Consider the following 57,671-nt stretch of genomic DNA (forward strand, 5'->3'; position numbering starts at 1 on the left):
TATCTCTACAGTATAAAGCTAAAACACTTGCGTTATATGTCAAAGTGCTGGCTAAGTTAAAGTCATTTGATAGACGGAAGTTGAGTGAGGTGCAGAAGGTTGATTATGACTATTATTTATGGTTTTTAAAGAATTACTTGTCGGTTGAGGGGCAGCCTCAATTTAGAGTTAATGCATTTACTGCGATTAGTGCTTGGTATGTCTTCCAGAGCTTTAATCTTGATGATGTTAGTGGTGTTGAAAACTATTTAGCACAAATGAAACGCTTGCCTTCATATTATTCTTCAATAAATAGTTGGCTGTCTGTTAGGGCACGATTGGGAATAATTGATGATAAAGAAACAGTGATATGGGTTAGTGATACACTTGAATTTTGGAATGAAGTTCCTGAGCAAGACAACATCTATCTGTTATTTGAGTCAGCCGTAAATGAAATGGCCGTTTCTGACTTGCAAAAAGAAGAGTGGTTGCTCCAGTGTAAAGATATCTTAGCAAATCAGATAGCACCAGCCCGTGCAAAAGTATCTAGTAAGCTCTTGAAGTTGCTACCAAACGCACCCGAAAACCCTGGGTTTTCCCAGTACCCGGGAGGAAATGAATTTTACAATAGGCTGTTAAGTAGGTTTGTCGGTCTTCCACAAGATGCCCATGAAGCACATCAAATTGGGATTGCTGCTCTGAAAGATATTCACACTGAAATATATTCTGAGTTTGAATCACTTGGTTACGATGTCTCAAATGATTTGCCGACGCTATATGAGATGGCTCGCCGGGATTCACCGCAAATTGCCAGGGAAGATGTTCTGAGTGTATTTAAGACGTTGTTAGATGAGGCAGCAGGGAAAAGTGCTGGTCTGTTTCCTGATTTTCAGTACCCTGAATTGGAGTTCATAGAATCGCTTGGCTATGGGTACCGTCAGGCTAGCGGAGGAGAAAGTGCAGTGATCTTTGTAGATACTTCTGTAGATACCACCTTATTGGAATTGCCCGGATTTGTTTACCATGAGGGAATACCTGGCCACCATGCGCAATTTTCATTTACGGGTAATCTAGACCTGCCCCTATTTAGGAGTATTACCAATATTTCAGGTTTCTCTGAAGGTTGGGGGTTGTACGCAGAGCGTTTAGCCTTTGAGCAGGGTTGGCATGACAACAATCCGTATGGAAACTTAGGAAGATTACAAGCAGAGGCCCGCAGGGCAGCCCGCTTAGTGGTAGATACGGGTATAAATGCAAAAGGATGGGATCTAACTGAGGCCGAAGAATATTTTTCTCAAGCTACAGGGCTGGTAGAGTGGGAGGTTTTTAAAGATCTTAATCGCTTTGTTTTTCATCCCGGCCAGGCAAGCTCATATCATATTGGTTTTACACATATTCTTCAGTTGCGTCAGAAAGAGCAGGAGAAGGTCAATTTTGATATCAAAGAATTTCATGGAAAAATTTTGAAAAATGGCGTTATACCACTCAGCTTGCTATCCGATCAGTTTAGTGGTTCACAATAGGTTCTATTAGTTTTATTTATGGTGAGGGGGCTTTATTGAGGTCCCTCGCTTACTATTTTATATCTCTTAAATGTCTCATATTAATACAGCATTGGCAGGTGTTACCATAGATAAAATTCTCAGTTTCCATCTCTGTCTTTTTTTGGTCTGCTAATATACTCATTTGCTTCAAATTCCAAATCTTCGCATAAAGCCCTAATGCGCTTGCGCACCTCCGGGAAGTATTTGGCAGTCAGCATCCGTAAAATAGAACTTTATTTGGTTTTGATTTAGGCGCCTTCATCAAAGCGGATAAAGCTCACATTCTAACTAATGGTAGAGTTGTTGCTTGGCCAGTCATATAGTTCAGATTGATATTTCTGTAACTGAGGATCTAGTTGTTATGGCTCACAAGAAGCAAGTGCAGCGCCGCCGTACTGGTGAGAGTTAAGTTATCCCCTCGGATTAAGTCGCCCTCCTTCACCTGCTCTGTGGTGTATCCTGAGGTTACTTTTGCACTTCCACTAATCACATAGATTAAGTGAGTTTCATTTAAAGATAATTGTTCACCTGTTTTTAAGTGTGCAATGTCCATTAAAGTGCTGCTATCAAAAGTACTGCCTTTCTCGTCAATACCTCCATAAATACGAGTGGCGCCATCTAATGCCGGTTTGTAGGTTTTATACCCCGCAGGCTGGCCAGCTTTCTCTGGTAGCGCCCAGATTTGTAGCATTCTGTTTTGTTGTCTGTCTGGATTAATTTCATTGTGAGAGAAGCCCTCTCCCCCTGCACGTTGTACCTGAACTTCACCTGCGGCTAAATCCTTGCCGTGTTCTAAAGATCCCTCATGGCTGACCCGACCCTCGACAATGATAGAGATAACATCGATTTCACTGTGCGGATGCATACCCGAAGAGCCCTGGGGTAAATAGCGTGCATCAGCTAAATACACCATGTTGCCCAGTCCTTCAAAAGCCTCTGCTTTTTTGCGAGCACCAAATACGCGGCTATCAGTCACCAGTCGATGTTCAGTAATACCTGCGAAGCCGCCTAACTCCAGTGTGTCTCGGGCTAAAATTTCCATTTTTTTCTCCGGGTGGTTTGTCTGTTGCTGTAGTCGATGGAGTCATTCTAGATATCCCTTTTTGTTTGATATATGGTTATTTTTCGTAATCATTATTCCATTTTTAACAACAATAAAGCTTTGCAGGTTTCATAGGATGGGCCGTAACGTTGATTTGAACGACATGCTGCTTTTTATGGCAGTAGTGGATGCAGGTAGTTTTACCTCAGCTGCGGAACGGCATAATTTGCCTAAGGCAAATCTCAGCCGGAAAATTGCCAAGCTGGAACATGCTCTAGGAGTCACTCTGCTAGAGCGAACCACCCGCACACAAAGCTTGACCGAAGCCGGCAGTACCTACTTGCAACATTGCCGTCGAATACAGCATGAAGTCGATCTAGCAGAAAGCAAAGTCGGCAGTTTAGTGAGCAAGGCGTGCGGTAAGCTGCGGGTGGGCGTCTCTGTTGGTGTAGGCCATGCGATATTGAAAGATGTGCTGGGTGAGTTTCTACAGGCCCACCCTGATATTGAATTGGAGTTAACTCTATCTAACAAAAGAGTGGATTTGATTGAGGAGGGCTACGATCTGGTTATCCGTGTGGGAGAGTTGGTTGATTCTCGATTGATAGCCAAGAAATTAGGGAAAATTCGGCGCCGTTTATACACTAGCCCAAATTACATAGAGCGTCAGAATCTGAATGCCGAGTTAGAATCTTTGGCCGATTGCGAGTTTCTAATTATGAGCAGTGCACAGTATGGCGGCAGGTTGAATTTAACGAATGGAACTGATGTTCGAGAGATAATGATCGAGCCGAGAGTGAGAGTCGATGACTTCTTGATGCTAAAGCAGATGCTGGTTGATGGTTGTGGAATCGCAATTCTCCCCGACTATATGTGCCAACAAGAAGTAGCTGCGGATTTATTGGTGCCAGTATTTCCTGAGTGGGAGATGCCACCGGTGGATCTGTATGCGCTCTACCCACAACATCGACAAAAATTGCCAAAGGTGAGCTCTTTTTTGGCCTTTGTTCAGCAGGTGTGTATGAATCGACTGGGCTGAACGCGTTAAAAAACCTTTTCAAGATGCATATCAAGCTAACTAAATATGTATTTAAATATTAACTCGGTAGATAGCCCTTATTCGTTAGGGCTATCGAAACTTTAGCAAAGGTTTTTTCTGTAAGGTTTAATTCACCTGAAGAAATTCAGGTTAGCGTGGATACCGAGTGGCCCAAAGTAAAAACTCCCGGTTGCCATCGCCGCCCTTTATTGGACTGTCAATATACTCTTTCACCTCAAGTCCCAAGTCTTCGCATAAGGCAGTGATGCGCTCGTGCACCTCCGGGTAGTATTTGGCATCACGCACCAGACCACCCTTGCCAATCCCCTCCGGGCCCACTTCAAATTGCGGTTTAACCAGACTTAAGAGTTGTCCCGAAGGTTTAAGCAAGGCCGGTAACTGCGGCAGAATGAGTGCTTGGGAAATAAAAGAGACATCCATAACGATGGCATCAAAACCTGCGTCTCCGTGGGGGGCGATTTGGGAGGCTTCCAGGTGGCGTGCATTTACCCCTTCAAATAGGTACATACGGGGGTCATCCAGTAACTTCTGCGCCAACTGATCTCGCCCAACATCAACACCGACAACTGATGCTGCTCCCCGTTGAAGTAGGCAGTCGCTAAAACCGCCAGTAGAGCAGCCAACATCCAGTGCGTGCCACCCAGAGGGGTTTAGTCCTGTCTGGTCGAGGATGGCGGCCAATTTCAGGCCCGCTCGGGAAACATACTGGTCTTCCGGTAGGGGGTGACTTCAAGGGCGCAATCTTCCGGAATGCTCTGCCCGGCTTTGCGCGCGGGCTGGAGGGTACCGCCATCGGATACCATGACCCTTCCGGCATCAATCAGTTTCTTTGCATGGGTGCGGGAGTTTGCCAGCTCTCTCTGTACAAGCAGTTGATCCAATCGGGTCATGTTTCGCGGTGCAATCCTGTTTACATAATTGAGAATACAGGGCCCATGCTAACCTCTGGCTCCAGCAGGTAGAAGTGCGGCTCCGCAAATTGTGGGACTAATCTTTAGTAAGGAGGATGTTAGCTGATGGCAAAAAGCGTTCTGGATAAGTTCAAAATTCGCAAGGGAAAGGTCTTTGAGGCGCCACTTGAGGGCGCCTTTGGGCGCCTGGTTACTCCCTTTGAAGAATTTATCCATCGCCAAAGCAGCAGTGGTATTTTGTTGATGCTATCTGCTCTGGCGGCGTTGGTTATTGCCAACTCCCCTTTGCAGGAGGCATACAAGCACCTGTTGCATATGCCCATCAGCCTCAGCGCTGGAAACTGGGAATTCTCTCTCTCCTTACACCACTGGATCAACGATGGCTTGATGGCGATCTTTTTCTTTCTGGTGGGATTGGAATTAAAGCGCGAATTTATGGTGGGAGAGCTGTCCGACCTTCGCCAGGCTGTACTTCCGGTGATGGCGGCAGTTGGCGGAATGGTGGTGCCGGCACTTATTTACGCTTCTTTTAATGCGGATAGTGGCGCAGAACGCGGCTGGGGCATTCCCATGGCCACGGATATAGCATTCGCTGTCGGCTGTATTGCCCTTTTGGGGAATCGGGTGCCTCGTGCGGTAGTTACTTTCCTGGTTGCGTTAGCCATTGTGGATGACTTGGGCGCAATTTTAGTGATTGCAATCTGGTATACCGAACAGGTGAATATCACCGCGCTGATTGCGGCGGGTTGCCTGGTAGTGATTATGTGGCTGCTAAAAGCGGCGGGGGTTCGCAGTTCTCCGGCCTATGTATTTGTCGGTGTGCTGCTCTGGTATGAGTTCTACCTGGCGGGGGTACATGCGACTATTGCGGGGGTGATTACGGCAATGGCACTGCCGGCCAAACCCAAATATGACCCGGTGGCCTTTAGTACCTTTGTAAAGGATATTATTCGCAGCTTTGACCGCTGTTTCCGTCCAGGCGATAAGATTATTGCTAACGATGCGTTGCGCGCCCGAGTGATGGCGCTGGGAAATGGCGTCAACCTGGCGCAATCGCCGCTACAGCGTATGGAAACCCGCCTGCACACACCGGTGGGTTTCGTAATAATCCCTATTTTTGCATTGGCTAACGCCGGTATTCCCTTTAGTAGTTTTACCAGTTCTTCGGCGGTGATAAACCCTGTCACCCTTGGGGTCATTTCCGGCTTGGTTGTGGGCAAGCTGGTGGGTATCGTTGGCGCCACCTGGATTGGCTGGAAGCTTGGCTGGGGCAAGTTGCCTAAGTCCGCCAATTTCCAACATATTGTCGGTGTTGCACTCCTTGGCGGGATTGGCTTCACTATGTCGATCTTCATTGCCGAGCTGGCCTTTAGCTCTGAATATGAGCTGTTGATCCAAGCTAAAGCGGGTATCCTACTGGCATCAGTAATTGCTGGAGTGGCGGGGTTCCTGGTATTGCGCAAAGCTCCGGTGGCCGATGAGTTTGAAGTTCATGGGGAGGGGGAGCCCCTGGATGAAGGTGGCAGCGATAGCCTTGGGGAAGGGGAGGACGTAGAACAGCAGCCCAGCCGCCAGGGTTAAGTTGTTTTAGCGTTCCTGATGTCACTGCGTCTCGGTCCTGGAGGGGCCTGATTCCATAAGTTTCCAGCTCCCATTGTTAATGTACGTGAGAGAAATAAGAATTATGTATTTGAGAACACTGGCACAGGCGCTACCAGTGCTGGCTATTTCCCTTCTGCTCGGGGCTTGTGATGGCCAAACTACAGCTAATAAAAAAGCCGATTCTGAAGTCGGGGTTGATAATCAATCGACTACAACCAATCCCAAGTCCGATAATGGAGTTAGTGCGATGGATAGTCTGGCCCAGGCTTATGTCCTTCTAGTACTTGAACTGGGAAATCATGACGACAGCTATGTCGATGCCTATTACGGTCCGGCTGAATTGCGTGAAACTGCCACCAAGAGTAAGGTGAGCGCTGCAGATATCGCCCGGCGTGGTGAGTCTTTACTGGCAGAGCTGCCAGCGGTAATCGACGGCGATGGGTCTATCGAAAACCTGCGCATGCATTACCTGAAGACACAGTTGCGGGCCCTGGTGTTCCATGCTCGTAGTCTGGCAGGAGAGAGCCCGAGAAGCTTCACCAATGAAGCTCGAACCCTCTACGACACCGAGCCCCCGCAGCAGGATTTGGAAAGTTTTGAACCCATGCTGGAGGAGTTGGAAGCATTACTCCCAGGTGAGCAGCCCTTGAGTGAGAGGGTAGCCAGCTTCCGCAAAGCTTATGAAATTCCTGCCGATCGCCTTCAGGCCGTATTTGATGCCGCCATTAAAGAATGCCGCGCGCGCACTAAGCAGTATGTTTCACTCCCAGCGGATGAGAGTTTTGTTCTGGAGTATGTCAGCGACAAACCCTGGAGTGGCTACAACTGGTATAAGGGGCGTTCGCACAGTCTTATACAGGTGAACAATGGCCTGCCAATTACGATAGATAGGGCTATTGACCTGGGCTGTCACGAAGGGTATCCGGGGCATCACACCTATAACGCGCTGTTGGAGCAAACTCTGGTCAAGGAACGGGGTTGGGCAGAGTACAGCGTTTACCCGCTTTTCAGTCCACAGTCACTGATTGCCGAGGGAAGTGCAAACTACGGGATAGAGCTGACTTTCCCTGGTGAGGAGAAAACCCGTTTTGAAATGGAGGTTCTCTACCCCTTAGCTGGCCTGGATCCGAAAACAGCGGAAAAGTATGAGCAGGTAATGGCCCTGGTAGATAAGTTGGGTTTTGCCGGCAATGAGATTGCCCGCCAGTATATCGACGGGGAAATTGAGGGCGCGCAGGTACCTGCGTTGTTTGAGAAATATACCTTGATGAGCCCCGCCAAGGCGGCACAGCGGAAGGATTTTGTAGATGCCTACGGCGCCTACGTAATTAATTACAATTGGGGTAAGACACTGGTTGCTGATTATGTAGAGCAGGGCAGTCAAAATAATGAAGAGCGCTGGCAGCGCTTTACCCGTTTATTATCCTCGCCGCGCCTGCCGTCATCCCTGGATTGGTAATCATGCAAAAAGGCACTTTGAGAGAGTATTTACTATCGCGACCGGAAGCTATCGAGGATTTTCCTTTTGGCCCGGATGTGGCGGTATTTAAGATTAAGGGGCGTATGTTTGCTACCTTAAGCTGTTACCGCGGGGTGGACGCTAGTAATCTCAAGTGCGATCCCGATGAAGCCCAGGCGTTAAGGGACATCTTTTCCGGTGTTATCCCGGGTTACCATATGAACAAGAAACACTGGAATACGGTGTTGTTGGATGGCACAGTGCCCGATTATGAGATTGAGCGAATGGTAGATCGCTCATATGGCCTGGTGGTTAAGGGGCTTCGCAAGCTTGAGCGGGATTCCCTGGAACTGGCCTATGGAGCGGAGCTGCTCTACCGCTAGAGGCCCCTGAGAATAGAAATACCCAGATTTAGTCTAGGAGAGGATGTGAACGAATTTATTGTCGATGTAACGGCAGAGAACGCCCAGCAAATTCTGATTGAAGAGTCCATGAAGCGCCCGGTAGTGGTGGACTTTTGGGCCGATTGGTGTGAGCCGTGCAAGCAGTTGATGCCGGTGTTGGAAAAACTGGCCAATGAGTATAGCGGTCAGTTTTTATTGGCCAAGGTCAATGCAGATACCGAGCAAATGCTGGCGGGTCAGCTGGGTGTACGCAGTTTGCCCACGGTAATGGTTTTAAAAGATGGCCAGCCGGTAGATGGCTTTGCCGGTGTGCAGCCAGAGACACAGATTCGTGAGATGCTGGATAAGTATCTGCCAAAACCCTGGGACATAAAGTTGCAGCAGGCACAGGCGTTAATCGGTGAAGATAAAGTGGCGGAAGCTCTGCCTCTGTTGCGTCAGGCTTATACGGAATCGTCTGAACGCACTGATATCGCCAAACAACTGGCTGCTATCCTGCTCGACCAAAACCGTGCCCAGGAAGCGGAGACTGTGCTCAGTAAAATTCTGCTGGCAGATCAGGACGCGGAATACCAGCAGCTGATGGCTCAATTGGAGCTGAAGCAACAGGCAGCAGAAACTCCAGAAATTCAGGCTCTGCAAAAGGCGCTGGAAGAAAATCCTGCGGATAGCGATTCTGCTTATCAATTGGCCGTACAGTACAGTCAGGCCAACCGCCATGAAGAAGCATTGGAATTATTGCTGGATATTTTGCGTAAAGACATGGGCTTTGCCGATGGTGCTGCCAAGCAGACGTTCCTGGATATTGTAAAAAGTTTGGGTGCTGGCGACCCTGTTGCCACTCAGTTCCAGCGCAAGTTAATGACTATGATGTTTTAAAAAATACTTTACCGGTAAACAAAGGGGCCCAAGAGGCCTCTTTGTTTTTGGGGGAGAGAAGGACGATTATTAATGTATAAGCTCTGTGTTTATATTCCCGAGTCTCACTTGGAAGCGGTAAAGCAAGCGCTATTTTCCGTGGGTGCAGGACGTATTGGCGACTACGATAGTTGTTGTTGGCAAGTTCTGGGAGAGGGACAGTTCAGGCCGCTGGATGGGAGTCAGCCATTTATTGGTCAGTCGGGCCAGGTCGAGACTGTGATGGAATACCGTGTGGAGATGGTCTGTGCTGATGAGCTGGTGGATGCTGCTCTCGATGCAATGCGAGCAGCCCACCCCTATGAAGAACCGGCGTTTGACCTCTGGCGATTGGATGATCGCTGCAGTAGTGCCGGCTTAAATAAAGCAGAGGTCTCTTAAAGGCTATCGAGTACCTTTTGTCGTTCGTGGCTTTTTTGCTCGATCGCTTTCGCATCTTCCAGTAATTTTGAAACGCTGGTGTGATGGGTCGGCAGTTTATTTTCGGCGGGGCTACTGTCTTCAACGATCGAGTCGGATCTCAAGTCAATTGGGTCATTGGCAGTGACTGTATTTAGAGGCTTGACGCGGTGAATACGCACGTGTGAATCCAACCCCTCCGGCACGGTGTCTGAGAAGTGCCAGTTCCCATCTTTATCTTTCCAGGTAAAAACCTCAGATGTTTGCTTGTCAGAATCCCCTTGAGATACGAGCCCGCTGGAAGTTGCCAACTCTTCAATTTTTGATACTGATTCCTGGGTGGTTTCGCGCACACTTTGCATAGCTCGCTCACCGGTTTCGCGAATCGCTGAAATATCCGGTTTTTGAGGCAGCCAGTCGGAGGGTGACATGATGGGTTTGCCATCTGGGCCCGGTAAGATCATAGGCAGGACAATGCCTACCAGTAACAAGGCACCGAGCATTGGAAAGTATTTCATGCAAACATCCTTTTAATGCAGGGTCATTAACTCATTAAGTAAAGTGGTTTACAGCTTGCGATTGATGACACCGCGGTGTAACTGGTATTGCCCGATACGGGTATCTTCGAAATAGTGCTCCAAAGTGCGGTGCATAATGGGAAATGCAATCTCCTTCCAGGGAATTTCGTCTTCGCGAAATAGCTCAACTTCGAGCGATTCAGGCCCGGGTCCGAAATTCATATCGGTCAATTCACCCCGGTACATCATGTAGACCTGATTGATATGGGGAATATCGTAGACGGAGTAGAGCTCGTCCACGCGGATACTGGCCCGGGCTTCCTCCCAGGACTCCCGTAAAGCGCCCTCTTCGCTAGTTTCGCCACTCTCCATAAACCCGGCAGGCAGAGTCCAGAGCCCCAGGCGCGGCTGTATGGCGCGCTTGCACAGCATCACCTTGTCGCCAACGTAAGGGACAACTCCGACAATAACACGGGGGTTGATGTAGTAAATGGCGCCGCAACTGCCACAGATGTGGCGGGGGCGGTCATCGCCCTTGGGAATGGAAAGTGTTACGGCGTTACTGCCGCATTGGCTGCAAAATTTCATGGCGTCAGTATACCCATGCGAGATTTGAGCGCCAGCTTCCGGACCGGTTGACGCCTATAGTTGTTAGTGATGTTGAAGTATAAAGGCGGTATCTACCCTGCGATGGCGCGTTTTTTTCTGCTCGGACTAGCGCTCCTTGCCCTTTGCGCCTGTGGTGGTAAAGGCGAAGAGGAAAAGGCGCCACCTCCCCCGCCAGTAGAAGTACTGGTTGTTAGGGAGGAGCCTGTTATCCCCCGCTTTGAATTCGTCGGACGGGTAGAGGCAACTGATGAATATCAAGTCCGCCCACGAGTACAAGGGTATATCCAGAGCCGCAATTTTACCGAGGGGGAAACCGTCCAGAAAGGGCAGTTACTGTTTGAAATTGACCCACGCCCTTTTATTGCCGAACTGGCGAATCAGCGCGCCACTCTGGAACAATCCCAAGCCTCCCTGAGAGTTGCTGAACGGAACTTCCAGCGTGGCCGACGCTTGGTGGCCACTGGGGCTATCAGCCAGGTACAGATGGATGAGCTTGAAGGTAATTTTGAGGAAGCGGAATCCCAAGTCGATGCCAATCGCGCCAAAGTTCAAAGTGCTGAGCTGGATCTTTCTTATACCAAAGTTTACGCGCCACTCACTGGAAGAATCGGGCGTACAGAATTTCCAGTGGGTTCCCTGGTAGGGCCAAGCACCGATCCCCTGGCCACGATAGTAAAAATGGATCCCATTTATGTGCTCTTTGAAGTGCCAGAAGAGCAACTTTATGCGGTGCAGGTGGATTCCCAGCGGCGGCAGCGAGAGGGTTTAAGTCCCACTCACCTGGATGTCCGCATTGAGTTACCCGACGGCAATTACTACCCCCATAAGGGCAAAATCGTATTTATCGATAATCAGATCGATCCCAATACCGGATCGGTAGCGGTGCGCTCCCTGTTTCCCAATCCAGGCCAACTATTAGTACAGGGCCAGTTTGCCCGAGTTTCCATAAGCGTCTACACCGGCAATGACGCCCTGAGGCCGCTGGTACCCCAGTCAGCGGTCATGGAGGATATGCAGGGCCGTTATGTCTTTGTTTTGGGCAAAGATAATATTGCGGAGAAGCGCTACCTGACCTTGGGGCAGAGGGAAGGGGAGTTGTGGGCTGTAGATCGCGGGCTTGTCGCCGGTGAATCTGTAATCGTTAATGGTTTGCAGAGGGTTGTCGCAGGAAAGCCGGTGACGCCGCAAAACACCCCTAGAAACCCCTACGATGTTGAAGCACCACCAGCCCCTCCCGCCGAGCAAAGTAGTAGTTCTGCGGCGAAATCTGGCTCTACAGACAGTCAAGGGGAGAGAGAGCTACGGGTAATTGATGGGGAAGCGGCACCAGCAAGCCCTGAATCTGAGGGGCATGACGATGACTACAAATAGCTGTCGCTGCCCATGATTAGCGCCTTTTGTATCCGGCGGCCACGATTCGCCTTTGTTATTTCCATATTGATCACCCTCGCTGGGATACTCTCCTTGCCACAATTACCGGTGTCGCAATTCCCTGAAATAACGCCACCGACCATCAATGTCGCCGCCACGTTTGCCGGTGCCAGCGCTGAAGTAGTGCGCGATAGTGTGGCTGTGCCGATTGAGTCGCAAGTTAATGGTGTGGAGGGCATGGATTATATGTCTTCCACCAGTGGCAATGATGGCTCCTACAGTCTCACAGTGACATTCAAGCCTGGCTACGACGATGACATCGCCCAGGTTAATGTTCAGAACCGGGTGGAGCAGGCCACTCCCCAGCTGCCTGAGGATGTGAAAAGAGATGGGGTGGTAGTTTCCAAGCAGAGCACCACGCTGTTACTAGTAGTCAATTTGTTCTCCCCAGATGAAAAGTTTGATGAATTATTTCTGGCAAATTACGCCGAGATTTATTTAAAAGATGAATTGGCGCGGGTACTGGGGGTGAGCAGTGTTGTTATTTTTGGCTCGCGCAATTACGCCATGCGCCTTTGGCTCGACCCCAACCGGATGGCCTCGTTAGATGTCACCGCCCAGGATGTTATCTCTGCTGTGCAGGCACAGAATGTAGAGGTAGCTGCCGGTCAGATCGGGGCGCCACCGATCCGCCAAGATCAGCAGTTCCAATACAATATTTTGGTGCAGGGGCGCTTGGTATCTCCCAGCGAATTTGAGGACATCACCATCCGCGCCAAGCCCGATGGCGCCATGGTAAAAGTCAAAGATGTGGCGAGGGTGGAGCTGGGAAGTGAATCTTATTCTTCCTATGGGCAATTGGATAACCAGGCTTCAGCAGTGATTGGGGTGTACCAGCTGCCGGAGGCAAATGCGATCGAGGTGGCCGATGGCATAAAGGCCAAGGTTGCTGAGTTGTCGAAGCGTTTTCCCGATGGATTGGAAGCGGAGATTCTCTACGACACCACATTATTTGTAGAGGCCTCAATTAAAGAGGTTGTGGAAACACTGATTATTGCCCTGATACTGGTAATACTGGTGGTTTTTTTGTTTCTACAGGATTGGCGTTCTACGCTGGTACCAGCCATTGCCATTCCCGTATCCCTGATAGGCACCTTTGCCTTAATGCTGGCATTTGGGATGACGATTAACACCATCACATTGTTTGCCTTAATCCTGGCGATAGGCATAGTGGTAGATGATGCGATTATCGTGGTGGAAAACACCCAGCGGTTAATGGCTGATGGCCTCCCGCCAAAGGAAGCCGCGCTGGAATCCATGCGTGAAGTTACCGGCCCCGTTATTGCTACTACCCTTGTTTTGTTTGCAGTTTTTGTCCCGGTAATGTTGATGCCGGGAATTACGGGGAAAATGTATCAGCAGTTTGCTGTCACCATTTCAATGGCGGTGGCCATTTCCTCCCTGAATGCACTTACATTAAGTCCGGCCCTCTGTGCCAGTTTGTTAAAGCCGAATAAAGACGGGGAAGTAGCTGGTATTAAAGAGACCGGTATTTTTGGTTTCTTTAATAAAGCTCTGCATATTTCTACAGGTTTTTATGTGGGAATGGTGAGGGCTTGTATAAAAATACCGCTTATCGGTATTGCCTCAATTATTCTGATTTTATTATTCTGTTATTTGCTCTTTACCCGAATCCCCACCGGTTTTATTCCCGATGAAGATCAGGGCACGTTTATGTTGCACGTGCAGTTGCCTGATGGATCTTCCCTGGAGCGAACCGGACCCATTGTCAATCAAGTGACCGATGTTCTAATGGAAGAGCCAGGTATGGCTCATGTGGTTGGTGTGCCCGGTTACAACCTGCTTACCAGCAGTGTTTCTTCCAACACGGCAATGATGTTTGCTGTGCTAAAACCCTGGGATGACCGCACGAATAGGGAAGATAGCCAGTTTGCCATTATGGATCGGGTACAGAAAAAATTATCTGCAATTCCCGATGCGCAAGTGCTGCCGTTTGTCATTCCACCACTTCCAGGTATTGGCACTGTTGGTGGATTTGAATTTGTACTCGAAGATCTACAGGGGCGCAGTATTACTGAATTGTCACAGGTCTTGTTTGACCTGCTGGGCAATGCCAATCAGCGCAGTGAAATCTCCCAGGCCTTTACCAGTTTTCAGGCCGCTACACCGCAGCTTGAATTAAAAGTAGATAAAGAAAAATCGCATGTGCTTGGGGTCCCCCTGCCGGATGTGTATTTAACGTTGCAAACCTTTTTGGGTGGCTATTACATCAATGACTTTAACCTATATGGAAAGGTCTTTCGTGTAATCGCTCAGGCCGATGCTCAATTTCGCGATAAAGAGGAAAATCTGGCTGGCTTTTATGTTCGTGCCAATAGTGGCGGTTTGGTACCGCTGACTTCTATCTCAACTATTACCCCGGTGGTCGCGCCACAAACAATAACCCGTTACAACTTATATAACAGCGTCACTATCAATGGATCACCGGCACCGGGGTATTCCAGTGGCCAGGCGATGGATGCTATGGAAGACTTGGCATCAAAGTTGCCAGAAGGTTATGGATACGAATGGACGGGCATCAGCTTACAGGAGGTGACCGCGGGTAATCTGGCCCCAATCCTGTTCTCTTTGGCCGTTATATTTGTCTACTTGTTTTTGGTCGCCCAATATGAGAGCTGGACTATCCCCTTTGCAGTGATGTTGTGCGTCCCCATTGCGATTGGTGGCGCTATGTTTACGGTATTTATCGCGGGGTCCATCAACAATCTCTATACGCAGATCGGCTTGGTATTACTGATTGGGATGGCAGCAAAGAGTGCGATTCTGATAGTAGAGTTTGCCTGCGTGGAACGCGATAAGGGGCGGTCTATTGCGGATGCGGCTCTATCGGCTACGCGCCTGCGATTCCGCGCGGTATTAATGACGGCCATGTCCTTTATTTTAGGGGTAATTCCACTACTGGTCGCCACCGGTGCTGGCGCAGTGAGCCGGGTTTCCCTGGGGCTGGTGGTCTTTGGCGGTATGTTGGCTGCGAGTCTCTTCGCCACTTTGCTAGTGCCTGTGTATTACGCCTTGGTGCAAACGGTGCGGGAAAAGCTGAAAGGGGGCTATACCCCCAAAATTAATGAGGATAAGACCGCGAATGGTGGGTCTGAATCCACCTGAGCCAATCTGTTGATTGTGTGGTAGGGTGGTAAGTCACAAATGGATATTGTGGCATATCGCTCAGTGTTACCGCTGAAAAACGGTATGATGAATGTTATGGAGCCCCCGCAGCGATCGGGGCAGGGCACAGATTTATGCTAGAGATTATTGAACAGAAAATCGTAGGGCAAATTGAGGACTTGGAAGCAAGGGTTCCGGCAGGACCTGACCTGCAAGGCCATGCCGCAGTACTGATTGCCCTGACAGAAGAGCCGGACCCACAAGTAATTCTAACTAAGCGCTCTGCAAATCTCTCTACACATTCCGGTGAAGTTTCTCTCCCTGGGGGGCGCTGGGATGCCACGGACCCATCGCTTCAATTTACCGCCTTGCGTGAGGCGGAAGAAGAAGTCAGCCTACCTATGGATGACGTACGCGTACTCGGCCCCCTTTGGCCGCGGACTACCCGCTGGCAGGTACATGTGACCCCTTGGGTAGGGATAATTTCACCGGATATCCAATTATTCCCAAACCCAGGAGAATTGGATGCAGTATTTCGAGTCCCCCTGTCTTTCTTTCTTGCAGACCCGCGTATTCGCACTGATCGTATTATTATTGATAACCAGGAAATATACCTTCCGGCGTATATGTATGAAGACTTCGAAATTTGGGGCTTTACTGCAGGGGTATTAACCGAATTTTTAGTAAAAATATTAGGGGCATCAATAGGGCGCCGCGATGATGTGCCGCTGCGTGCACTTAATTAGCTCGGCTTACTAATTAGAATTTTTTTATTTTTTGGGAAGCCCTGGTATCGGCTCACCTAAGTCATCCCAAGCATCGATTAGTATTTTCATTATTTTTCCGGCATCGGGATCGGCGCTGAGGATTGGGAAATCAGGGGCTTCAGGAAGTTTAACTTCTTCTCCTCGTCGACATTCGATTAACCAGTTGTCATCGACTTTAACGAGTTTGTCCCGGTACTCTCCAACAGCAGAAATGCGATAGCCGGATCGTGTTGCTATGATTTCTACGGTCGTTGCTTTCCCTGAGGCGGATTGCCCATCTTCAGAAATAAAATGTAGGGGGAGCTTGTAATATGCCGGCTTCCCAACTTGCTGTGAACCGCTGCGTAGCGCTCCAGTTTTTCTCTTCCCCGAATCATAATATTGCCATGCTCAAATCGGCCATTGGGTGTAAATAATGAGGCCCAGCCTCGGGCATCATTGCTGTCGATAGTTAATGTATAACGGGCGAGTAGATCACTAATCGCTAGTCGATCTTTTAGCTGTTGAATCTCATCCATTTCTTCACCTTGACCTTTATCGCCAGTAGCTATTGAAGAGGATAGTTTCTAGTGATGGTTTTTGGGGGCGCACCTAGGATATTAATTGAGTATTAATCAAAACCTGTTATCTAACCCGGAATCCTGTAAGTAACCTTGAGAGAATTATTAATAAAATTGGGAAGTGTTTGTTTGTGTAAAGTGAAGCAATACCAAGCCCTAAAATCCTTTGTCGTTTGGTGACTATTTCACGGTTTTAGCTAATGGTGGGATTTATTTGAGACGTAAGTACTAGATATACTGTAAGGTTCTTATATCCTTAATTTTTCTTATTATATACGTTATTGGATTGCTTGAATGAGATCTCTCTCTTTTTTCTGTGTGTTGCTGGGAATCGGATTAATCCAGGCTTGTGCAATGTCCACTGTACCTCCTAAGTATCAGGGACAATGGGCTGGAACCGAGGAATCCTGTAACGCTTCTTCATCGGCCGACTCGATGACACTGGCGGATAGTCGTATTCAATTTACGGAGTCTTCAGGCCAGTTGATGTCTGCTAGCCAGAGTGATGGCAATCTTCATCTGGTTTTCAATATGCAGGGTGAAGGAGAAGCTTGGAAGTCAGAGGAGGTGTACTCTCTGATATCTGGCGGAAAGGTACTGGTGCGTTATACCCAGGATTCTACGTTTAAGTACTTTCGCTGCAATTGATTGGAATTGAAGCCTGCGGAAAATAGTTGAAAAATAATAAGAAAAAAATCATAGAGCCCTCCACTCCTCAAGCTTACAGTACAGAGTATGAAATCTGAGGGCGTGGAGGCTGGGCTAGCATTGAGAATAGAACTCAGTCGTTTAAATGACTGGAGCTTGCAGCTCTGGTCATTTAAATGTGGATTTGCTTGGTAAAATAACTATTCGGTCCAAGCGTCAATTTTGCCTTGCATTTCTTTGTGAAATGGATAAGCCCCTCCTTGTACCTATTGAGTTAGTAGGCTATCTGTAGCTCCCTGTAAAATGACAGGTTCGTCATTGCTAAAGTTTAAAATGGAAGTCTATTCGGATGGCTGTAAGGTTAGCTTGATGCTTTTAAATAGACGAAGCCTGTTTCTACCATTAATTTTTACTACAGGTTTGTAATTGGGATTTAATAGCCTTAATAAAAGTCTGTACTTTTGTTGGCGGCCTTTTGGAAAACAGATGCATATAATGGATGGGTGCAGCGGCAACAGATGTTATAGGGCAAAGTGTGCCGGTATCCACTTTTTTCGAGCGATAATATCGGGCAACCTGGCAATCCCAATTCCGGCTTCGGTTAACTGTACTATATCGTGTAAGGAGTTACAGCGAACCTTAGGCGTGGCTTTTACCTGAATCCCACTATTCAATTCATACTTTAATGGCATGCCCTGCCAATCATTAGCGATATGCGGCCAATTTTGTAGTTCAGCAAGGTCTGAGGGAATGCCACATAGCTTTTCAATAAGCTGCGGGCTGGCGTAGAGACTTTCTCCTAACAATCCTAACTTTGAAACTTTTGCCGATTGAAGTGCAAGACTGCCTACTCGAATGGCCAGGTCTACCTGCGATTCAATCAAATCCATGGGGGAGTCATTGGCTAACAGCCTGATTCTCAGTTGCGGGTGCTGCTCGGCCAACTTAATGATTGCAGGAATAATTACTGGTTCGCACAGTGCGTGAGGCGCTGTTACTGATAGGGAGCCCGCCAATTTGTCACCGCTATTCCTAAGCCCCGCTATTGCTGAGTTATAAATATCTTTGATCTCCCGGCAATGGGCGTAAAACTCTGAGCCGGCCTCGGTGAGAGATAGGGAGCGGGTACTGCGGTAAAGCAAGCGGGTGCCGATATCAGACTCCAGCCGGGTAACTGCTTGGCTTACTGCCGATTTGGTGCGCTCCAGGCGGTCGGCTGCCAGTGTGAAGCTGCGCGCCTCTACAACGGCTAGGAATACCTGCATATCCTCCAGGCTTGGCTTCATTGTTTAATTTTCCTAAACACTAATATCAATTAATGGATGTTTATCACAACCATGGCCATGGGGCAATCTATAGGCACAAGGTCGTTACCTATTACAGAAGAGGATTTTGATATGAGCGACATTCTGATTGAGAAAACAAAAGCTGCCAGTGAACAGTGGAAGTCTTACTTCAATAGTGGCAATGCAGCTGGGTGTGCATCCATGTATGAAGAGCAGGCTCAAATGACTGCCAAACCCTTTGGCCTGTTCGAAGGTCGAAAGAATATACAAGCTTTCTGGCAAAATCTGATAGATCAGGGTTTTGCGGATGTGGCCTATATTGGAGCAAAAATTGAAGTAGTTGATGAAGCCTCAACCGTGCTCTCAAGTAATTGGAAAATGAACAACGCAGAAGGTGTCATTACTCGTGAACTCTGGGTCCTACAGGAGGACGGTTCTATGCTACTGCGTGATGACCAGTTCGAAGCTATAAATCCTAGCGAAAAGTAAGGGTGCTAGACGTGAGTGAATTTTGGAATAGCTTTACCCGTGAGAAAACGGACGAGCAATATAACCCTACGTTGTGGACCCGCCGTCTTCCAACTGATCTTCTGCTGCCTTCTCATGCTGAGTTTACTGGCAGTCGTAGCTTGGCATATCGCAACGCGATTAAGGACGGTTTACAAACTGTCAATTTTGGGGAAGGTGATTTAGCTGGCTCGATGGATGTTTTCAGGTCAGACGAAGTTGCTGAGGATGCACCGGTCGTAATTTATATTCACGGTGGCTGGTGGCAGTGGTTTTCAAAAGAGCAGTTTTCTTTTCTGGCCGAGCCTTTTAATAAAGAGGGGTTTGCGATCTATATGCCGGGTTACCGTATGGCCCCGGATTGGGAAAATGATACTCCAATGGAGTCTATTGTCTCGCAGGTACAGTGGGCAGTGGCGAGCGTGCTGAAAGAGGCCGAGGAAAAAGGGGCTCCATCTGTCTACATCGTGGGGCATTCGGCAGGTGGCCAACTGGTAGCACTGTTACATCAGACGGATTGGAGTCAATTTGGCGTACCGGCGTCTGCTCAAAGTAAGTTTAAAGGTGCATTTTCCCTGGCGGGACTATTTGACATTCGCCCACTGGTCAATAGTTTTGTCAATGACATCATTAATATGTCGATGGAATCCGCCGAAAAGGTGAGCCCCCAGCTGTTAGAGCCTGGTATAGACAAAACTGAATGCCCGCTACATTTAATTGTGCCTGAATTTGATACACCAGAGTTTTTTCGGCAGACGAAAGAGTATCAGGAGAAAATGCTAAAAATGGATAATCCCTGTTATTTCAAGTTAGCGAATAATCGGGATCATCTTGACTTGATAGAAAACCTAGTTAACGATCAAGATGAAGTTATGAATTACATGATCAGTAATATGCAAGAGAAATTTTAAGAGGTTGTTTTTAATTCTGCTGCTGAAATTAAATTAATTGAATTTATTTGATTCCCTCTGTTGGTTGGGTAGGCCTCAGCTTTGTCGGTTGAGGCTCTATTCGACATAAATAGTGCCATATGCTTTGCCCGTCGACGGGATGGCGTGATTCTTTTGGTTTCTAGTGTAATAAATTGTTAGTAGGTCTCGACATATCCGTAGATTTTTTTCATGCCGGTAAATATCTATCAGGTTGATATATTTTTTTTAATGGTTCTTTGCTGGGGCTAAGCATAAAGTTGTTTTCGTTGTCTAGGAAGAAGGTTGTTTGATTCAAAATAAATCTGTTTTCGGGTTTGCTAAGTGATAAATGACAGGTCTTTAGTTTTCATGTTTTTACACGAGGTTTGATTTTAATAAATTAAGGAGGATTTAATATGCCAATGGTCAATTTCTCTACATTGGTAGTGCCCCGGGGGTTGAATGTACCAACGGAACAGGATTTTGAGGATGCAGTTGAAGGGTATATTGATGTTGAGGCTTTGGGGGCGTTAATTCCCCTGGGTACTCAGGATGTTTATGTTCCTGGCCCCAGAACATTTGCTGGATTCAAGTACGAGTGGAGCTGCACTGCCTTCAGGTGGTCTGTCTGGGGGCATGGCCCAGATTCGAGAGCAAATCCTAACCATTTAGCTGCGCAAGAGTGGACGCTAAGGGTTAAAAAAGGTAACCGATTTCTAACTTATGCTGAGGTTGGTCTTGGACCAGGTAGAGCTATCTTTCCCGGAACTCGTTGGGTTAGGGGGAATAATGCACAATATTCGCATATTCCCCTTATGTTAACTTGATAAGATGAATAAAAAGTTACTTATATAGTGGCCCGCCGACTTAACTGACGTTGCTTAAAGATTGGTTCAGATATGCTGTTTTTTACAAGTTAAGAAAGGCGGGCTTAAATAACTCTTCTTGTTAAAGAAATAGACGAAGAATCTCATTCTATATGTTTAGAGGTTGATAATTCAGTATTGTTAATTCCCAGTGTATGAGAATGTCACCGTTAAACTACCCTAATAGATAAACAGTTCTGGGCGAGCAGGAAAAAATAATAAATAGCTACCTTGCAAGGGAATTGCACACGAGTTTTATTGTAAGGTTTAGCTATAACCGGGCCGTAATTTTATTGGGCAAACTTCAGGGTTTATAAGGTTTCGCCAATTGGGGTTTTTCTGAAGCAATATGATTAAGTCTGGCGGCTTACTGTGTCTTTATGAGTTTAGAAGGTAGATCCTATAAGGAAATACATCTCTTCCCCATTTGAGAGTAAGCGTCTATATAAATCTAATCTACGAATTATAATGGGCGCTTGTTTCCTCCTCCTGGATAGATTATGCCGAGACCCAAATCCACTGTCTCTTTGGATGAGGTGCACTGGGGTGCACTCAAAACCCTCTTCCCCTACTTATTGGAGTTCCGCCGCGCCGTAGTCTTGGCGATCCTCTGCCTGATTGGCGCCAAGGTTGCGGGCGTTACCCTGCCATTTTTGCTCAAACATATTGTCGATGACCTGGATAGTGCTGGGGGTATGGCCCAGGCAGTGGCATTACCTTTGGGGCTGCTGTTGGCCTATGGGGCTGTGCGCCTTTCCAGCACTCTGTTTGGCGAACTGCGAGACACGATTTTTGGCCGTGTCACTGAGCGGGCCCAGCGCCGGGTCGGGTTGGAAGTGTTCCAGCATTTGCACAAACTGGACCTGGATTTTCACCTGAACCGCCGTACCGGCGGGCTCTCTCGGGATATCGAGCGGGGCAATAGCGGCATCGGGTTCCTGATGCGGTTTATGGTCTTCAATATCGTACCCACGCTGGTAGAGATAGCTATGGTGGCGGGGTTGCTCTGGTGGAATTACAGCGGGTTATTTGCGCTATTAGTGCTGGCCGCAGTGATTATTTATATCGGCTTTTCTGTGGTAGCCACTGAATGGCGTACGCGCTTTGTCAGGGAGTTGAATGAGGCGGAGTCACAGGCCAGTAGCCGTGCAGTTGATAGTCTGCTCAACTATGAGACCGTTAAATACTTTGCCAATGAGCGACATGAATCCGGTCACTATGACCGGGAGCTGGCCAGTTGGGAGAAGGCCCGGCGTAAGAACAGGCTGTCCTTGTTTGGCCTAAATAGTGGCCAGGCGCTGATTATTGCCAGCGCTATGTGTGCAGCAATGGTTCTTGCCGCGGTAGGAGTCACCAAAGGCACTATGACCATCGGTGACTTCGTATTGGTGAATGCCTTTATGATGCAGATCTTTATACCGCTAAATTTCCTCGGCTTTGTGTACCGGGAGATGAAAGGGGCACTGGCAAATATTGAGAAAATGTTCTCTTTACTGGCGGTAAAACCTGCTGTGGAAGATCTTCCCCAGGCGGCCCCCCTCACCGTGATGGAGGGCCGAATTGAGTTTGATAACGTCCAGTTTGGCTACAAAGATAATCGCCAGATCCTCAAAGGTATCAGCTTTGCTGTGGAGCCACGGCAAAAAGTGGCAATTGTTGGCGCTAGCGGTGCAGGTAAATCCACCCTCTTTAAGCTCCTGTTTCGTTTTTATGACGCTAACAGCGGTTCCATTTCCATTGATGGCCAGGATATTCGCAGTGTTTCCCAGGAGTCGCTGCGCAGGGCTATTGGTGTTGTGCCTCAGGATGCAGTGTTGTTCAACCAGTCGATTCGGGACAACGTGCGGTACGGACGTGTAGATGCCTCAGATACTGAGGTGGATGAGGCGATCCGTCACGCCCAGCTGGAAGGCTTTGTTCAGCAACTGCCAGAGGGGGCCGATACCCTGGTGGGGGAGCGGGGTCTCAAATTGTCCGGAGGGGAAAAGCAGCGGGTTGCTATCGCTCGGGCCCTGCTGAAAAAGCCTCCGATTATGATCTTTGACGAAGCGACCTCATCTCTCGATAGCCACTCAGAGCAGGGCATAGTGGCATCCCTGCAGGAGATCGCCCGCGAGCAGACATCGTTAGTGATCGCTCACCGCCTCTCCACAATTGTGGATGCAGACTGCATTCTGGTAATGGATCAGGGCGGAATAGTCGAGCAGGGAGCTCATCGGGAATTGATGCAGGCTGACGGACACTACGCGGCCCTCTGGCGTATGCAGCAACAGGAGCGTGGAACTGAGACCCAAGCGGCCGAGGTGCCTACGCCATGACGGTTGATAAATCCCTACAGCCAGACTAATGTGGCGCCGATACAAAAAAATGATAGGCAGAGCGATATGACCATTCCTTTTCAGGCTACCAAGATAGCGGCAGCAGTGTTGGCACTGGCCCTTGTTGGCGCTTGTTCCAAAAAAGAGCAGCAGCCCGAAGAAGTTGCCAAAGCGGAAGCTGAGGCTCAGATTGTAGAGTCCAAGACGGTACCTGTGCCCTCAGGCCAAAAGGTAGAAGATGCGGATAAGCGTTTTGATATCTATGTACCGGTTGAGCTCACTGCAAATCTAAGCGGTCTCTCCGACAACCAGCGCAAAATGATTGGCCTGCTGATTGATGCCAGCCAGATTATGGATCGCCTGTTCTGGTTGCAATCCTACGGCCCAGCTGAGGAATTGCTGCCGGATATTGAAGACAACCGCGCTCGTAAGTTTGCCGATATCAACTATGGCCCCTGGGATCGCCTTAACGACAATAAGCCGTTTATTGTTGGTTATGGAGATAAGCCCCTGGGTGCTAACTTCTACCCAGCGGATATGACCCGCGAAGAGTTCGAGAAATGGGACCAGGCAGGAAAAGACGGCTTGTACTCCTTGGTACGCCGCAATGAGTCTGGCAGTCTCGAACTGGTGCCTTACAACGAAGCCTACAATGCGGACCTGAATAAGGCGGCCAGCATTCTGCGCCAGGCAGCCGAACTGGCTGAGAGCAAGGAATTTTCTAACTACCTCACCATGCGTGCCGATGCACTTCTCTCCGATAATTTCCGCCCCAGCGATATGGCCTGGATGGATATGAAGGAGAATGATATCGATGTGGTTATTGGTCCTATTGAAAACTATGAAGACCAGCTGTTTGCCTATCGTACCGCTTATGAGTCCTACGTCCTGCTGAAAGACAAAGAGTGGAGTCAAAAACTGGCCAAGTTTGCCGCTCTGCTGCCCGAGTTGCAGAGAGGTTTGCCGGTTGAGGAAAAATACAAATCTGAAGAGCCCGGTACTGATTCAGACTTGAATGCCTACGATGTACTCTTCTACGCCGGCCACAGTAACGCGGGCTCCAAGACTATTGCCATTAACCTTCCCAATGATGAGGAAGTACAGCTGGCCAAAGGCACTCGCCGTTTGCAGCTGAAGAATGCAATGCAGGCCAAGTTTGACAAGATTCTGGTGCCGATCAGCGATGTATTGATTGCAGAAGATCAGCGCAAGAATATTACCTTCCCGGCTTTCTTTGCCAACACCATGTTCCACGAAGTGGCCCACGGTTTGGGAATTAAAAAGACCGTAGAAGGCGGAAATAATGTTCGCCAGGCTTTGAAGGAAACCTCTTCCGCCCTGGAAGAAGGTAAGGCTGATATCCTCGGTCTGTACATGGTTACCCGCTTGCATGAAAAAGGTGAGCTGGAAGAAGGCCAGTTGATGGATAACTATGTCACCTTCCTGGCGGGTATTTTCCGCAGCGTACGTTTTGGTGCGGCCAGTGCCCACGGTAAAGCCAACATGATGCGCTTTAACTACTTTAAGGAGCAGGGTGCCTTCACTCGCGATCCCAAGACTGGTCAATACAGTGTTGATTTTGAAAAGATGCAACAGGCGATGACCAACTTGTCTCGTTTAATCATTACTATTCAGGGTGATGGCGATTACGAGAAAGCCAAATCATTGCTGGAGACCAAAGGCGTAATTGGCCCTGAACTGCAGGCTGATTTGGATCGCTTGGCTGAGGCCAGTATTCCGGTTGACGTTACCTTTATCCAGGGTAAAGAAGTACTTGGCTTGAAGTAATATCCTTATCTTTTGTTAAAAAAACCCGGCACCGGCCGGGTTTTTTTGTGCCCCTAATTTTTACCCCCCTTCGATTTGCTGTTTCCCCGCTGATTGCAGCTTAGTACTTTAGGTACTTTTTCTTATGGCGGAATTAATAGTCAGGTCCAAACTAAGGAGGCAGTCTGTATCCCAGGCCAGGAAATCCAATTCATATTTAAAATTGACAGAGGTTCTACATGGATATTAAACAGTCAGTTATTAAGTTATTAATATTAAGCGTAATGGGGCTATTTACAGCGTCATACTCTTTTGTAGCATCAGCTCAGGTATCCTGTGGTGATGTTATTACAACCGCCGAAGTGCTTACACAGGATTTATCCTGTGACCTTACTGCTGCTGATCCAGATGCCCTGACTATAGTTGGCCCTGAAGGTAGCTTGAGTATGGAAGGCTTCTCTGTGACCTGTGCTACAGGCGCGGGATTTGGTGGTGCTGGAATACGTATCCAGGGGCAAGGCGCGGTGCTGATTGGCGGTACCATTGATGGATGTTTTGACAATATCTTTATAGAGGGTGTGGGTTATCACACGGTCATAGGAACTGAACTTATTAATAGTGTTGACGATGGTATTGATATTGACAGTATCTTTAACATTATTAATGGATGCATAATTACCAACAGTGGTCGGGTGGGTGTTGATATGGATGATGATTTCAATACTTTCTCTTCTTGCATCGTCACCGGCAGTTTCTCTGATGGGATTCAGATAGATGATAGCTTTTCAAGTGTATTTAATAATATATCCACCAATAATGGTGGGGCAGGAATTTTAATCGAAGGCTCATCCAGTAATGTAATCTCCCAAAATATAACAACAGATAATGGAGATGGAGATACTGCTGATGGTGGTATCGTACTGGAATCCACCAATTCAACTAATAATATCATAACTGGGAATATCTCTTCAGGTAATGATCCCTTTGATTTGAATGATACGGTTGACCCTACTTGTAGTGGCACCAACACCTGGTACGCTAATGATGCCATTACTAAAAACCCGAGCTGCCTAGATTGAATTTTTAAGCTATTTGAGAAACTTAAGTTGTACTTCTTTGGCGATTCAATTGAATAGAGAGAGTTAGCTTTAACTTGAGTCGCCATTTAATCTCCTCCAAGTTTGTGAAGGGATTCAAAAAAATAGCTGTTTGTGCTGATTCATTGATGACCATGAATGGCAGTACAGTTAATGCGCAATAAATTTGATGCTATATTCTAATTGTTTAGCTGTTGAACGGTATAATTGAAGCTATAAATTGATCAATATAATTCAACTATAACAATGGATTAATTATGTCTCGTGTTCTGTACTCGGGTACTAAAAATGCATCCACTTGGGCTTTTAGGGCTTGGCTGGCACTGCGTGAACAGGAAGTTCAGTTTGAGGAAGTGGTTGTAGATATTCGTCGGCCACAGCGATTCGAGAACTTACAGCGTATAGGAGAGTTATCCCCTGCGAGATCAGTACCCGTACTGGAAGAGGGAGATATGATTATTTTTGACTCCTTGGCCATTATGGAATATGCCAATGACATAGGCTCTGGTGAACTGTTACCTCAAGATCCATTGATGCGGGCGCGAGCACGGGCCATGCTTAGCTGGCAACATTCTGGGTTGTCCGGGTTGTGTCCACGTCTGTCCTTTGAAAGTGCATTTTATCCAGATAAACGTTTAATGACCCCTGAAGAAGAGATGGATGCGGAGCGCTTATTTGCCGCCTGGGAAGGAGAGCTTGAGCAAAATGGTGGCCCTTACTTGATGGGCGCTTTGTCCCTGGCAGATTTAGCCTTTGTGCCAACCGTGATAAGAATTTTCTCCCACGCCCCAAATTTGCAGCCCTGGCCGCTTACTAAACTATGGATAGACCGGTTGCTGGCGCGTGACAGCGTAAAAGAGTGGATGTCAGAGGCCGCTGAACTGCCGCCGGTAGTACTGTCGGATTATCGGTAGGGACTAACTTCCGCAAAGATCAGGATTTTTTTAATTACTAAACCCGTTAGGTGAAGCTGTAACAGCTTCACCTTTTTTACTATTAGTGGCGTAAATTAATCGGAAAAAGAAGCAGGGTACGTATTTTTTATCGTAAGAAAGTTTCAAGCGCAATCACTGGCTAATAGTGATGCCAATGAGGTCTAAACTGTGCTGGGTTAACCAGTGCGCCAGTTGATGTTTGAGGCGATCAATTTATCAAATATTAAGGATAATATTTAGATCAATGAAAAGATTAGCCTTTAGTCTATGTTTCTTGTTGAGTAGTGGGGTACAGGCATCGTGCCACTTGGAAGAATATGAACGCTTTATCAATACTCAAAGCTTGGTAATGCTTGAAGCATCCGTGAAACTATTTGAGGAGGATAAGGAGAAGTTTAAAATTATTAAACCGTTTGTAAAATTGGAAGTGCGCAATAACAAGCTTAAGGTTTATGTGGCGAAGAAGTTGAGTGAGAAGGAATCCACCGTTCTTAACTTTGACGGCCCTATTGCGAATTACGTTCCCAGCGTATCGGTACAAATTATGCCGGATGGCTCCATACGGGATAAAGTTGATTTGGCGATGTCTGATGATGTTTTTTATCGCACAGAGAAAACTGCCATGGCACCACTGCAAAGCTTATATATGTTTAACGAGGGAATGAATGCAGCGGAAAAGAGAAAATTCACACGTGCAAGAAACTCCCTGAGTAAGCATATGGAGACCATTGAACAATTTTCATATATGAAAAGAGCCTTCACAATGCGTCTTGAAAATGTTTGTCCGGTAAATAGCTAAACACCTAGACGTTCATGCTACTGTTTGAAATAAAAACTATAGCTTTGTTCCTGGCTACGGCGCTTGCAGAGATAATAGGCTGCTACACGGCTTACTTGTGGTTAAAGCAGGACAAGAGTATTTGGCTTCTAGTACCTGGCGGTATAAGTTTGGCGATATTTGCTTGGTTATTGACGTTGCATCCGGCTCCAGCGGGCCGGGTGTATGCCGCCTATGGGGGAATTTATATTTTTTCCTCAATAATGTGGTTATGGCTGGTTAACGGTGTTAAACCCACTGTTTGGGATGTGAGTGGTGCCGCTGTAGCAATGCTGGGTATGGCTATCATTATGTTTTCACCGAGGCAGATGATCAATTAGATTTGATAAATCTATGCGCTTATTTAAGGGTGACTTTGTGATTTATCCTTAAAGCTGAGAAATTCTTGGATCGCGTAAATATCTTACAGTTTATTAAGCCAGCTGATAATTGCTTCGTGTTCAATATTTCCAATGGTCGATATGCTTGGGTGGCTTCTATTGGGAATTTTCACCAAATTAATATTTGATTGATCTAAAGCTATATAATTACCATAGGGTGCAATTAGATCCGAGGGGGAAGATATTAGCAGTATGGGGAGCTTGGAAGAATAGAGAAGGGGAAGTATATTGGTATCACTCGGTTCAATACCAGACTGCTCCAGAGCCAGATTTGCTCCTTTTCGAATTTTATTTTCGGGTATAACCCGGCTAAGTATGGGATGATTGAGCCTACCGTAGTTATACACGGCTTGATCAAAAGGGACCATTGGGGCAAGTAAAATAATTCCATTTAAGTCAGATCTCATGGCTGAGATATAGAGAGCCGTTAAGGCTCCCATAGAGTTTCCTACGATATATAAGGGCTTGTCCTTGATGTCCCCTTTACTGATGAGTGCATCAATAAGTTTATTGATGATTTCACTATCTCCTACACCATATTTTTTGGTGCTATTCGATTCCCCGTGACCAAGGAGGTCCGGAGCTACAACTTGAAATCCAAGAAAGCGAAAGTATTGAGCAGAAAATAACATGAACTCTTTTGATGATCGGAACCCATGTAATAAAATCACTGTTCCAGAATATTTTTCTTTCAGTGCATCTTTTGGTAAATCAAGTTTAACGGTGCTTTCTTTGCCGTCGGTGTCATATTTGACTGAGTAATGAATGCCGTCTTTAGATGAAGCAGGAGCGTGATAATACCTGATGTATTCTTTGCTTTTTTCTATATCATAGCTGCCTTTTTTAAACCCTAAGTCTTTAATTTGTTCTTGGGTTATTGTCTCATTGAAAGGAAAGCTTTCAGATTTTTCAATAATTTTGGCAATTCTCTGAGAGAAGCTAGACATGCTAAAGCATGTGCTAATGACAGCAAATATCGTATTTAGTTTAATTGCATTTTTCACTGGCCGTTGATATCCAATGGACCTAATCGTATAGAGAAGGATATCTTGTTGCGATTAGGTTTGGCTGGAATTGGTGCCAATATAGCCAGTTCCTGAAAATGGTAACTTATTTAGAGAGGCTAGGCGAAATCCCTCTAATGCTGGCAGGAGAGAACACCTTGTTTCTTTAGAGCTTGTTCGATCGTGCCAAATAAATGCTCGCCGAGTGTACTTTTTGTCTTAAATCAACAAGAGTGACGGCAAAATCAAAATTTGAGAAATTAGATTTTAATCTCTGTGGGCTGCGTGATACTTTATGCGCCACTATAGCTACATAGATGCGATTGCTGTATTTATGTACAGTATTGAGCTGTATAAGGCAAGAGATGAATATTTCCCTAGAGGTTGTGCAAGAACTGGCCCCAGACCAGGCTTCTTTAAACGCAGCCAAAAAACTGTTGAAGCCGGCTAAATGGCCTTTGCGCGGTAAAGCGGCTTCTGTAAATTGTATATGGGGGCAATGCCAAGGGTCGGGGGCCAATCCCTATTACACCATGGCAGATACAGTAGATCACGGTTACAAGTGTACCTGCCCCTCACGTAAGTTTCCCTGCAAGCATGTTCTAGCCCTTTTGTGGCAATTCGCCGACGGCCCGGATGACTTTATTGAGGCTGAAACACCGGAGTGGGTAGTGGAGTGGTTGGGGCGGCGGCGTAAGAGTAAGCCTGAAGCCCAAGCTGAGACAAAAGTTTCTACCAATAAAAACATTCACGGTATTTCTGAGGAAACCTCGGAAAGTAAAGAGGAGCAAGAAAAAAAGGAAGCGGCCAGGGCTAAGCGGGCAGCGCAGACACGCGCTAAAACCAACAAGAGTATCGCCACCGGGCTAGGTGAATTCCAGCAGTGGGTTGAGGATCAATTGCGTACTGGCATGGTGGGATTTCTCAAGGAACTTCGCCAGCGCTGCCGCTATATCTCTGCGCGCTTGGTAGACGCCAAAGCTGCCGGCTTGGCATCCAGGGTTGATGAGCTTCCAGCCAAGGCCCTGGGGCTTGCACCACAGAAGCAGGCGGAAGTGGTATTCAAGGAGCTGGGGCAATTAATGTTACTCAGCAGTGCTTGGCTAACCGATGAGGAAGATGTGGATGCTCGTAGAGCTATTGCCGTTGCCGAGAACCGTGACCAGGTCTTGGAAAACCCAGCCAGCCTCAGGCAAAGGGGCATTTGGCAGAATGTAGGAGAGAAAGTGAGCACCCGCCGCGATGGTTTGGTGAGCCACGCTTCCTGGTTGCTCAAGCTTGATAGTGACACCCCAGTATTTGCCCTGTTGTTGGATCACTATCCGGCTTCTGCGGGGCGCCGGGAGGTGGGCATTGGTATCGGCGCCAGTGTAGAAGGGGAGTTGGTTTTTTATCCCGGTCGCATGCCCCTGAGAGCTTTCCCTGTGGAGTTTAAAGTCGTGCAGGATGGTGTGAATCAGAGATGGCCAGCCCAGCAAGAGAGCGTGTTCTCCCACTACCAAAAGCAGCTGTCTCAGCAACCCTGGATAGAGCAGGTACCGCACCTTCTTGAAGGGGGCGTCTACTGCGCTGTGCCAACGGCCATTACTGGTGGCGCTGCTCGAGTGGTCAGCAAACGCTACCGCTCAACAATGAACAGATTCCTTCTCTATTACTGGGTTCAAAATTACAGGCGGCGTTTATTTTGTGGGATGGAAGCAGTGCTGAACTGCACAGCGCGCGGACAGATGAGTGGGGGACAATCGCATGCTAACGCCTGAGAAAATCCAGGAAGAGCAGTTGTTGGTAGAGCGCCTACAGCAGCGTTGGATGGTGGGCAGTGATTTGCCCTTAGAGCTCGACGCCCTACCTGAGTCCTGGCGTCCATTGTTTGAAGGCCTGGAAGAGGAGCGCTTGGCATCAGCGGCGGTAGCGCTTCTCAGCCAGCATCAAAGCGCACTCTACCAGCCCCAGGCTCCAGCAGAATTACGCGAATTTCCCTTGTTGCCCGAGTTGAATAAGCCCGTGCTTCCCTACCCAATGCGGGCCCATTTTCGTCGTGTCACTGAAAGCGTTCAGTCCCGCTCTATGGAGCAAACCGGATTGCTCCTGAAGTTGCTGTTACAGCGGGGATTTATTGCCCATCCTGCGGACTGGCTTCCCTCAAGTAATGATGAAGGCTTGCCGGAAGTATATCTTCCCTGGTCACAATGGGCCGCGAATGAGCGGGGTAGTATTGATAATACTGAAGTGTTAACTGAGGAAAACTGGGATGATTGGTATCCTGCCAGTCGCCTGGCAAAGCTCAGGGAGTTGCGCTTCAGTAAACCCGCCGCCGCTTTAAATTTGATCCAGACCTGCGCCGGGCGTGAACCCGCTGATAAACGTTTAAGGATCGTGCGAGTTCTTGCTATCCGGCTGAGTGAGTCCGATGGGGAATATTTACAGTCCCTGCTTAAAGATCGTTCACAAAAGGTGGCGCGTCTTGCCAATCAGTATTTATCCCGATTGGGATTGTCATCGGAACTTGAATCCAATACTCAGGAAGAGTCTTCTGCGCAGGAATTGGCTGAGTTTTACGAATTAAAAAAAGTGGGCTTGGTAAAGAAGCAGTTGCAACTATTGCCCCGCAAGCTCAAGAGCAAAAAACAGCAAGCCATTCGCTCGGAATTTTTGCAGAAGGTATCTCTACAAAGCCTTGCGGAAGCACTGGGTATCACCGTGACTGACTTAGCTGGGGCTTGGCAGCTCGATAAAAATCGTGATTATGATAACCACAGTTTTGTTACCAATGCGGTAGATACTTTGCCAGATAAGGCTATTGCCCTGTTGGTCACAAATATTGAGAGCTACCTGGATACCGGTGAGGCCGGTATGTCTCTCCTGCACAGTTTATTGCCGCGCCTGGAACAGTCCCGCCGTGCCGAATTGATGTTTGGACTTTTGCGTAATAAAAAGGCCAAGGTTGATTTTCAGGGTCTACTCAAGTTTTTGCCCGAACCGTTAACGGAGCTTTCCTGGGATGATTTGAAAAAAACGTCACCCTGGAAGGCGCTGTTAAAGCTCGTTGTCGAGGAATTAAGTGAGAGTGGTTATTTGCAGTCTATTTATCTACAGAGGGAGTTGACTGCGTTGGGCTTGATGTTACCCAGAGAGACCGCTCGACAGTTACTGGAAGCGCTTTTTGAGCAGGGCGTGCTACGGGCAGACCCCGCAACTGACTGTCTTCGATTTAATAGCGAGCTTGCCGGCGTGGATGGCCTTTAGTCCATACACACCCAACACAGATTTAATTTTAAGACCGATCGTTGCCCGGCAAAATTCATAAAATAAGCAGTGAATTTCCGGGCAGGTAAAACAAAAGGATTCCCCATGAGTGACGTACTTCGTCAACCCGCTGAAATTACCTACCAATCAGAACTGGATGCCTTAAAAGCAGAAGACACCGGAAAAAAACCAGAGAATTGGAGTCTGTCTCCGCAGGCAGTCGTGAAATACTTGATGGGCGGCACAACGGCTGAAGGTGCTGAGATAAGTGCAAAATATATCGGCAACCGCCGCCTGATTGAAACTGCTGTTGCCACCCTCGCCACCGATCGAGCACTGCTGTTACTCGGTGTGCCGGGCACGGCAAAGTCCTGGGTATCTGAACACTTGTCTGCGGCGATCTGTGGCAACAGTACCCGTGTGATCCAGTGTACGGCGGGCACCGACGAAAACCAGATTCGCTATGGCTGGAACTACGCTCAGCTACTGGCAAAGGGCCCCAGCAAAGAAGCCCTGGTGCCAACGCCTTTATATCGCGCTATGGAGCAGGGTACCTTGTGTCGCTTGGAAGAGCTGACTCGTATGGGTTCTGATGTTCAGGATACATTGATTACCGTGCTGTCAGAGAAAATGCTGCCGATCCCCGAGTTGAATGATGCGGTTTATGCGCAGCGCGGTTTTAATGTAATCGCAACAGCCAATAACCGCGATAAGGGCGTTAATGAATTATCCTCCGCACTAAAACGACGTTTCAATGTTGTGGTATTGCCGTTGCCCGATGATATGAATGAAGAGGTCAGCATTATTTCTCGCCGCGTGGCAGAGATGGGTGAGAGCCTGGAGTTGCCAGTACCGGCAAATGCCGGCGAAGAGATCGAGAAAATAGTGACCATTTTCCGCGAGCTACGCGGCGGTGAAACACTCGATGGAAAAATAACTCTGAAAACACCGTCCGGTAACTTGTCTACGGCTGAGGCAATTGCGGTAATGGTGGGTGGATTGAGCCAGGCGAACTGGTTTGGCGATGGTAAATTCAGTGCAGAAGAGCTTTCCAGTAATTTGGTGGGTGCCATTGTCAAAGATCCAGTGCAGGATAAAGCTGTATTGGAAGAGTACTTGGAAACGGTCCTGAAAAAGCGCCGAGACTTTGCCGGTTACTACCACACCATGAACGAAGTACTGTAAGGGATATCCCGTGTCCAAGGTGGATTGTCATTATTTTGGTATTCGGCACCACGGGCCCGGTTCTGCGCGGCGCCTTGTCGCCGCGTTGGATCAGCTGAAGCCAAAAAAAGTATTGATAGAGGGCCCCGCTGATTGCAGTGAATTACTGCCTCTGCTGGCTAGCGCACAGATGCAGCCGCCGGTAGCGCTACTCGGCTATGCTGCAGAGTCGCCCGGCTCCAGCCTTTACTACCCGTTTGTGGAATACTCCCCTGAGTACCAGGCCTGCCTATGGGCTGTACAACAGGGGGTAGAAGTTAAATTCATTGATCTGCCCATTAATATCCAGCTGGCGCAGTTACTCCAATCTGAAGCCCAGGACCCTGAAGCGGAGCAAAACGGCGGAGAGTCTGATTCCCCTGCGGTGGCAGGCGAGCCAGAGCCACCATCTGATACCTCTGATCCTATCGGCCTTTTGGCGAAGCTGGCGGGTTATGAAGATGGTGAGGCCTGGTGGAATGACCTGATCGAGCAGAATAACGATGACAGTGCGGAGATATTTGCCCGGGTAGAGTCGGCGATGACCGTGCTGCGCGGAGAAATAACTGAAACCGCGCCGTTATCGCAAAGGGATTTACTGCGCGAAGCCTATATGCGCCTGGAAATTGCCAAAGAAAAGAAAGGGGTGGAAGGTGAGGTTGCTGTAGTCTGTGGGGCCTGGCACTTACCGGCATTTCGTGAAAAGCACACAGCAAAAGATGACCGCGCACTGATTAAACAGCTGCCGGCGAAATTGCCCAAGAGCAAAGTGAAAACCACCTGGATTCCCTGGACATCGCCGCGATTGGCGATGGCCTCCGGTTACGGGGCTGGGGTTGCTGCACCTATGTGGTACCAGCATATTTGGCGCGAGGGCACCGGCGAGCAGTGGCTGGAGCTTTGGTTTGGGCGGCTGGTGCGCGCATTGCGCGAAAGTGGGCAAGTGGTCTCTACGGCTTCGGTTATTGAAGCCGTGCGCCTGAGCCGCAGTTTGGCAGCCGTTAGAAATCGTCCAGCTCCGGGGTTTGAAGAAATTATTGAAGCCGCTGTGGCCTGCCTCTGTTTTGGCGAGCGCCTTATTTGGCAGCAGGTAGAGAGAGAGTTGCTTCTGGGGGAGCAAGTTGGGGCTATCCCCGAGGATGCCCCACTGGTGCCCCTGCTGGAGGATCTACAGCGCTGGCAGAAAAAGACCAAGCTAAAGCCCACCGCTCTGGATAAAGAAGTTTCCCTGGATTTACGCAGTGATATCGGCCTGAATAAATCTACGTTACTGCACCGTCTTGCTGTGCTGGAAGTGCCTTGGGGTAAACCCTCCCATACCGGAAAAAGTCGCGGTACTTTCCGGGAAAACTGGGTGCTCAGCTGGCAGCCGGAGTATGCGGTAAAATTGGTGGAAAACTTAGTTTACGGTTCCACCATTGAGCAAGCGGCTAACAATAAACTTATCGAGGCGATCTCGGCTGAGAGTCATTTGGGCAAGTTAGCAGAAGTGGTTTTGCTGTCCCTCGAATCTCAGTTGCACCGGGCTTCTGAAGCGGGCCTGAAGCGATTGGCCGAGAGAGCGGCTTTGGCCAGTGACGGTATCGAGCTTCTCGACAGCTTGCCGGCGTTAATTCAGGTACAGCGCTATGGTACCGCGCGAGAATTAGCATTGGAGCAAGTTGCCGGCCTGGTAGAACGCTTAGCCATGCAATCTGCCCTGGCCCTGCCGTACGCCTGTCGCAATCTTAACGATGAAGAGTCCCTACGGCTGCGAAACAGTATTCACAGCGCTCATCAGGCACTGCAATTGGCAGAGTTGGGTGATGAAATCATGGAGGACTGGTGGCAAGCCTTCGAGCAACTGGTAGACAGCTCTCTTTCCAGTTTACAGGTCAGCGGCCTTTGTGCGCGTCTTTTGTATCAAGCTGAAAGATTTGATGGATATCGCTTACAGCAATTGCTGGAAAAATCCCTGTCTCCAGCGGTAGCTGCCGCCGATGCAGCACGATTTTTTGAGGGCTTTTTTGCCGAAGCGGTTGAGCGCCTGCTGTACGACCCGGTATTGATGGGAGCGGTACAGCGCTGGTTGCTGCATCTGGACGAAGAAGTATTTATCGAGTACTTGCCCTTGTTCCGGCGCGTATTTTCCAGTCTCGATGCGATGGAGCGTCGGCGCATGATGGAGCTGGTACTCGGTGCCCGATCTAACCACTCTGTATCCAAAGCCATTAATCCCGAAGTTTTGCCGCTGTGGTCAGAGCATCTATTGCGTATCGGCAAATTAATCCAGAAGGACAAGACATGGGCGCAGTAAACGAAGTGTCTGAAGGGCAACAACCCGATGAGATAACGGTCGATAAAGACCAGCAAAAGGAACGCCGTTGGCGCCTGGTGCTAGGGGCTGATGAAGGTGAGTCCGGGCTTTCTGAGCGGGATATGCGTTTGTCCCAAGCGTTAAGTGCGCTTTATGGCAGCGGAGACTCAGAGTCTGGTAAAAAAGGTCGAGGCGGGTTGTCCCGCTCGTCGCCACAAGTTTCCCGTTGGCTGGGTGATATCCGCGAGTTCTTTCCGACTTCTGTGGTACAAGTTGTCCAGCGTGATGCGTTTGAACGCCTTGGCCTCAAGCAGATGCTCATGGAGCCTGAGTTTTTGTCAGCGATTGAAGCGGATGTTCACCTGGTCGCTGACTTGGTTAGTCTTCGTTCAGTGATGCCCGAGAAGACTATTGAGACTGCTCGCCAGGTCATCAAGAAAGTGGTCGATGAGCTGATGGAGCGTTTGGAGCGAAAGACCACAGAAGCGGTTAGGGGAGCTGTCAATAAATCAAAACGCAGCTTTAGGCCGCGTTTTGCCGATATCGACTGGCATAGAACTATTCAGCAAAATCTCAGGCACTACCAACATGACTACCACACAGTGGTGCCTGAGAAATTGATTGGTTTTATGCGACAAAGTCGCCGACTTGCGGACCTGGATGAAGTTATTCTATGTGTCGATCAGTCCGGCTCCATGGCGACATCGGTGGTGTACAGCTCAATCTTTGCAGCGGTAATGGCTTCAATACCGGCAGTGAAAACCAAACTGGTCTGCTTTGATACCGCAATAGTAGATCTTACTGAGGACCTGGAAGACCCAGTCAGCGTTTTGTTTGGCGTGCAACTGGGCGGTGGCACAGACATTAACCAGGCGGTGGCTTATTGTGAGGATAAAATTGAGCGGCCTGGCAAGACGCATTTAATCCTGATTACCGACCTGTATGAAGGGGGAAATGAAGAGGAGTTAAAAGCACGGGTTGCTAACCTTGTTCGCCAGGATGTAAATGTGATTACCTTGCTGGCACTCAGTGATGATGGGCGTCCATCTTATGACCAGTCGCTGGCGGAAGAGTTTGCTGCGATAGGCTCTCCGGTTTTTGCCTGTACACCGGATCAATTCCCGGACCTGATGGCAACGGCGCTGCGTCGCGAAGACGTCCTTAACTGGGCTGCAGATCAGGATATTAAAGCCGTTCGGCCAAAGACTTAATATCTTGTTAGTTAAGTGATGGAGTGAGTGTGGGCACTTACTCCATATCTGATACTTTTTCTATTCTCTCAGATTATTAAAACCATAGTTTTTTAATCATTAGATAGTTATCTAACATATTTTTTAAATGAAATTGTTTATAGCGATTTGTTATTGCTCAATTCGACATCGGTTTAATAGCTGAATGTATGATCCTGGGAAGTTCGTATGGGTTACAACCCCAAAGATGCGTTTAATGAAGCTTTCTCGAAAAGTCCTGGCCGTCAATTTGGCCGAATTATAGAGTATTTAAAAATTTCCATGTCTCAGTCAGTCATTACTGTAGAGGTTGAACTCTATAGCGGCATATGGTGCAATCGGCATGATAGCCTAGTTAATATTTTGATCTATTCACATCTTTACTTAAATACCTAAGTTGTTAGTAGTAAATGTTTGTGTTTATAGAGGGTAAAAGTTAGCCAGAGAAAGTGTAGGTAAATAAAGGGAGGATTTATACGAATATTTTGTTGAGTGGTGTGGCAATATTTTACTGTTTTTTTTCAAAAGGAAAGTTATCTCATTTTTCTAGTGCTTTTCTCCTATTGTGTATCCGCTATTCATGGATATATTGATCATTATGTTGGGTAGAGGTGGCCGGGGTCTTAAATTTGTGTGAGTACACTAGTTTAGGCTGAAGGGGCATTTGGATTCTAGTGGTATTCCTTGAATACTAGAGAGCTTCAGATAAGTGATGGTTGATGATTCAGGTTATATAAGATTAACTCTACTGAGGATATAAGCATGAAAAACTATACTTCAATTTTAGTAATTCCCTTGATGGCATCTTGTGTTCAAGCACAGGCAGATTCAAGTGCGGCAATAATTGAGCAGTTAAGTAATAATAATAATGCGCAAATCACCCAGATGATAAGCATGAATGATAGTTCTACCCTGAAACAGGTAGGGGATTTCAATTCTATTATTTCAGAGCAGAGAGAAAGTTTGCAAGGTGCAATCATGATCACTCAGGTGGGGGATAATAATTTCGTTTCCGCCGTCCAATTTTCGATGTCAGCTAATAATGTAGCTAATAGTAATGTAGCTATAGGGAGCCAACAAGGGGATGGTAATATGTTTTTCATATCCCAAACAGATAGTTTTAATAGCGCCACCATTAATCAGCAGGTGGAAATGAACCAGGCAACAACTATTCATGCTGGTATGTTTAATAGTTCAGTTACCAATCAGATTGGTACAAGTAACATAGGTACAACAATACAGTCTGGAGTATCACATTTGGCTTCAGTCTCACAGACAGGGGATATAAATATGTATACCGTAAGTCAAGGTCTTCAAGTTAGACAGACAGCGGTTATTAATCAGTTGGGTAGTAATCAGAGTGCAATTATTCTGCAATAAGAATTCCGGTTTTTCTGTTTCAATTGATTTGATTATTTAATTAGTGGTTTCATAGGATTATTATTTTAGCTCAAAATTTTAGAGGTTATATATAACTTCACGTAAATATTATTGCAAATTGTATTTGTATATTGTTTATTTGGGTTTGAGTAAACAATATGGCTAAATATTTTTCAGCTTATAAGGTTGTCTAATTTTTGGGGCGAAAAGTTGCTATGTTACCGTATGCGATTAGATAGTCGGTTTTTTAATTTTTATGATAATTCATCGTAGATTCAGTAGTAATTTCTCATGGTTCTTTTTGTTTGTTGGATCAAAATTTCTAGCGTAGTGGGAAGTTTTTAATCATGTACGTAACTCCAGCAGGAAAATATGAACATATTTAAATCTATTGTTAATAGAGTCGTCACGATCATATTGATAAGTGGGGCTAATCTATCCATCCCTGAGATAGCACTGGCTGATGATGTTGAATGTGGGGATACGATTACCACATCCGTTACTTTGGATGAGGACCTCACTTGTGATGTCAGCCCCGCTTTAACTGTCATAGGCCCAGATGGACGCTTGAATATGACCGGGTACGAGGTTCAATGTGATGGTAGTGAAGTTGGAGTGCTGTTAGAGGGGCGTGCAGCGCTACTTCGAGGAGGGCAGGTTGCAGATTGTGAGGTGGGTGTTTTAGCGAATGGAGATGGATTCCATAATATTCAAGCGGTATCGACCACTGCAAATGCCAGTGCCGGATTTGAATTAGTGAGCAATAGCAACTATATGACAGCCTGTACCGCTCAAACAAATACGGGGGTTGGACTAATTGTTACTGGAGAGAGGAATAACGTCTTCCAGAATACCTTTGAAGAAAATACCCTGAGTGGTATCCAGATAGATGGTGATCGGTCATATATAACAGAGAATTTCTGTTTTGAGAATATGGGCTCAGGAATAGAGATTAATGATTCCAGTAATAGCTGGATCGTTGAAAATGCATCGGAAAATAATGGCACTTCAGGTGCGGGAACGGCAGGAATCTTAATGAATGATTTTGATCAGCAATATAACTTGATCATTTTAAATGTGGGGATTCTCAATGAAGATTTCGATGCGCAAGATTTAAACAGTGATCCCTGCAATGGTACAAATTTATGGCGAAATAATACTTTTGATACTGTAGATCCTAGCTGCCTGGATTGAAATATACGGATATAAAAAGATAGTGCCACTATGGTGGCTTCGGTAGTGGTGTTATCTTTTACAATTTATATTCCTGTAGCTTGTATATCAATATGCTCCATTCCCCGCTTAAACTATTTTACTAAATTTTGCGGACAAATTTCCCATGGCTGTTACCAGTTTTTGACTCAAAATCAGCATGACATATCTTTTCTGTATTTGAGCTTTATTTGGGAGGACTCTCGTGAGCTTTATATCTCGATCTGTGATAAGCAAGGCATTGATAACTTCTTTGGCGGCTTCTTTATTGTCTGCATCTTTGTGTTCACTAGCAAATGGTGCTGTTGAGTGCGGAGACACCATAACCAGTCCGGTAATACTGGATCAAGATTTGCTCTGCAATGTTACCCCGGCTTTGACTGTAACTGGGCCGACCGGATATCTGGATTTGAATGGTTATACGCTGAGTTGTGATGGAACTACAGTGGGAATTTTGGTCGATGGTTTTGCGGCCATAATATCGGGCGGGGTGTTACAGGATGGGTTTGTATCTAATTGCAATACAGGTATTTCTGTGGAAGGTTCCGGTATTCATAATTTGTTCGGCCTGAACACCTCTGGTAATACTTCTTCTGGTATTGAGTTTGTTAGTAGTAATAATACGCTAGCCATATCAAATATATCGGATAATGCAGGTACAGGTATTATAATCGCGGGGGAACAAATAATCTGTTTTCTAATGACATAAGTCGAAATGAAATAACGGGTATACAGGTAGATGGTAGCAGTTCAATAATATCGTCAAATACAGTATCGGATAATACTTTAACTGGAATACAAATTAATAGCGCCAGTAGCTGTCTTATCAGCCAGAATACGGTGGAGAATAATGGCACTCAAGGGTCAAATACTGCAGGAATCTTAATGGAGCTATTTGGCCAGACTGGAAACAATATCGTAGGCAATACTGTCTCTGGCAATGTGGATTTTGACTTGCAAGATGATAATTCTGCCCCCTGTGAGAATAACTGGGTAGGAAATTCACCTGACGCTACTACCTCCGGAGATTGTGTAACGTCAAATTAATAGCGTTTTACGATAAGTTGATAGGCTTGCAGGCAGTTTAATGGTGTCGCCACAGTATTGCGGACACTGCAGCTAGTGTAATTGCTGAAAGCCTGATTTCCCTTTAGATTTTCGTTTTCATATTTATTCCTGAGGGATATCCAGTCGGCCAGTGTGGATTGATGTAGTGAGAGGAGAGTTTGGTTTGCTAGGCTGGTTCAGTTATAGAGAGATATTCTCAGAAGTAAGATATAGATAAGCGTTAATTGTTTTTATGCGGGATTCAAAGGCTAGAAGTTTAATGCCTTGAATCCCGCAATTATTTTTAAGCTAGTTAATGCAGGCGTCATTTGATGAGCTGAAAATATTACCGTACCATGTGGTTCCTACACAGGCAGGAGTATTATCATCAAATAGGTCATCTATATCATTAGATTCAGCAGTATTTCCTGTTACGAAATTCCCTACTTGCCCAAAATTACTTACTGAAATACCGTATTCGTTATTACTTGATGTAGTGTTTAGTATAATGTTGGTGTAGTTTGCATCTTGGATTGCTATTCCAGAAAAAGTATTATTTCTGGCGGTGCTTTGGAAAACTTGATTGTTATCTCCTGAGATAATAATGCCACCTTCCCCATTGCTGGTGGCGCTTACTTCAAAAAAACTATTCCAGTCGCCGAGAACGATAATGCCATTACCAAAATTAAAGTCATTGATTGAGCCGCTGACAATATTGCGACTGCTACTGACTGACATTCCCAAAGATCCATTTTCTTGCGTTGTAACGCCGATGACATTGTGAAGGCCGCTGCCTTCTACAGATACGCCTATATCACATGATGTAATGATGCCACTGGATGCTTGGCTATTAATAAGTACAGCTGTAGTTCCTTCCAGTAGAATTCCTGTGCCAGCCAGGCCATCACAGGATAATGAAAATCCATTGAGATCGAGACTACCGGTAGGGCCCATTATTGTGATGGCAGGAGAAATCGCACAATTAGATATATCCGCATCCAATACTTCGGCAGTAGAGATTATATCACCACAACTTACGGCTAAAGCAATGCCCGGTGCACTTATTAAGCAGCAGCTTGCTGCTGAGATTATTGATGTTTTAATATTTAAAATCGCCTTCATTGATATATTCCTATTGTGATTGTCTGATATTTGAAGTGGTTGATAGGGTGTAAATATCTCGAATTTTGGTCTTTGTTTGGTTGGTGACAATAGGAAGTTGTTCTCATATTTATGGAGAATAATTCCTATTGATTAACTATGTTGATGGGATATGTGCTGGAGGAGTTGGGTTTTTATTATTTGGTGTTTTATAGATGAGTTTAAAGGTTGGCTTTTCGGTTCAAATATGCGTAGTGTTTCCATAATTGTTCTTTGGTGGCGTGTCAATTAGTGAGGGCGTGATTTTCTAGAGTGGTTTGTGGCCTGGTTGATATTAAGAGAGGGTATGTTTGAGAGGTTTCGTTGTATGTGTGTAGTGATGGCGTTAAAAATAATGGATTCGCCTACAGTATGGCTGTTTTCCTAAATAGGGGGGAACTTTCTTCCTATATTTTCCGCACTATTCTCCTATTGCTGAAAGTGCCATCGGAGATAAGACTCAACACAGCATCAAGCATAGATTCCTGAAGGAAGCTGGGGATTGAGTCCTTGAGAAGCAAGAGTTTATAAGCATAAATGCTGAAGTTCCGGTATTTGTTTTAGCAAAATTAAGCGCAGCTGATCGTAAATCGCTTTCTCTTAATGTTGTTGCATATGGTGCTAATTAACTTCGTGTGTTGATGCAGTATAAGAATCTTAATTTTGCGACATTTCATATTCTAAGGAGATAAATATGAAAAGGTGTGCCCCGTTGGCGGCTGCGGTCCTGCTTGCTGTTGCAAGTCAGGGTGTTTTTGCCTCCGACAATGTTGCGGTTCAGAACCAAAGTGGAATAGGTAATACCGCGACAGCGGATCAAAGTGATCCATCCGTTACATTTAACTTTATCAGCCAAACCCAGACTGGAGACACTAATACAGCCACTGCTACTCAGGTAAACGGAAATACCGGAAGCACAGTTAATCAGATACAAACAGGGAATTTAAATTCTTCCACGGTTGCTCAGAATTCATCTGATACTGTGGCTGCCGTTATTACTCAAAATGGGAATACTAATGTTGGCGTAATTAATCAGGTGGCGTCTACAACCAGTACTGCAACTATTAATCAGTTTAATCTGGTTAACTTTGCCACTGTTACACAGTCAAGTAGTACTACTGATACAGCAGTTATTAATCAAGTGGGTGACAACAACACCGGTACGGTTGTTCAAACCAATAGCACGACGAGCTCGGCGGTAACTGCCCAGCAAGGGAATTTGAATGTGGCTACTGTGTCGCAGTTTAACTCTGACACGAATACTTCCACATTGAGTCAGCTGGGAAATAGTAATAATGCTACAGTGAATCAAACAGATAATAATAATACCAGTGCCATTAGTCAGCAAAATGAATTTAACACCATTATCCACGCTCAATCAGGTAGCTTCAATTTAGCAAGTACTACTCAGATCGGTTTGAACAATACGGGTTCTACGATCCAAAGCGGAACCTTTGGTGTTGCTACGGCATTACAGCAGGGTAACTTAAATATGTTTACCGTTAGCCAGGTTAACGATTTTCAAAATGCTAATGTTTCCCAGATTGGAAACAGCAATATGGTAATAATTGTGCAGTAGGGCGAGGCTTAGGACGATATCGGAATTCCGGTCCCTGTGTGAGATAAACTCAACTAGGGGCCGGATTTTTAGCTGTTGGTAAAGGAGCTAATTAGAAGTGGTAGGTAGCGGATACACCAAAATTACGTGGGTCAATAATTGCAGCGTAGCCGTCTGGGTAGCTGCGGCCAGCTGGCTCTCTATTTGTATAGGCTTCTTCATCCAGGGCATTGTTAATAAACGCTGCAATGTTCCAATCTTCACCTTCGTAGTTCACGTTCAATCGGGCCAGAGTATAGTCACCGGCGACTCTTTCTTCAGTGTTGGCGAAATCACCATAGTACTCAGCTACATAATTGGCTGAAATACCTACACTAAGTGCATCATTAAACCAATACTTTGTACCCAAGTTTGCGGTGACATTGGGGGCAGAGTTGAGTTCATTGCCATTCGCATCTGTATAATCCGTACCGGCATCGGTAATTTCACTCTCTAGCAGGCCTAGACCTGCACGGAGTTCCCACTGCGGGGTTAGCATAGCAATAGCTTCAACTTCCGCACCGTAAGTCTCGACGCTATCCATATTGACGATTCTACGGGCAGAGCTGAGAGCTTGATAGCCGGAGTATTCGTTGTAGAAGAGGTTGCCAGTTATGTTGATGGTGCCGTCTGCTAGGGAGCTGCGCAGAGCCAGCTCGTAGGTATTAACGGTCTCTTCATCGTAATAATAATAGTTGTACTCGAATGTTTCCGAGTCAAAAGTGAGGGCGCCACCAGCTGAGTTGTATCCTTTTCGAGCGCTAGCAGAGATGACAGTGTTTTCGGTAAGATCATATTGCAGTGCAATTTTTGGAAGAACGATTGTCTCGTCGGTATCAAGAGAGTCGTCCTTGGGTTCGCCGAAGAATAGCAAGCTAAAGTAACGGTCCTGTTCCTCCTGCTCTACGCGTAGACCACTGATTAAATTCAGCCTATCAGTCAGTGCATAAGTGACTTCGCCATAAAAAGCAGTAGAGGTACTTTCATCATCACCGAAATAGATGGTACTACCAGTGCTGTCAAATTCTTGCTCTCTTTCAAAGTGAGCAAAGCCGATAAATCCGTGCAAGCTATCACTGTTGAGGCCAAAGTTCAGTTTTGCGTCGAGCGTGATGTTCTGTTCGTCCATACGAACATACTGTTGGTCAGTAGCTTCCTCTTCATAGGAGTCAAAGCCCCACTGATAATCCATATAGGCCGCGAGGACTTCGATGGAGGTATCATCGTTGATCTGGTAATCCACTTTGACGCTAGTCGTGGTGGATTCAGTATCCATATTGCGATAGAAAGCAGGCTTATATTCGTAGGGATCGTCCAGGGTATAGTAGATACGCCCCGTATTACCTTCTTCGCTATTGGTAGATACAGCCACGAGCGCTTTCAGTTTTTCTGTGGGAGTCCACAGCAGCTTGCCTTTTAGTCGCTGGGTTTCCAATTCATTTAGGTCGAAATCAGCAGGATTATTTTCATATTCTTCAGCATTAGACAGTGTGTCGCCGGTGAGCTGTTGAGCAGTTATCCGAAATGCGAGGGTATCATCAACAATTGGGCCGGAAATCATGCCAGAAGTATCGATGTAGCCGTCCTGGTCGCGGTAACCTACGCGAGCTGCACCTTCCCAGTCGAAGCTGGGATCTTTGGTTTTGATAAATACAGAGCCGGCAATGCTGTTACGGCCATTGCTGGTGGACTGGGGTCCACGAAATACTTCAATTTGTTCTACATCCCAAATACCGGAATCACCCGTGAGGTCTGCAACAAATGGCTCGGCGACACCATCAATTAACGTGGAGACACGGGCTTTGGCACCACCGGTAAAGGAGTTAAAGCCGGTGGCTGAACCGTTACCGGACACACCGCGAATATCTGGAGTAGCGCCGGAAAGTACCACCACGTTAGAGATATTAGACACCGCATCGGTGATGCTCAGGTGTTGCATGCTATTTAAGGTTTCTTCGGTAATCACGGATACCGAAGAGGTGGTTTCCTTGAGGGAGCGCTCTGTTTTCTCGCCAATAACAATGACATTTTCCATTGCCTGCGGCGCATACTCTTCTTTCTTCTCATCTGCGGCGATTGCAGTCGCTCCAATCGAAGCAAGAATAGTGAGTGAAACGGCTTTGCTGAGCAGGTGGCGTTTATACATAGCGTAATCCCTAGCAAGGTAAAGAAGTCAGGACGACAAGGAAGATCGGCAGCGAATATAATGCTAATCATTCTTATTTGCAAATAGGGGATTGCCGCAATAAACTCTCACTATTATTTCGTCTGGCAACGGCTTAGCTGCACCGATTGATCAGTGCCTGGCAAACAATTTTCTACCACTTTAGTGGTAGTGCTTCTAACCCTTAAGTGAAACTAGAAATGTATTCCTCAGTTTTAACGGGACTCGGCCTATTGAGTTGTCTCCTTGCGTCTTCTGTCTTTTATTTAGGCTGTCCCAATCAGCAGTGGCGTGAGCAGAGACCAATCCAGTTTTACCCCGCTCTTCTCATCAGTTTTGCGCTCCTTGTCATTTCCTGGGCACTTTTCCACCAAAATTTTTCGGCAACGTCAGCTTCCTTTACGCTTCTTAGCACTTTTATGTTAGCGCTGGGATTGCTGCCTTTTAGCGGTGTATTGGACAAGCCGGGCAAAGTCTTGGCAAAGAAAAAGAAGCGAATTCAAAAAGGGCTGGAAGGCTACAAACCCCACTGGTGGATTAAAAGCCTGTGTGCAGTTTTATTCGGATTGCCCATCGCAATTGCCATTGCTGGATTGATTGCTCTGTGGGGCCCCGGTGATGTAGTGGTCGACGATAAAAGCCAATTTGTGATGTGGCTGATCACTCCTGTCTGGCTCACTTTGGTAAGTCTGGTTTACCTGTTTATTAGTGTCAGGCGTATGTTGTCTCTCTACCTGGGGCTAAATTTGGTGCTGTTTACCCTGTTGTGGGTAGCGAAATTCGGAGGCTAAAAATATGCGCGTTGAATTGATTAAAACTTATAAAAGCGTGCATACCTGGACCGGTATTCTTGCGGGCTTGTTTCTGTATATCGCTTTTGTCGCTGGCGCTCTGACCATGTTTAAAGGGCCCCTCAATCAATGGGCTCTGCAGCCTGAGACCACCCTGCCAAGTATTTCTGTCGATCAGTATGACAGCCTTATTTCCGAAGTTTTGCAGGCGCATCCGGAAGCAGCAAAACAGATGACTGTCGAATTGCCGCTGGCGGGGCAGCAGGCTGCACCAGTGAGTTGGGAAATAGAGGACGAAGAAACCCGTGACCACACCCTCTGGTATGCCAGCTTCGATGAAAAAGGGCAGCTGATTACTCAGAGCTTTACAGTTTCCGCCATTGGTGAATTTGTCGACCATTTACATCGCACCGCCGGTATTCCCGGTGGTGAGGGCCATGATGCTTTTGGTACTTATGTATTGGGTGTTGTGGCGGCACTGTATTTTGTGGCGCTGATTTCGGGCCTGATTATTTTCCTGCCCACATGGTTCAAGGACTTATTGGTACTCAGAAAGGGTAAGAACCGCAAGCGCTACTGGCTGGATTTTCACAATGTACTGGGTATCACCTCTCTGCCGTTTCACCTGGTTATCGCTTTTACCGCCTTCGTGTTTGCCTTTCATGATCCACTTTATGGTGCTCTGCGCGTGGCGGTATACGGAGATTCCCCCATGTTCACTCGCCCGGCGCCAACAGAGGTGAAGAGCTTCACTGAGTTGGTGCCGGTCGCAGAGTTGGAAGCTGCGATTCAGGAGGGGGAGCCCAAATTCCAGATGGCGGAAATTCTCTATTTGAATCTGGATACCCGCGCTCCACGTATGCGTGTAGGTGGAATCATGCATGGTGAGGTGGTGCGAGGTGCTGAGTATGCTTATGTGCTAGGCAACCCTTACTTGAGCGAAGTTCCCTATAGCAGCATTCTGCCCAATAATTTCAATGGCTATAGTGGCACGGTATTAAGCATTTTTTCCCTGCATTTTGGAAGTTTTGGTGGAAATGCCGTGCGCTGGGTCTACTTCATTCTCGGCATTATGGGAGCACTGATCTTCTTCACCGGCAATCTACTGTGGATTGAAAGCCGGCGCAAAAAACGCAGGGGGCAGGGGACATTACCGGTACAAACAACCTCATCAATGGTAATGGCAAAGCTCACAGTGGGGGTTGGGCTGGGCACTATCTTGGGGGTCGCCGCTAGTATGCTGGCAGTTAAATGGCTGCCCCATGCGCAGGTGGATATTGAGTTTTGGCAGAAAGCCGCTTATTACACAGGGTTCTTATTTGCGCTGATCTGGGTATTTATACGTCGTCCCATGGCTGCTGCTCGGCAGCTCCTTGTCTTCTGTGCCGCCGCTATCTTCCTGATACCAATTAGCTCACTTATCAAAGGTGAGTTGTTGGGGGCTGCTACCCAGGTATGGGCGGTTGACGTTGTTGCGCTACTGATAGGTGCATCATTTGTTTTACTCTTGATTCATCTTCGCAAGCGGCGGGCAAAAATCGAAGCGGACAGTGTATGGTCTGAACTTGTGGAGAAACCCGCAGTAGAGAGCAGTATTCAAAATCCTTTACCTGATACCCATCCACAGGCATCAGGATAATTAAAAGGGGCTCTATTCAGAGCCCCTTTTTTGATGATATATGGGTACTATTGGAATGATTATTTTACCTTTAGTTCATGCCTGATGCCTCTATAGGTATTGCTAAATAGGCTGACTCCAATTCTTGTGCTTATGCGCTTATGAATAAGTTGAATAGCCTGCCCATTCCTTTTTTATTAGATTTTGATCCTGAGTAGACAGAGAGCGTTTAAAAGCTAATAGGCTTTGCATAGCTACTTGCTAAATAGAAGGCGTTAATTTAAATGAAGACATTACGTCGTTTGATGTGCTTGGGTTTTATTAGGTCCTAGGCCGAAAGTATTATTCAGTGTCAATTTGTTTTAATTTCAAAATTTAAGGTATGAGAAAATTTTCTTATCGTTAAGTTAATAACCGTAGCTAGACTAAAAAATGCTTCGCCTCCGTTAAAAGTAAAATCTTCGGATGCGAACTTTATTAATTGTTTTTTTATAGACTTAAAGGTATAGCATATGAAACTAATGGATGTGAAGCTTCTAGTGTCAGCAATATTGGCTCTTCCCTTTGTGTCAGTGGCTGCGGTGGAGTGTGGAGATACTATTACAACCGCAGAGATTCTCACTGAAGATCTATTAAATTGTAGTAGTACGCCGGCACTAACGATTGAAGGGCCAACTGGAAGTTTAGATATGAATGGATTCACCTTGGAGTGTGGCGGTGGATCTACTAGGGGGATTGACGTCTTGGGTATCGCGGCCGTTCTTTCAAATGGAGTGGTGGATGGGTGTGCCACAGGTATTCTTGTGGATGGGGATGGATTTCATAGTATTCAAACGATGACTGTGCAAAATGGTATTGAAACAGGAATCTGGTTGATAAGCGAGAATAATATCGTAAGCGGATCTACTGCTACTGGTTTTTTTACTCGAGGGATGGAGCTTGATGGTGCTAATAATAGTGCGGTTAGAAATTTCCTAATAGATAATCAAGGAGGGGCATCTCGTGGGTTATATATTGGTGGTGATAACGCGTTCGTTGCTCAAAACTTCTGCGACAGTAATAATGAAGGCGGAATAGTAATTGGGCCTTCATCAGGCGGGTTAGTTGTTCAAAACATAGTGACAAATAATGGGCAGACTGGAATATCAATGGAGGGAGGGGGTCAAAGTGATTATTTGATTACCGGAAACATAGCAACAGGAAATCCGGATGGTGATTTGGTTGATTCAAATCCGGATGCCTGTATGTCTACAAATTTATGGTATGGAAATATTTTTGATACGGCTGATCCGAGTTGTTTAGATTAAATAATAATCTATGGAGTAGTCGAATTGTATGGCTGCTCCTTCATTTATTAGTAAGAAATACTCACTCTCTGGTTGCTCGCCTGTGTAAACAGGATACTTTCTTCCCACTAGCATACAACTAATCTCTCATAGAAAAACCTCTGTTTCTTATCAATACTGAATTCAGCATCGTTTTATTACTCAAGAAGTATCGCAATATTGATGTTTGTATGCGAAGTAGTATGAGTTTGACTTATGAAGCTAGTCATTCAACTGTCACCGCCCGCCCCTAAGTGGCCCATGCAGTGCGCCACGACCTCAATATTTGTTCTACTCAATGATGCTGCTTTCTTGAAAACATCGTCGTAAAAGCTTTCGAGCTGGACCTGTCATCTTTAAGGAGTATTAGATGAGCATGTACAGACCTGTTGCAGCAACTGTTTTACTTTCAATGATTGGAACTGCCGCTTTTGCAGCAGATAACACCTATGATGTCCTCCAGGTAGGCTCGGGTAATACGGCCAATTCAGACCAAAGTGATCCCTCCGCAATTGGCAATACAGTTATTCAAATCCAGGTGGGCGATGACAATGAGGTGAATGCAACCCAGAATCTTTTTACTTCTTTCAGTTTGATTCAGCAATCCCAAATTGGTGATAGCAACTATATAGAATCAACTCAGAGCGGCTCAGTGTTATCAAGCACCTTTGTGGAGCAGGTTGGTAGTAATAACTCGACAGGTACTCTACAGCAATTTGCTGAACTCAGTACTTTACTGGTAGTTCAAATTGGTGAGAATCATGACACATCCCTAATTCAATCTGGGACTCTTGGCGAATTTGTCAGTGTCATACAATTAGGCGATTCAAGTAACATAACTGTTATTCAAAATGGAACTGCCGGGAATACAGTCTCATCCCTTCAGGAGGGTAGTGATCAGGGTGCGATAATTGTGCAAAATTTGAGCGTCGGGAATAGTGTCACTACAGAACAATTTGGAAGCTCTCACGATTTAGATGTGAGTCAAACCCTTGCCTTTGATTCTACTGTTATTATTTCCCAGGCTGGGAGTAATAACCAAGCAGAGACTTCCCAGCAATCGATTGGGAATTACAGTGAAATACGACAGGCAGGAGAAGGGCTGTTCGCTAGACATTCTCAGGCTGGTGTCTCTAATGAAGCCTATTCCCTACAGTTTGGTAATTCAAATAGTGCCGAACTCTTGCAGGCAGGTGACTTTAGCGTATCCCAGAGTGAACAATTCGGCAGCTCTAATACTGCCGAAACTGCACAGACTGGTGGTTTTAATGATGCAGGTATTTTGCAGCTAGGAGGGTCCGGAAACTCTTCAGTGATAGCTCAGCTTGCTAGTTTCAATACAGGAACTACTTCCCAGCTAGGCAATTCTAATCAGGTCACTTTAAGCCAGACGACGATCAACAATACTGCATCTGCCACCCAGGTAGGTGATAGTAATATTGTCTTAGGGTTACAGTAAATCCTGATATAAATATTTTTTAATTATTTAATGTTCAAGGTTGAATATTTGTTTATACAGATATTTAGCAGTTGGCTACTCTGTAGCCGGCTGCTTAAAAGGAGTTAGTGATGAATGTGATGAAGCCTATTTCACTCGGCGTGTTTGTTGCGATGGCCAGTGCAGTCGCTTTTTCTGCCGATAACACTTATCAGGTTACACAGATTGGAAGTGGAAATTCTGCAACTGGTGAACAGAGTGACCCAACAGTAAATGGTAGTACGATTATACAATTGCAGATTGGTGAGAGTAACCAAGCTGTTGCTATGCAGGAATCATCGACAGAATTTAGCACGATTATCCAGAGGCAAGTCGGTAGTAACCTCTCTGCAAATGCTGTGCAAATGGATTCCGTCTTGTCAACATCAATACAAAATCAGTTTGGAGAGGGAGTTCTGCAAACTCGCTTCAGGCAGATACGGAAGGTGATTATTCCTACGTTTTTCAGGCTGGATCAAATCATGATATTTCTGTGATACAGGCTGATAGTGTGAATGATTCTGGCAGTATTACTCAATTAGGCAGATCCAATACAGGTTTTCTATCTCAAACTAATGGTTTTGGTAATATGGCAACTATGGTTCAGGTCGGTGAAAGCCTGAATTTCCTTATGAGTCAGGATTCAGGTGTAGAAAATAATGCATTGGGTTTTCAGGCGGGAAACTCAATGATAGTGAGTATTACGCAAAACTCAGCGTCATTCTCCAACTCTGTAGCTCTGCAGGGAGGCAATACTAATTTAATTGACAATACTCAGCAGGGGGTTGGTCACGATAGTTTTGCTGTTCAAAATGGCACCAGTCTTGAAATTATTCACTTGCAAATTGGAGCTTTTAATACGGCATTAACGGAGCAGTTTGGTGGATTAAATTCTGCAGAGACCGTACAGAGTAATGGATTTAACTTTGCAGAAACACTGCAGTTTAGTGGTTTGCTCAATACCTCGCTAATAGTACAGCTGGAGAGTTTTAATACCGCTGTTGCAGTGCAAACCGGTGATACTAACCAGTTGACGCTTAGTCAAACAACACTTAACAATCTAGCTACCGCAAGCCAGCTGGGGGATAATAATGTAGTGCTGGGTCTACAATAGTGTTATTTCATCTTTGAATATATGTGAAATAGAGCTTCCCAGTTTAGGAAGCTCTATTTGTAGGTTGCTATCAGGTATAGGTTACCAGGTCTTTTTTTCAAGTTGAATTTATGGGTTCTTATTTTAAGTTTTTCTTATCTTCTGAATTTTTAGCTCTAAAACTTATATGGGAGAATATTTAAAATTTATTAACTCTTAGAAATGCTGTGAGGCTACCAGTGAAGAAAAAGATAAGTGATTCCCTGGGCACAATATATTTTCTTTAATTTCGATCATGGCCAGGCTTCTATGCAACGAATTGAGAAGGTTGTTTATCTAGTTGTGCAGGAAATTTTATATTCCTAGTGAAATGGTGGAGTGTTGGGTCCAAGTGCTAGTAGTGAGCTACTTTAAGTATACTTCTCAAATCTAATGGAAGTTATATCCCTTGGCGTTGTATGGGGTCGGTGTGAATAGCGGTAAGAATAATATTCACTTATAAGGAAGTCTCTTAAGAAACAGGTAAGTGTCAGATCGCGTCTGTGCTAGCCCGGTAAAATTGATTGCATAATCATGGGTTAGTTTGTGTTTGGTGTCTATGCAAACTTAGTTTTATATTCATAGAGCCTCTCGTTATTTTTCTTTTTCCAGTGCGTGTTGAGGTCCGTTCTTTACTTGCTCTTTGGTCTTTTTTGTATTGCCACCATGTTTTCGCCAATTTTTCCCAACTACTTCATTACTCCGGTGTGTTGATAAAGGCAGTATCATGGACTTACCTTTTTAGATTTATATTTTCCTAAGCTTTAAGTTGAAATCCTCACAGGAAATTTTAGGACTTTGCGTTGAGCCTTCTTGCCTACATCGCCAATTGTTCCATCCTTGCTTGAGATTTATCCGGTCAATCGGTAGGCCCGTAAAACTAACGATAATATAATGATCAATGGGTTTCTGTGTAAGAGGTGATATGAGTTTATTGAAGTTCTGGCTAGTTCGCTGCCCATACAAGTTCTTGTAGTTATCAATGGCTGAAAATCATAGATACGCTAAAGTGTGTTTTCACCTAAAAATGTCACCAATTGCCTCCCCCTAATGTAGTTACAGGTAGCACCTACCGATTCTTCTTTATTCTTATATTTAAATAAACTAGCTGTCATCACTTTGGGCTAGTGTTATTCCAACTCATAGGGACATTTAAGAAGGCGATCATGGAGAGGAAACAGTCTGATGGCACTTCAAATCCGTCACCGACTAAAAATGCCCAGTTGAGCGAACACCGTTCTGCAGACTATTACATTGATGAAACCCCTGTTTGGCGTGATGGAACCTCTATTCCCCAAAATATTTTTACGTCAATGCAGTGGCGAATCTGGTGGCTTGCTACAGCTGGTAAATTCTTTGAGGGTATGATCGTCTTTATGACCGGGGTATCTCATACTCTGATCGCTAAAGAATTTGGTTTATCTGCCTTTAGTGTTGGCTTTGTGACATCGGCGACATTGTTTGGCATTCTGGTTGGGGCGATAATCCTGGGAGGGCTGAGCGATTTCTATGGCCGGCGGAAAATGTTCATTGTAGAGATGATCATGTTTATCTTTTTCCTTGTGATATTGACCTTCGCACAGTCTTATCTCGTGATTGTTTTTTCCTTGTTTGGCCTGGGGTTGGCGCTTGGATGTGATTATCCCACGGCTCACATGATGATCTCTGAAAGCATGCCATCGCGCTTGCGGGGTAGGCTGGTGCTCGGAGCCTTCAGTTTTCAGGCCGTTGGGATGTTAGTAGGAACTGGTCTCGCATTTTTGGTCCTCTCTTGGTATCCCTCACTGGAAGCTTGGCGGTATATGTATGCTGCGGCGATTATTCCAGCGATTTTGATCATGGTTGGTCGTTTCTACATTCCCGAGAGTGCGATGTGGCTTCTGGCTAAAGGTCGTATGCCAGAGGCGGAGAAATCTATTAGCCAACTTTTGAAAAGAGATCCGCCATACCCGTCCAGATTCTTATTGAAGAATGTTGCCACAGCGGAGACGAATGAGAAAAAGATAGGTGAACTATCGAGTATTAAGCATTTACTTCAGGATAAGAATTCTCGAAAAGCAATCAAACTCTCCTCTATTCCCTGGTTTTTGCAGGATTTGGGAACCTATGGCGTTGGTATCTTCACGCCAGTAATTTTAGCGAATGTGTTGGGATATGCGTCACCCCATGCCCGCTCCATTTCGGAATTAATCCATAACAAAGTCGAGGCGGCGAAAGGGGCAGCATTAATCGATGTAATGCTGGTAGTTGGCGTTATTCTAGCAATTATATTTGTGGATAGGGTGGGGCGTATCCGATTGCAAGTTCTTGGCTTCCTTGGTTGTGCACTCGGCCTTCTTATTGCCGCCTATGGAGAGTCTTTAAACACTAGCCAGCAGTTACCATTCATTTTCGGGGGGCTTATGTTGTTCAACTTGATGAATAATCTGGGGCCAAATTCTCAGACTTATCTAATCGCTGGGGAGGTATTCCCGACCCGCTATCGTGGTGCTGGTGCGGGATTGGCCGCATCTATCTCAAAGTTCGGGGGTGTTGCAATCGCATTTTTTTTCCAATTTTACTTAGCGACATTGGCGCAAGTATGTTGCTTAGTGCACTAGCGGTGACTTCCTTGATTGGCGCAATGATAACCTGGAAGTACCGGATAGAAATGACGGGGAAGTCACTTGATGACGTTGGCTAATCATTAAAAAAAGCCATGGAGTTCCTCGTCAAGTACTTCACCTTCGAATGTACAGATACATCTGCATGTTATTGATAATGGCAAGCCCATATTTTTTCTAAAGTCTAATTGCAGCTGGAATGGTTTCTGAGAGGCGTTCGAGTGACTATAAGTTTAATTGTCAACTATGCTAAAAAATAAGCCGGCCAATATATAGTTAACTTACTGGTCAGTAATTATAAGGCGCTCCGCTGTCAATTTGATCAGGCCTATCTTGCATGTTTAAAAAAGTTTTATTTTTTAGGATTTTTGATTTTTTAATTTTTGGTGTGTGGGCATTAGGTGAGTGGAAATTAAGTTCTTTGGTTTGCGTTCTTTATTGTTTTAAAGGTTGGAATTAGTTTTCCTTATGTGCTTTATTCCTTTCAATTTGATTGTAAATAAAAAGCCCCGGCGTACCGGGGCTTTTTATTTCTTCTTTTAGTTATGGCTGGCCCACAGCTTTTGAGCAGGCCAGGTAAACATCCAGTTGATTATTGGTAAAGCTCAATCCTTCCAGCGTTAATTTCACCTGATCAAAGTCGCTATTGGTGGTGACTAATAGCAGGCGGTGATTGCGAGCACCGTTGACTTTAAATGGGGCCAGACGATACCCGCTGGTGGACTCTCCAGTAGCTACTCCATCCAAGTATGTACTGATTGTGATGGTGTTGAGGTAGATGATATCCAGCAGTGGTGTGGTGTGCTCTACCAGGAAACCGACCACATGGCGTCCCTCTTTAACCGAGTGGTGGTTGATTTGAATATGGGTAGAGCCGCCCGCACCGCTGACAACTTCCATTCTGGCTGCATCAGATAGGACGCCGTTAAATACCCTTTCTACTGCAGTAATAGAACATCCATCACAGGGCTGTTCAATTCCGTAAGTCAGGTCTGCATCTACACCGTTAACGATCTCCAAGTCTTCAAACGCTGCACAGGACAGGCCTGATTCGAGGTCGCAGGCATCGCCGATACCATCGTTATCAGAGTCCTCCTGCTCGGGATTGTGAGTCTGGGGACAGTTATCGAGATCGTTTTCTACTCCGTCCCCATCCAGGTCTGCATCGCAAACATCTCCCACTCCATCACCATCAGTATCGGTTTGGTTTGGATTTGGAATCGCGGGGCAGTTGTCGACGGTATCATCCAGCCCGTCATCGTCACGGTCGTTATCGCAGACGTCTCCGGCACCGTCGTTATCGCCGTCTTCTTGCCCTGGATTCGGAATCATTGGGCAGTTGTCGACGTCATCATTAACGCCGTCACCATCCAGGTCTTCGTCACAGGCATCCCCAAGACCGTCACCGTCAGTATCGGTTTGGTCGTTTGGCGTTAGTGGACAATTGTCATCGGTGTTGTCCGTGCCATCACCATCGGCATCGCTATCACACTCATCGCCGACACCGTCACCATCCGTGTCCGTTTGATTCGGATTGGGGATGGCTGGGCAATTGTCTTCACCGTCATCGTGGCCATCATTGTCGGTATCACTGTCATCGTCACAAACATCACCGATGCCGTCACCGTCCTGATCGGCTTGATCATCATTTGGAATAGCCGGGCAGTTGTCGGAAGTGTCCGGGACTGTGTCACCATCCCGGTCGCTGTCACAGACATCGCCAACGCCATCCTGATCGATATCCGACTGATCGCTGTTGGCAGTATCCGGGCAGTTATCGTTAGCGTTATCTACGCCGTCGTTATCGTTGTCGCCGTCGCAGGCATCGCCGATTCCGTCGTTATCACTATCTTCCTGTAGTGTATTGCTGACGTAGGGGCAGTTATCGTCGTCATTGAAGATACCATCGCCATCAAGGTCTGGATCACAGGCATCACCGACTGAATCGCCGTCAGTATCCGTTTGATTACTATTGGATTCAGTGGGGCAGTTATCGGCTATGTCATCGACGCCGTCGTTGTCGTCGTCGCTATCACAGATATCGCCACTGCCATCCCCGTCAGTATCAAGTTGGTCTGAGTTGGGGATCGATGGGCAGTTGTCGTCATCGTTATCGGTGCCGTCGCCGTCCAGATCGCTATCGCAGGCATCCCCGACACCATCTCCATCCTGATCAGTTTGATCGGTGTTGGGGATGAGGACACAGTTGTCGACGCTGTCAGGTACCTGATCGCCGTCGACATCGGTATTGTCATCGCAGGCATCTCCGTAACCATCACCATCTGTATCTGTTTGATTTGCGTTGGGTACAAGCGGGCAGTTGTCATTTTCATTTTCAACGCCGTCATCATCGCGATCGCTGTCGCAGGCATCGCCAGTGCCGTCGCCGTCGGTATCGGTTTGATCATCGTTGGCAACGGCCGGACAGTTGTCATTACTATCGTCTATACCATCGCCGTCATCGTCGCTGTCACAGCTATCGCCTTGCCCGTCACCATCGATATCGCTCTGGTCTGAATTGGCGGTAGCAGGGCAGTTGTCATCGTCGTTATCAATACCGTCACCATCCTGGTCGCTATCACAGGCATCGCCGACACCGTCTTCGTCGATATCACTTTGGTCGCTATTGCTATGGCTGGGGCAGTTGTCGACCTCATCCTCGACAGAGTCATTGTCGTCGTCGCTGTCACAGGCGTCGCCAATGCCATCTCCGTCGTTATCGTCTTGGCTTGGGTTGTGGGTGGATGGGCAGTTGTCATCTTCGTTATCGATGCCGTCACTGTCCGCATCGTCATCGCAGGCATCGCCTATACCATCGCCATCCTGGTCGGTTTGTGAGGAGTTGGCTGCGGTTGGGCAGTTGTCGTCTTGATCGTCTACGCCGTCACCGTCGTCATCGCTGTCACAAGCATCGCCAATGCCGTCGCCGTCAAGGTCGGCTTGATCTGGGTTGGATACGGCTGGGCAGTTATCCTGGCCATCGTCGTGGCCGTCATTGTCAGTATCGCTATCTTCGTCACAGGCGTCGCCGATACCGTCATTGTCCTGATCTGATTGGTCTGGGTTGGCTACGTCCGGACAGTTATCCAAGCTGTCGGTGTAATTGTCCCCGTCGCGGTCGTTGTCGCACACATCCCCGACGCCGTCGCCATCGATATCACCCTGCTCACTATTTGAATCAGCAGGGCAGTTGTCAGAATCGTTGGGGACATTGTCGCCATCCAGATCACTGTCACAGGCATTGCCTATGCCGTCGCTATCACTGTCGGCTTGGTCCGAATTTGGGGTTTGTGGGCAGTTGTCTGAAGTGTCTGGGTGGGAGTCG

At 46.6% G+C, this 57,671-nt stretch carries 47 protein-coding genes (2 of these 47 cut by a window edge); 36 read left to right on the plus strand and 11 right to left on the minus strand.

The window, feature by feature from the left end:
• Nucleotides 1–1,502, plus strand: the 3' portion of a protein-coding gene (locus tag QT397_09475) for a DUF885 domain-containing protein (GenBank protein WNZ57549.1). Its footprint begins 190 nt before the window's first position; 1,502 of the gene's 1,692 nt are visible here — the last part of the coding sequence; its start codon lies beyond the left edge, outside the window; it ends in the stop codon at nt 1,500–1,502.
• Between the two features lie 373 nt (nt 1,503–1,875).
• Here the strand turns inward: QT397_09475 and QT397_09480 are convergent, their stop codons facing one another.
• Nucleotides 1,876–2,565 (minus strand): pirin family protein, encoded by a 690-nt coding sequence (locus tag QT397_09480; GenBank protein WNZ57550.1) that lies wholly within the window; start codon nt 2,563–2,565, stop codon nt 1,876–1,878.
• Nucleotides 2,566–2,626: 61 nt separating this feature from the next.
• Here QT397_09480 and QT397_09485 point away from each other — a divergent pair, with 61 nt between their 5' ends.
• A complete protein-coding gene (locus tag QT397_09485; GenBank protein ID WNZ57551.1) occupies nt 2,627–3,604 on the plus strand; it encodes a LysR family transcriptional regulator in 978 nt (325 codons plus the stop codon).
• A gap of 150 nt (nt 3,605–3,754) precedes the next feature.
• On the opposite strand, the gene QT397_09490 is transcribed toward QT397_09485, so the two are convergent.
• Nucleotides 3,755–4,306 (minus strand): TlyA family RNA methyltransferase, encoded by a 552-nt coding sequence (locus QT397_09490; GenBank protein WNZ57552.1) that lies wholly within the window; start codon nt 4,304–4,306, stop codon nt 3,755–3,757.
• Nucleotides 4,307–4,308: 2 nt separating this feature from the next.
• Complete coding sequence (locus tag QT397_09495) at nt 4,309–4,515, minus strand: S4 domain-containing protein (GenBank protein ID WNZ57553.1); 207 nt, start codon at nt 4,513–4,515, stop codon at nt 4,309–4,311.
• A gap of 126 nt (nt 4,516–4,641) precedes the next feature.
• Here QT397_09495 and nhaA point away from each other — a divergent pair, with 126 nt between their 5' ends.
• From nhaA to QT397_09520, 5 genes are all read left to right on the plus strand, one after another.
• Nucleotides 4,642–6,117, plus strand: a complete 1,476-nt coding sequence (gene nhaA, locus QT397_09500; GenBank protein WNZ57554.1) for a Na+/H+ antiporter NhaA — start codon at nt 4,642–4,644, stop codon at nt 6,115–6,117.
• A 103-nt stretch (nt 6,118–6,220) separates the two neighbouring features.
• Nucleotides 6,221–7,597, plus strand: coding sequence for a hypothetical protein (locus QT397_09505; protein WNZ57555.1), 1,377 nt, complete (start codon nt 6,221–6,223; stop codon nt 7,595–7,597).
• Nucleotides 7,598–7,599: 2 nt separating this feature from the next.
• Nucleotides 7,600–7,980: an MmcQ/YjbR family DNA-binding protein gene (locus QT397_09510; protein ID WNZ57556.1), complete on the plus strand. Its 381-nt coding sequence runs from the start codon at nt 7,600–7,602 to the stop codon at nt 7,978–7,980.
• Between the two features lie 45 nt (nt 7,981–8,025).
• The gene (trxA, locus tag QT397_09515; GenBank protein WNZ57557.1) at nt 8,026–8,880 is read left to right on the plus strand and encodes a thioredoxin; all 855 of its coding nucleotides are present in this window, start codon (nt 8,026–8,028) and stop codon (nt 8,878–8,880) included.
• Between the two features lie 72 nt (nt 8,881–8,952).
• Nucleotides 8,953–9,300: a YqfO family protein gene (locus QT397_09520; GenBank protein WNZ57558.1), complete on the plus strand. Its 348-nt coding sequence runs from the start codon at nt 8,953–8,955 to the stop codon at nt 9,298–9,300.
• Here QT397_09520 and QT397_09525 read toward each other — a convergent pair.
• Together QT397_09525 and QT397_09530 are read right to left on the minus strand one after the other, a co-directional pair.
• On the minus strand, nt 9,297–9,836 hold the full coding sequence (locus QT397_09525; protein WNZ57559.1) for a hypothetical protein: 540 nt from the start codon (nt 9,834–9,836) through the stop codon (nt 9,297–9,299). The genes QT397_09520 and QT397_09525 overlap by 4 nt on opposite strands.
• A 48-nt stretch (nt 9,837–9,884) precedes the next feature.
• Nucleotides 9,885–10,424: an NUDIX hydrolase gene (locus QT397_09530; GenBank protein ID WNZ57560.1), complete on the minus strand. Its 540-nt coding sequence runs from the start codon at nt 10,422–10,424 to the stop codon at nt 9,885–9,887.
• Nucleotides 10,425–10,493: 69 nt separating this feature from the next.
• Here QT397_09530 and QT397_09535 point away from each other — a divergent pair, with 69 nt between their 5' ends.
• The 3 genes from QT397_09535 to QT397_09545 all read left to right on the plus strand — a co-directional run bounded on the left by QT397_09535 (nt 10,494) and on the right by QT397_09545 (nt 15,748).
• A complete protein-coding gene (locus QT397_09535) occupies nt 10,494–11,816 on the plus strand; it encodes an efflux RND transporter periplasmic adaptor subunit (protein WNZ57561.1) in 1,323 nt (440 codons plus the stop codon).
• 12 nt (nt 11,817–11,828) lie between these two features.
• Nucleotides 11,829–15,002, plus strand: coding sequence for a multidrug efflux RND transporter permease subunit (locus QT397_09540; protein ID WNZ57562.1), 3,174 nt, complete (start codon nt 11,829–11,831; stop codon nt 15,000–15,002).
• Nucleotides 15,003–15,136: 134 nt separating this feature from the next.
• On the plus strand, nt 15,137–15,748 hold the full coding sequence (locus tag QT397_09545; protein WNZ57563.1) for a CoA pyrophosphatase: 612 nt from the start codon (nt 15,137–15,139) through the stop codon (nt 15,746–15,748).
• 263 nt (nt 15,749–16,011) lie between these two features.
• Here the strand turns inward: QT397_09545 and QT397_09550 are convergent, their stop codons facing one another.
• Nucleotides 16,012–16,287, minus strand: a complete 276-nt coding sequence (locus tag QT397_09550) for a nuclear transport factor 2 family protein (protein WNZ57564.1) — start codon at nt 16,285–16,287, stop codon at nt 16,012–16,014.
• Between the two features lie 396 nt (nt 16,288–16,683).
• Between QT397_09550 and QT397_09555 the strand changes: the two genes are divergently transcribed.
• Nucleotides 16,684–16,977, plus strand: coding sequence for a hypothetical protein (locus QT397_09555; protein ID WNZ57565.1), 294 nt, complete (start codon nt 16,684–16,686; stop codon nt 16,975–16,977).
• Nucleotides 16,978–17,498: 521 nt separating this feature from the next.
• Here QT397_09555 and QT397_09560 read toward each other — a convergent pair.
• Complete coding sequence (locus QT397_09560) at nt 17,499–18,263, minus strand: LysR family transcriptional regulator (protein ID WNZ57566.1); 765 nt, start codon at nt 18,261–18,263, stop codon at nt 17,499–17,501.
• A 111-nt stretch (nt 18,264–18,374) separates the two neighbouring features.
• Here QT397_09560 and QT397_09565 point away from each other — a divergent pair, with 111 nt between their 5' ends.
• From QT397_09565 to QT397_09605, 9 genes are all read left to right on the plus strand, one after another.
• Nucleotides 18,375–18,752 (plus strand): isochorismatase, encoded by a 378-nt coding sequence (locus QT397_09565; protein WNZ57567.1) that lies wholly within the window; start codon nt 18,375–18,377, stop codon nt 18,750–18,752.
• A gap of 11 nt (nt 18,753–18,763) precedes the next feature.
• Nucleotides 18,764–19,681 (plus strand): alpha/beta hydrolase, encoded by a 918-nt coding sequence (locus tag QT397_09570; GenBank protein ID WNZ57568.1) that lies wholly within the window; start codon nt 18,764–18,766, stop codon nt 19,679–19,681.
• A gap of 416 nt (nt 19,682–20,097) precedes the next feature.
• Nucleotides 20,098–20,508: a hypothetical protein gene (locus QT397_09575; GenBank protein WNZ57569.1), complete on the plus strand. Its 411-nt coding sequence runs from the start codon at nt 20,098–20,100 to the stop codon at nt 20,506–20,508.
• A 539-nt stretch (nt 20,509–21,047) separates the two neighbouring features.
• Nucleotides 21,048–22,865, plus strand: coding sequence for an ABC transporter ATP-binding protein/permease (locus tag QT397_09580; GenBank protein ID WNZ57570.1), 1,818 nt, complete (start codon nt 21,048–21,050; stop codon nt 22,863–22,865).
• A gap of 66 nt (nt 22,866–22,931) precedes the next feature.
• A complete protein-coding gene (locus QT397_09585) occupies nt 22,932–24,653 on the plus strand; it encodes a Zn-dependent hydrolase (protein WNZ57571.1) in 1,722 nt (573 codons plus the stop codon).
• 218 nt (nt 24,654–24,871) lie between these two features.
• Nucleotides 24,872–25,711 carry a right-handed parallel beta-helix repeat-containing protein gene (locus tag QT397_09590; GenBank protein ID WNZ57572.1) on the plus strand — a complete coding sequence of 280 codons (840 nt, stop codon included), beginning with the start codon at nt 24,872–24,874 and terminating at the stop codon, nt 25,709–25,711.
• 275 nt (nt 25,712–25,986) lie between these two features.
• A complete protein-coding gene (locus QT397_09595) occupies nt 25,987–26,643 on the plus strand; it encodes a glutathione S-transferase family protein (GenBank protein WNZ57573.1) in 657 nt (218 codons plus the stop codon).
• A gap of 328 nt (nt 26,644–26,971) precedes the next feature.
• Nucleotides 26,972–27,463, plus strand: coding sequence for a hypothetical protein (locus QT397_09600; GenBank protein WNZ57574.1), 492 nt, complete (start codon nt 26,972–26,974; stop codon nt 27,461–27,463).
• A 20-nt stretch (nt 27,464–27,483) separates the two neighbouring features.
• Nucleotides 27,484–27,822, plus strand: a complete 339-nt coding sequence (locus QT397_09605) for a YnfA family protein (GenBank protein WNZ58530.1) — start codon at nt 27,484–27,486, stop codon at nt 27,820–27,822.
• An 83-nt stretch (nt 27,823–27,905) separates the two neighbouring features.
• On the opposite strand, the gene QT397_09610 is transcribed toward QT397_09605, so the two are convergent.
• A complete protein-coding gene (locus tag QT397_09610) occupies nt 27,906–28,886 on the minus strand; it encodes an alpha/beta fold hydrolase (protein ID WNZ57575.1) in 981 nt (326 codons plus the stop codon).
• A 365-nt stretch (nt 28,887–29,251) separates the two neighbouring features.
• Between QT397_09610 and QT397_09615 the strand changes: the two genes are divergently transcribed.
• The 8 genes from QT397_09615 (at nt 29,252) to QT397_09650 (ending at nt 40,161) form a co-directional block, all read left to right on the plus strand.
• The gene (locus QT397_09615) at nt 29,252–30,646 is read left to right on the plus strand and encodes an SWIM zinc finger family protein (GenBank protein WNZ57576.1); all 1,395 of its coding nucleotides are present in this window, start codon (nt 29,252–29,254) and stop codon (nt 30,644–30,646) included.
• Nucleotides 30,633–32,132, plus strand: a complete 1,500-nt coding sequence (locus QT397_09620; GenBank protein ID WNZ57577.1) for a DUF5691 domain-containing protein — start codon at nt 30,633–30,635, stop codon at nt 32,130–32,132. The genes QT397_09615 and QT397_09620 overlap by 14 nt, the downstream gene beginning before the upstream one ends.
• A 105-nt stretch (nt 32,133–32,237) precedes the next feature.
• Nucleotides 32,238–33,317: an AAA family ATPase gene (locus tag QT397_09625; protein WNZ57578.1), complete on the plus strand. Its 1,080-nt coding sequence runs from the start codon at nt 32,238–32,240 to the stop codon at nt 33,315–33,317.
• Between the two features lie 10 nt (nt 33,318–33,327).
• Nucleotides 33,328–35,631, plus strand: coding sequence for a DUF5682 family protein (locus QT397_09630; GenBank protein WNZ57579.1), 2,304 nt, complete (start codon nt 33,328–33,330; stop codon nt 35,629–35,631).
• Entirely contained in the window at nt 35,619–36,842 is a 1,224-nt protein-coding gene (locus tag QT397_09635; GenBank protein ID WNZ57580.1) for a VWA domain-containing protein, read from the plus strand. Before QT397_09630 ends, QT397_09635 begins: the two co-directional genes overlap by 13 nt.
• A 780-nt stretch (nt 36,843–37,622) precedes the next feature.
• Complete coding sequence (locus tag QT397_09640; GenBank protein WNZ57581.1) at nt 37,623–38,240, plus strand: hypothetical protein; 618 nt, start codon at nt 37,623–37,625, stop codon at nt 38,238–38,240.
• A 372-nt stretch (nt 38,241–38,612) separates the two neighbouring features.
• On the plus strand, nt 38,613–39,434 hold the full coding sequence (locus tag QT397_09645; GenBank protein WNZ57582.1) for a right-handed parallel beta-helix repeat-containing protein: 822 nt from the start codon (nt 38,613–38,615) through the stop codon (nt 39,432–39,434).
• Nucleotides 39,435–39,657: 223 nt separating this feature from the next.
• The gene (locus tag QT397_09650; GenBank protein WNZ57583.1) at nt 39,658–40,161 is read left to right on the plus strand and encodes a hypothetical protein; all 504 of its coding nucleotides are present in this window, start codon (nt 39,658–39,660) and stop codon (nt 40,159–40,161) included.
• A gap of 647 nt (nt 40,162–40,808) precedes the next feature.
• On the opposite strand, the gene QT397_09655 is transcribed toward QT397_09650, so the two are convergent.
• The gene (locus QT397_09655; protein ID WNZ57584.1) at nt 40,809–41,621 is read right to left on the minus strand and encodes a NosD domain-containing protein; all 813 of its coding nucleotides are present in this window, start codon (nt 41,619–41,621) and stop codon (nt 40,809–40,811) included.
• Nucleotides 41,622–42,333: 712 nt separating this feature from the next.
• Between QT397_09655 and QT397_09660 the strand changes: the two genes are divergently transcribed.
• A complete protein-coding gene (locus QT397_09660; GenBank protein WNZ57585.1) occupies nt 42,334–43,218 on the plus strand; it encodes a hypothetical protein in 885 nt (294 codons plus the stop codon).
• Between the two features lie 91 nt (nt 43,219–43,309).
• Here QT397_09660 and QT397_09665 read toward each other — a convergent pair whose 3' ends face one another.
• On the minus strand, nt 43,310–45,382 hold the full coding sequence (locus QT397_09665) for a TonB-dependent receptor (GenBank protein WNZ57586.1): 2,073 nt from the start codon (nt 45,380–45,382) through the stop codon (nt 43,310–43,312).
• 437 nt (nt 45,383–45,819) lie between these two features.
• Here QT397_09665 and QT397_09670 point away from each other — a divergent pair, with 437 nt between their 5' ends.
• The 7 genes from QT397_09670 to QT397_09700 all read left to right on the plus strand — a co-directional run bounded on the left by QT397_09670 (nt 45,820) and on the right by QT397_09700 (nt 54,343).
• Entirely contained in the window at nt 45,820–46,191 is a 372-nt protein-coding gene (locus QT397_09670) for a hypothetical protein (GenBank protein ID WNZ57587.1), read from the plus strand.
• Between the two features lie 4 nt (nt 46,192–46,195).
• A complete protein-coding gene (locus tag QT397_09675) occupies nt 46,196–47,830 on the plus strand; it encodes a PepSY-associated TM helix domain-containing protein (GenBank protein WNZ57588.1) in 1,635 nt (544 codons plus the stop codon).
• Between the two features lie 491 nt (nt 47,831–48,321).
• Nucleotides 48,322–49,116, plus strand: a complete 795-nt coding sequence (locus QT397_09680; GenBank protein ID WNZ57589.1) for a right-handed parallel beta-helix repeat-containing protein — start codon at nt 48,322–48,324, stop codon at nt 49,114–49,116.
• 388 nt (nt 49,117–49,504) lie between these two features.
• The gene (locus QT397_09685; GenBank protein ID WNZ57590.1) at nt 49,505–50,593 is read left to right on the plus strand and encodes a hypothetical protein; all 1,089 of its coding nucleotides are present in this window, start codon (nt 49,505–49,507) and stop codon (nt 50,591–50,593) included.
• Between the two features lie 110 nt (nt 50,594–50,703).
• Nucleotides 50,704–51,108: a hypothetical protein gene (locus QT397_09690; GenBank protein WNZ57591.1), complete on the plus strand. Its 405-nt coding sequence runs from the start codon at nt 50,704–50,706 to the stop codon at nt 51,106–51,108.
• Between the two features lie 14 nt (nt 51,109–51,122).
• Entirely contained in the window at nt 51,123–51,725 is a 603-nt protein-coding gene (locus QT397_09695; protein WNZ57592.1) for a hypothetical protein, read from the plus strand.
• Nucleotides 51,726–52,909: 1,184 nt separating this feature from the next.
• Nucleotides 52,910–54,343: an MFS transporter gene (locus tag QT397_09700; GenBank protein WNZ57593.1), complete on the plus strand. Its 1,434-nt coding sequence runs from the start codon at nt 52,910–52,912 to the stop codon at nt 54,341–54,343.
• 546 nt (nt 54,344–54,889) lie between these two features.
• On the opposite strand, the gene QT397_09705 is transcribed toward QT397_09700, so the two are convergent.
• Nucleotides 54,890–57,671: the 3' portion of a thrombospondin type 3 repeat-containing protein gene (locus QT397_09705; protein ID WNZ57594.1), read on the minus strand. The gene runs 263 nt beyond the window's last position; only the last 2,782 of its 3,045 coding nucleotides appear in the window; its start codon lies off the right edge, out of view; its stop codon occupies nt 54,890–54,892.

It is taken from the genome of Microbulbifer sp. MKSA007 (assembly GCA_032615215.1).
Lineage (GTDB): Bacteria > Pseudomonadota > Gammaproteobacteria > Pseudomonadales > Cellvibrionaceae > Microbulbifer.

What these genes read in the sequence shown, in the direction of transcription:
- QT397_09480 (WNZ57550.1), bottom strand. Translation starts at nt 2,565, where the DNA reads ATGGAAATTTTAGCCCGAGACACACTGGAGTTAGGCGGCTTCGCAGGT.
- QT397_09495 (WNZ57553.1), bottom strand. Translation starts at nt 4,515, where the DNA reads ATGACCCGATTGGATCAACTGCTTGTACAGAGAGAGCTGGCAAACTCC.
- nhaA (WNZ57554.1), top strand. Translation starts at nt 4,642, where the DNA reads ATGGCAAAAAGCGTTCTGGATAAGTTCAAAATTCGCAAGGGAAAGGTC.
- QT397_09505 (WNZ57555.1), top strand. Translation starts at nt 6,221, where the DNA reads ATGTATTTGAGAACACTGGCACAGGCGCTACCAGTGCTGGCTATTTCC.
- QT397_09510 (WNZ57556.1), top strand. Translation starts at nt 7,600, where the DNA reads ATGCAAAAAGGCACTTTGAGAGAGTATTTACTATCGCGACCGGAAGCT.
- QT397_09520 (WNZ57558.1), top strand. Translation starts at nt 8,953, where the DNA reads ATGTATAAGCTCTGTGTTTATATTCCCGAGTCTCACTTGGAAGCGGTA.
- QT397_09525 (WNZ57559.1), bottom strand. Translation starts at nt 9,836, where the DNA reads ATGAAATACTTTCCAATGCTCGGTGCCTTGTTACTGGTAGGCATTGTC.
- QT397_09530 (WNZ57560.1), bottom strand. Translation starts at nt 10,424, where the DNA reads ATGAAATTTTGCAGCCAATGCGGCAGTAACGCCGTAACACTTTCCATT.
- QT397_09535 (WNZ57561.1), top strand. Translation starts at nt 10,494, where the DNA reads ATGTTGAAGTATAAAGGCGGTATCTACCCTGCGATGGCGCGTTTTTTT.
- QT397_09540 (WNZ57562.1), top strand. Translation starts at nt 11,829, where the DNA reads ATGATTAGCGCCTTTTGTATCCGGCGGCCACGATTCGCCTTTGTTATT.
- QT397_09545 (WNZ57563.1), top strand. Translation starts at nt 15,137, where the DNA reads ATGCTAGAGATTATTGAACAGAAAATCGTAGGGCAAATTGAGGACTTG.
- QT397_09550 (WNZ57564.1), bottom strand. Translation starts at nt 16,287, where the DNA reads ATGGATGAGATTCAACAGCTAAAAGATCGACTAGCGATTAGTGATCTA.
- QT397_09555 (WNZ57565.1), top strand. Translation starts at nt 16,684, where the DNA reads ATGTCCACTGTACCTCCTAAGTATCAGGGACAATGGGCTGGAACCGAG.
- QT397_09560 (WNZ57566.1), bottom strand. Translation starts at nt 18,263, where the DNA reads ATGAAGCCAAGCCTGGAGGATATGCAGGTATTCCTAGCCGTTGTAGAG.
- QT397_09565 (WNZ57567.1), top strand. Translation starts at nt 18,375, where the DNA reads ATGAGCGACATTCTGATTGAGAAAACAAAAGCTGCCAGTGAACAGTGG.
- QT397_09575 (WNZ57569.1), top strand. Translation starts at nt 20,098, where the DNA reads ATGCCAATGGTCAATTTCTCTACATTGGTAGTGCCCCGGGGGTTGAAT.
- QT397_09580 (WNZ57570.1), top strand. Translation starts at nt 21,048, where the DNA reads ATGCCGAGACCCAAATCCACTGTCTCTTTGGATGAGGTGCACTGGGGT.
- QT397_09585 (WNZ57571.1), top strand. Translation starts at nt 22,932, where the DNA reads ATGACCATTCCTTTTCAGGCTACCAAGATAGCGGCAGCAGTGTTGGCA.
- QT397_09590 (WNZ57572.1), top strand. Translation starts at nt 24,872, where the DNA reads ATGGATATTAAACAGTCAGTTATTAAGTTATTAATATTAAGCGTAATG.
- QT397_09595 (WNZ57573.1), top strand. Translation starts at nt 25,987, where the DNA reads ATGTCTCGTGTTCTGTACTCGGGTACTAAAAATGCATCCACTTGGGCT.
- QT397_09615 (WNZ57576.1), top strand. Translation starts at nt 29,252, where the DNA reads ATGAATATTTCCCTAGAGGTTGTGCAAGAACTGGCCCCAGACCAGGCT.
- QT397_09620 (WNZ57577.1), top strand. Translation starts at nt 30,633, where the DNA reads ATGCTAACGCCTGAGAAAATCCAGGAAGAGCAGTTGTTGGTAGAGCGC.
- QT397_09625 (WNZ57578.1), top strand. Translation starts at nt 32,238, where the DNA reads ATGAGTGACGTACTTCGTCAACCCGCTGAAATTACCTACCAATCAGAA.
- QT397_09635 (WNZ57580.1), top strand. Translation starts at nt 35,619, where the DNA reads ATGGGCGCAGTAAACGAAGTGTCTGAAGGGCAACAACCCGATGAGATA.
- QT397_09640 (WNZ57581.1), top strand. Translation starts at nt 37,623, where the DNA reads ATGAAAAACTATACTTCAATTTTAGTAATTCCCTTGATGGCATCTTGT.
- QT397_09645 (WNZ57582.1), top strand. Translation starts at nt 38,613, where the DNA reads ATGAACATATTTAAATCTATTGTTAATAGAGTCGTCACGATCATATTG.
- QT397_09655 (WNZ57584.1), bottom strand. Translation starts at nt 41,621, where the DNA reads ATGAAGGCGATTTTAAATATTAAAACATCAATAATCTCAGCAGCAAGC.
- QT397_09660 (WNZ57585.1), top strand. Translation starts at nt 42,334, where the DNA reads ATGAAAAGGTGTGCCCCGTTGGCGGCTGCGGTCCTGCTTGCTGTTGCA.
- QT397_09665 (WNZ57586.1), bottom strand. Translation starts at nt 45,382, where the DNA reads ATGTATAAACGCCACCTGCTCAGCAAAGCCGTTTCACTCACTATTCTT.
- QT397_09670 (WNZ57587.1), top strand. Translation starts at nt 45,820, where the DNA reads ATGTTAGCGCTGGGATTGCTGCCTTTTAGCGGTGTATTGGACAAGCCG.
- QT397_09675 (WNZ57588.1), top strand. Translation starts at nt 46,196, where the DNA reads ATGCGCGTTGAATTGATTAAAACTTATAAAAGCGTGCATACCTGGACC.
- QT397_09680 (WNZ57589.1), top strand. Translation starts at nt 48,322, where the DNA reads ATGAAACTAATGGATGTGAAGCTTCTAGTGTCAGCAATATTGGCTCTT.
- QT397_09685 (WNZ57590.1), top strand. Translation starts at nt 49,505, where the DNA reads ATGAGCATGTACAGACCTGTTGCAGCAACTGTTTTACTTTCAATGATT.
- QT397_09690 (WNZ57591.1), top strand. Translation starts at nt 50,704, where the DNA reads ATGAATGTGATGAAGCCTATTTCACTCGGCGTGTTTGTTGCGATGGCC.
- QT397_09700 (WNZ57593.1), top strand. Translation starts at nt 52,910, where the DNA reads ATGGAGAGGAAACAGTCTGATGGCACTTCAAATCCGTCACCGACTAAA.